Below are 57,671 nucleotides of genomic sequence, written 5' to 3' on the forward strand. Positions count from 1 at the left end.
CTGCCTATGATATTTTCCTTCAAATTCATGTAGATTATATAATGGCCCTATTTGTAGATAATCCCTCAGAGAAACTATTTTCCCAATATATGGCCTAAGTTCTATATTGCATTTTAGTTGTTCTTGGTATCCAAATACTATGTGGGTTTGGTTTTTTTCCATCTAATTTAATATTCAACTATAAATTCTATACCATGCACCTTATCCATCTTAATCAACAAACTATGTAATCCGCTATATGACTCGACAACTCAATCGGATAATATCAATAAAGCTAGTATCTTCAACTCCTATAGCGGAACCCAGTTAACCGGTTACAAAGAATTGCCCATAACGGTTTGGCTATGTGCAGTGTCCCGTAGGGCATTGCGTATAGGTGTTGTTGGGCTTAGTATTTTTTAAAATAAACTCATTTGTTCACCACTTATGTCTTGTTCATTTTGTGGCTTTCTCCATGTTGAAGCACTTCCTTTTTTACTAGGGGTCCTTTCAAGAAGGTTAGCGGCTTGAAGCTTTTGAAAAACACGCTTCATTTCATTTTCAGAATCGATTCCACATAGCTCTCTTGCGATTGAATTCGATATTTCTTCGTTAGAGTCAAGATACTTCATCACGATTTCCTCTGGTGAGGCAAGTGGTTCATGGTAAATAGTGACTTTTAATCCAGAAACAGTTTCTTCGATTTCAGGCTCCTTCAATCTCAGTTTCCTCATTGCATGAAATGCAGTGTTTAACCCTTCGCCAACATCTTTATTGGGCGGATCAGGAAACTTGTTAATGAGCCTGACCAACGCCCCATTTCTTGCCAGTTGTTCTTCGAGTATATTTTGAGTCGTAATGTGACCTGGAAGTTTTCCAGGACTTAGAATTTCAATTCGATTGTCAAAAATGATTATTTGTACATCTGAGGTTTTACTATAATCTCTATGTAGTACGGCATTCGTAACAATTTCGTGAACAGCTTCCTCGGGATACGAAATGTTTTCGAAACCTTTCTCTCCCAAAATTTTAATATCCTCTACTGTTTTGACCGTGAAATTGACAGCTTTTTTAATTTGATCGTAGATATTGCCTTCTATAGTCATCGGATCGAACGCTAGCGTTTGCCTAGACCCTTCTTTATCTCTTGTTTTATACCTAAAGATTTTAATGCCACTTTGTTTTGGTAATGCTGCCTGAGGTTCGTCTGCAAATAGGAGAATGCCTGCGACTGTCGGTTTATTAGATTGTATCAGAAGTTGTTTTCTTAACCAAGCATCAGGGGTTGAGCTTGGAATAACTTGTGATATGAAAGTTTTAATCACTTCGGATTCAGTTAGCATCTCTACAGGTAAGTTTAAAACTTGTTGTTCGTATGAAACTGTTCCCTTATCGAATTCTAATTTTTTTAAGTCTTCATGACTTTTAACCGGAATGTTTTGAGCTCCTCTTCTAACATATGGCGAACCGTCTGAAGCTGTCAATATCTCCTTTGATTTATGAACTTGAATGTGGAGTACAAACCCGTTCAATTTTATTGAACCCAAAAACGAAACATTGATATATTGCTCAAAAGGAAAGAACTCCTGAATAGTTTGAAGGTGGCCATTTGCATCCTCAGGGGTCTTGAAACCATCCCAAAAGCGTTCTTTGAGACTTTCTCCTTTTTCTAGTTCACCAACACCTACATAAACCTCTCCTCCGTCAGCGTTTGCAAACGCGGATAGCGTCTGTGTCAGTTTTGCAGGTTTAATTTCCTTTCTCTTTAAATCGGAAAAGTGTCCTTCATGAATCTGAAGAATCTGATTAACCTGGCTTTCTGATATTTCAAAAGTGTCTATTGTCATTTTTATATTAAGCCCAACGGCTAGCGTATGACCAGTTGCGAGCCTACGCCAACCCTACCCGTAAAGGTACAAAAATAATTAATCAGTGAGAAAGGCTGCTAAACGCCTGTTGCGCAATTGGTTTTACGCTTTGTTAGCAATTGTCTTTATTCTTTTTACTCCAAATAAAGGCTGTATTATCGGTATTTTCAAAATAATAAATTCATATATCAGCCAAGAGCCACCAAATGTTGCCACTATCATTATTGCCATTTTTAAAGAATAATGCAGGTCAATATTAATCAAGAAATAGCCACAAATTATAGTTATTGTCTGATGCAATATGTAGAAGGGATACACTGCTTTATTTCTATACTTTATAAGAGAACTTTGTCTATTTAAATATTTTGCTGCAAAACCAAATATTGCTAAAATCCAACTCCAAATATTTACTATTTTAACCATGCTAAATATTAAGCGGTTAATGTCAAATATTACGATAATTGAAAATGACAATACTCCGATAATAAGTGTCAAATGTCTAATTCTAATTACCGCATTCCAAAATGAAGATTTAATGCTTATCAGAAGATAGCCTGAAATAAAAAACACAAAATAAAATACAAGCGCATACCAATCTCCAAATAAAGCATGTGTCATTGATTTATTTTCAAAAAGTAATTCTATTGGTATAAAAGGCACGATGAGCAAATACAGACTAACGGAATATTTATTAATTAAGCTTTTAAATTTCTCAACTAGAAATCTTTTCTCCTTTCTTAAGTACAAAAATAATGGGGTGGCAACTATTGACATAAGCAAAAGATAAGGCAAAAACCATAAATGATGCCAACTAAAATTACCACTCGGATAAACACCTTCGAAGTAATGGGGATAAAAATCAAAGTAGTTATGGAAATCAAGACCCTGTGTTAATCTTTCCAAATAAACTTGTGGTGGTACCACTATCAGCATTCCTACTATCAGAGGTAAAAATAATCGGCTAATACGTTCATAAATATATGATTTGCCAGTTTTGTTTGAAAACGCAAATCTTGTTCCCATTCCAGATACAATAAATAAAATTGGAATTCTCCAATAACTTGTAAAACCCATAGGATAGTTAAGCCAATTCACAATTTCATTATTTTTTATATGCCATTCCCAAGGTGAAAAAAACATTCCAACATGAAAAATTATTAATATATCAAACACTATTACCCTAATCCAGTCAATATCGTATCGTCTTTCTGTCTTCATTTTAAATAATTGCTAACGTTTTGTGTATGGTGCGTATCCCGAAGGGTATGCATTATACGCTTTGTTGTAAAGCGTTATTCATTTTTAAAAGAATTATATGACCAAAGAAAATTCCTAATGGAATAATTACAATTAGGTAAATCCACATCCAAATGGGGCCTGTTTGACTCAATTCTGAAAAGAATCCTGCCCAAATTAGTGATATGACCTGAATTCCCATTAACAGGAAAATTGCCAACTGTGGTTTTTCTGAACTAATTCGTGATGTTAAGAATCCGCCAATAGTTCCAGCTAATAATGAGTATATGACTTTAAAAAATAGTACCCCAGTGGTATTGCGGACCTCAAAATAGCCTGTTTCATTGGTAGTTAATTCCGTGAACTTCTTCCCTGAAATGATTTTAACAGTGACAAATTCAATTGATTCAGCTACCAAGGTTATGGCAATTAGCCCTATAAAAACACCTATTATTAATCGTAAAACTGTCATTTCTTTAGTTTGAAATGTTGCTGAACAAACCTATTCCAACCCTTTTTTGTCTGCGATTCGACAACCCAAAAGAAGCCATTTTCCTCGTCTGGCCAATAAGCCTGTCTGGCTGTTCCAGCAGGCATTTCAGCCACAAAACCTATTGCTTCTGGATGGATATCACTCACATCGGTTAGAACACCATGAGAGTTCTTACCATCTGAGGTAAATGACCAAAAGCATATCTCTTTCTTTTCATTTAATCCAATCAGCGTATGATCCAGATAATCCTTGTTTTTAAGTTTCCAGAGTACTTCAAGTTTTATGAACTTGTTATCCAAAACATATTCAAAGCTTCTTTGACATTCGGGCTTTTGTTCTTCAGCACTGCCTTCATTTGCAATCCATTTTCCCAGTAACGGGGCAAAGGTTCCAAGTTTACCACGGCCTTTATTCCATTTCATTATATTACCATTAATTTAAATTTCAAAAATAGATTTAAAGAAAATTATCAATGTTGGTTTAAACCAATTAAAAGCGAAAAGAAATTGCTACTTGTATAGCAACCCATTTCTTACGCAATGTTTGTTATATAACTTACTGAAGTTGGTCACATCTATGTTGACATATGATGCAATGTACTTATGAGGTATCATTTTAAAGAGTTCGGGCTTACGGTGCATTATTTGTTTAAACCGATCTTCCATACTTAACTCCCTTTGATTGACATTTTGCAATATTGAGGCAATAAGCATTTTCTCGAGTAGAACCCTGTATGCCGTTTCAATAGCTTTGGACTGATTAAAAGCCTTTTGTAAACTATCGTAAGAAATACTTTCTATAATACAGTTGCTCAAACACTCAATACAATACTTTGATGCACTTTGATTCGTGAATGAAATGAAATCTGCACAAAAACGATTATTATAAAAAAAGTCTAATATTCTACGATCTCTACCTGTGTCATCATAAAGAAAGGTTACGCCTTTTTTAATCATAAAGAGACTATCCTGAACATCACCATCAAAAAGTAGGAAGTCCCCTTTTTTCTTTTTAAAGGTTTTTACTGAGCTTTCAAATTGCTTTTTTTCGTCAGAATGGATTTTGTTGTACAGGCTCAGGATTTCAATCATTCGAAGCTAAAGTTAGTAGTCGTGAATAATTTTTCTTTCAAGCACTTTCTTAAATGCTTTACAACGTTTTGCATATGGCTTGTGGCGGTTTCGAAGCACTTTCCTGTCCACCGAAACCAAAGTTGGCTACGGAGCGAAAACCTTTCTGGCAGCCGTTTACCCGCCATAAGCTATATGCGTTGTTGCCACTCGTTTTTATTTTTTTTCAATTTCGGTTATAAAGTCGTGTAGGTAAATAATTCGTAACGGTTTCTCAGCAGTTTGGTCGTAAACCACAATTTCGTATTCAACCTTTGGCTGCATTCCTTCGAGTTCCATTTCTTTCTTAGCCAAAGTGGTAATTCCTTCGATATCATAGTCTTTAGCCAAGTCCGCAATTATTAGCCTACACTCGTAAAACGTATTCTCTTTTGCTAAAAAGTCCGTTGTCAACTTGTAATTAACTTCTGCTTCAGGGTTGAATTTATACGAGAAAGTCTGTCCGTCAACAATAACAAATCCTTTTCTCGTAAGGTCAGGTGGCCAATTTCCGCCCCGTGCAGATTCTTCAATAATTACAAACTTGTCCACGCTGTCAATGTCAAGTTCATTCAATTTAAAAGCTGATTTATAGTTCTCAATATTTATCAGTGTTGACTGTTTTTGCTGTTCTGCCTGCATTTCCCAAAATCCTTTGCCTGTGCTTTGTCGATACATACTATCTACGCTTGGGGGAACTTGAGCTTTCATTTCTTCGGTCGGTTCTTTCTCCCATGATTTTTTAAATAACTCAAAATAGTCTTCAGAAAACGTCTGGGCTGTTAAACTGGAACTGAATAGAATTGTCCCTAAAATCAGAGTGAATTTTGTCGTCATAGTCTTTTTTTCAAATGAGTGGCAACGTCCAGGCTTGCGTGCGGTGGGCGCTTTCGGAGCGCTTTTCTCCCGGCTTTCCCAAACTTTAGTCAATGTACTAAATTTTATTTTATTCTCTTGATGCCCAATGCACGCAAGCCATTGTTACAGGCAGGGCTCCCTTTATTTCTGTTGTTCGGTCCCGGTATGCTGAAAACTAACTGGTGTGTTTAGCCGCAAATGTCATGGACCAGATCGGTTGGCCAATACGGGAACGGATGCTGTTTTCGGTTTTCATCTCTTGGATATCGATGTTCGGCGTTTTTCCAGCAGCCTTCCTCCAGGCGTTCCGGGTTCGCCCTGTTCTCCACCTTAAACGTCGTTACCTTCCGGAACCCGCTCGCCCGGCGCAAGGGATTTCTGTTCGGTACCGAAAAATCACCGGTCGAATCGCAGCACTTCCGGATGTTACCGGTTGTATCGGGTTGCTGTCCTGCAGGTATGTCTTCCATCTCCGTAAACGGATACCTATCCACGCCCTCGATGCTGGAAAAAGCCCCGATCCGGTCCTTCGTGCACCACCAGAAATTGAAAAGCTTTCATCAGGACCACCTTTTCTTACTGTACATGGCCTTGCCTGTAACTCGTATATATACCTGACCTATTCAGGGTTATGCATCCAATTTTAGGTGGATAACCCTGATGAATTTATCGTTCAGTCAGGGTTTAATAGTACGGATTATTTCGTTAAAGATCATCAAATGGCGACTTTATTTGTTGCAACGAGCGCGTACTGACATGGGTGTAAATCTCTGTCGTCTTGCTGCTCTTGTGCCCCAATAGCTCCTGAATGTACCGCAAATCCGTACCGTTCTCCAGCAAATGGGTCGCGTACGAATGACGAAGCCAGTGGAGTGTTACGGGCTTGTTGAGCTTAATCTTACGCAAGGCTTGTTTCAATACACTCTCCAAACTTCTGTCACTGTATTTTTCGCCTTTTTCCAGACCTTCAAATAGAAAAACCTCCGGTTGGTATGCACGGTAATACTGCCGCAGCAAGTCCACGACCTTTTCCGATAGGGGTACCACTCGGTCTTGGGATTGCCGGATGATCAGTAAGCCCCTTCGGGCATCGACATCCGGGATTTTCAATGCCAATAGCTCGCTCCTTCGCAATCCACAGGCATAGATCAACGACAGCATCGCCCTGTGTTTGATGTTTTGGTGCGCGTCCAAAATCCATTTTACCTCCTCCTTACTCAACACATTGGGAAGTAGCTTGGGCTTTTTAGGCCGTTTGATAATTTCCGGGTCCAGTTTTTTCTTCACCAAGGTGCCAAAGTAAAGTTTCAACGCATTGATCACCTGGGATTGGTAGGAAACAGAATACTTCCTTCTGATGATAAAGTCCCGGTTAAACAGTTCCAGATCATCATTGGTAACGGCCACTGGCTCTTTATTTTCCATAAACCGGAAAAACAAAGCCATGGCTTCTGTATAGGTTTTGACGGTCGAATCGGCATACCGGCGGTTTCGCATCCAGTCCCCAAACTTGTTTACTTCCAATCGAATGGCGGACGAAAGAACGGGCAGATCGGCGAAGGTCTCAGGGATCTTAACCTTCCGAAGGCCGGAATAGTCTAACCAGACCTTGCCGCGGAAAAACAGCAACAAAGCATCCAATTGATCCTCCCGATACGGAACCCACCAGGTCTTGTGCTTTTTGGACCACTGACATTCCGGGTAGGTTTTGACCAACTCCTTTAAAGAAAAATCATAGGGAAACTCCAGGCAGATCACCGGCAATCCCTCAAAAACAGCGTTTTTTAAAACAATGGTTTTCATCGGTATAAAAAATATGAGAAAAAGATAGTAATTTTTTATCAGAAAAAAACAGAATCCCTCTGAAATTACACGTAGGCGTTCCCCGCAAGCCAGAGTCGCCGCTGCACTTCTGGCAAAAAGGCAGCCCCCGAACCCCTGAATATCCTTGTGCTACGGACTGTCCTCGGGCATGGCTCGTTTCGCTTTGGAGCAAAGCTTTTCCAAGTCAGCGAACCTTTCACACGGAGGATGTCCTCGTCTTCCATCATCGGCGGTCATGGGCTGTGCCTGGCAATTGGTTGCCTTTTCATTGGCCCCCGTGGTAATTCCCCGGGGCTTCGTAAAATTCAGATTTTATTTAGAATCTTGTTGTAACTTGCTTTAGTAAATTTGATCGGTTAAGCTGGTTTTCCAACGATGTATAAAAAATGCTTTCAACCGGTGGCCTGATATGAATGCCATGGCCGGATTGACAGGGATGCACGGATTGCGTCGCTGTCTGTTGGCAGGATTGTCCTGTCTCGTATGCTTCCTCACTGCGTGCACGCAGGACGTTCAGGAAAATCCTCCCGCAGGGCCGCTCGCGGAATTTGATCCACAGGAAAGCACCTTTATCTGTTGGAACCCTCAATTTCAGGAGATTTCGCTCAAACTGATTCAGGAGATCGCCAAAGACGATCGGGTTACGCTGTTCTACAACCAACGAAATCACCGCCCCGAAAACCTGGAAGCGCTACTAGCGGCGCGGAAGGTCAACCGGGAAAATGTCAGTCTGGCCCCTTTCGAATTGGAAAAGGATAATATCTGGATCCGGGATTACGGACCGATACTTATGGAAGACAGGAAGGGTCAGGAAGAATTGGTTGTGTTTCAGTATCCCCACGAGGAAAATCCGGAATACAACCTGTTCAGCGAACAGTTTGCCACCAAAATGAGGATCCCTTTCCTGAGGAGTAGGCTGTACAGCGCCGGAGGCGGCCGGGAGATCAATGGGCGGGGAACCATTATTCTAATCGAAGGGCACGAAAAATACATCAATCCGGGCCTTAGCCTGGAAGAAATTGAAGCGGAGTACAAGCAAAAGCTGCATCAAACGAACGTCATTTGGCTTAAAAAGGGCCTGCCGCAAGACGATCTGTTTGATCACGGACCCGTCATTGACAATATCTACGGCAATGGGGTGCATTGGCACGTAGATGAGTTTTGCCGGTTTGCGGATGCCCAAACCATCCTGCTGGCCCAGGTGGATCCGGCAGATCTTTCCCTGGACCCCTTTTACCAGGTGGTGCACGAGCGGTTGGAAGAAAGCTATCGGATCCTGAAAAATGCCCGGGATCAGGATGGAAACCCGTTTACCATCATCCGGGTACCACAGGCGCCGATCATTTTTGATCAGGGGCACTACAACGGTCAGCCGATTTACTACACGCCCGTCACCAGCTATCTAAACTTTGTGCTGACCAATAATCTGGTCGTACTGCCTGCCTACCACACAGCGGGTGACCCCGATTTTATCCGGCAAAAAGACGAACAGGCAAAAAAGGCGTTTCAGCAAGTTTTTACAACCAGAAAAGTGGTCACCATCGAAGCTACCGAACTCAACTACAGTGGCGGGGGGCTGCACTGCATCACCATGCATCAACCCAAGGTCAAAAAGCGATCCAAACTCCGACGTATAACGGAAAATGGACTCAAACGATTGAAAGGTTAACCCGGCATCTTGAAGCCTACACACGTTGCTAAATTTTTTTTATCAACAAGTCCGAGGCAAGGACTGGATCAGGGTGCTGTTTGACTTAATGAAGGGTAGTATCGATTCCATGGAGTAGCTGGCGCTGTCCGGATCGGTAGCAGCAGATACGATTGCCTATTGCTTCACCAATTCGAGGGTATAGGTCCCTTCCGCGGAGATGTTTTTCTCGTTTGTATCGAGCAGGTGGAGCATTCCCTCTTTGTCCTGCAGGAAGCTTTTCAGTGCGGCACCGGAATCGTCCAGCAAGCGGATGGCCATGGCACCGGGGTCGTTTTCCAGTCCGTAGACCACCTCGTATATTCCCGAGCGGACGTACTCCCGGTCCCCGTCTTTGGTGCCCTGGTAGGTCTCGGTGAGTTCGTAGCTACGCTCCTTTTTATTGGGGCTGTTTTCCAACTTGAGCACGGTCTGGATTCCCTTACAGTCCGCGCAGGGAAGTAGCCCTTCGTACTGCATCCAGGTGGAAAAGGTATTGTCGAGCACCAGTTCCTCCTGCTCTGCTGCGCCTTCTTGTTCGGCTCCCTCGTACCGCTTTTCTTCGGTGGGCGCATCGCAAGAAAAAAGGACCGCCAGCACGAATAGGGTAATCAATCGTTGCTTTTTCATGGTTTCGTTGGGTTTGTAGCGGCCTGTAGTTTGGGTAGTTCCTGCAAGATGTTCCGGATCATTGCCGGCATTTCGTAATCCGGAGACCAGTTCCAGTCCTGTCGGGCTTCCCGATCGTCGATGGACCGGGGCCAGCCAGCCGCGATGGCTTGCCGGTAATCCGGTTCGTAAGTTATGCGAAATTCCGGAAAATAGGGAACGATTCCCCGATACAATTCCTCCGGTGTGAAGCTCATCGCCGCCAGGTTGTAGCTGGAACGAACGCCGATGCGTTCTTTGGGCGCCTGCATCAGCATGCAGGTGGCTTTGATGGCATCGGGCATGTACATCATGGGTAGTCGCGTGTCTTTCTCTAGAAAGGAGCAGAAAGGTTTACCGGCCAGGGCCTGGTGAAAAATAGCTACGGCATAGTCGGTCGTCCCTCCGCCAGGTAGCGCCTTGTACCCGATCAGGCCCGGAAAACGAAGGCTGCGCACGTCCACGCCATACTGTTGGTGGTAATAGGCGCACCAGTGTTCCCCAGCCAGTTTGGCGATGCCGTAGGCGGTGACGGGTTCTTTAGGCGCCAGTTGAGGCGTTTGGACCTTGGGGCTGTCCGGGCCAAAAACGGCAATGCTCGAGGGCCAGAACACTTTGTCCAACTTGCATTCCCGCGCCAGTTCCAGCACATGCAGCAAGCTATCCATATTGAGGTGCCAGGCTGCCTGGGGATTGGTCTCGGCCCGGGCAGAAAGGACCGCCGCCAGGTGATAGACCTGAGTAACGCTTTCTTTTTTGATGCAGCTGCGCAGCGCTTCCCGGTCCATGACATCCAGTAGCACAAAGCGACAATGGGGAAATTTCGCCTCCGCCTCCGGCTGTATATCGCTGGCGATCACCGCCTCCGGCCCGTATAACTCGGTTAATTTTTGGGTCAACTCCGTCCCAAGCTGCCCGGCAGCTCCGGTTACCAATACCTTCTCCATTTGGATTTATTTTGATTTGCGCGATTCAAACCCTCAATTTCAGAATTTTTATACAATCGGCTGTCATTTTTATTTAAAAATAGTAAATTCATCGGTTAGAAATTCACAAAACGAAAGACTTCATGTTTGGCAGCTTACAGGCGCAATTGCAGAACGAATTGCAACAACTCAAGGATTCCGGTCTTTACAAAACGGAACGAATCATCCAATCCCCGCAAGGTGCGGAAATACAGCTAGCCGATGGCAGCCGGGTGTTGAACTTCTGTGCCAACAACTACCTGGGCCTCTCCAGCCATCCAAAGGTAACCGAAGCGGCCAAAGCAGCCATTGATAGCCACGGGTTTGGTCTGTCCTCGGTGCGCTTTATCTGCGGTACCCAAGATATCCACCAGAAGCTGGAGCAAAAGATATCGGAATTTTTGGGCACGGAAGACACGATTTTGTATGCTGCGGCCTTTGATGCCAATGGCGGGGTGTTTGAGCCCCTGCTGGGGCCTGAAGATGCCATCCTCTCGGACGCATTGAATCACGCGTCCATCATTGATGGGGTGCGGCTGTGCAAGGCCATGCGCTTTCGCTACCGCCACAACGACATGGCAGACCTGGAAACCCAGCTCCAGGTAGCCACCGAAAAAGGTGCCCGGCACAAACTGATCGTGACGGATGGGGTGTTCTCCATGGATGGCACCATCGCCCAATTGGATAAAATCGTGGCCCTGGCCGAAAAATACCAGGCACTGGTGATGTCGGACGAATGCCATTCCACTGGATTTATGGGAAAAACGGGCAGGGGTGTTCACGAGTTGACCGGCGTGATGGGCAAGGTAGACATCATCACCGGCACCCTGGGCAAGGCGCTGGGAGGGGCTTCCGGCGGATTTACTTCCGGCAGAAAAGAAATCGTCGAACTCCTGCGTCAGAAATCCCGTCCCTACCTGTTTTCCAATACCCTGGCCCCGGCCATCGCCGGAGCCTCTATAGCGGTGTTTGATCTGTTGTCGGAAACCACCGAGCTGCGGGACCGGCTGGAAGCCAACACCCGTTTTTTTCGGGAAGGGATCCGGAAAGCGGGTTTTTCGGTAAAGGAAGGGACGCATCCCATTGTCCCCATCATGCTTTACGAGGCTCCTTTGGCCCAGCAGATGGCCGAGCGCTTGCTGGAGCGGGGTATTTACGTAATCGGCTTTTACTACCCCGTGGTACCCAAAGGGGAGGCGCGCATTCGCGTGCAATTGTCGGCGGCTCACGAAAAGCAGCACCTGGAAAAAGCCATCGCCGCCTTTACCGAGGTAGGAAGGGAATTGGGGGTGATTGGGTAACGGTTTTTTATGGACGATTCTTATTCAAAGATCTCGACGTTGGGGATCGCTTTTACCGGCCCCTGGACCAGGCTTTCGCCCGGGGCTATTGCTGTCGAAGCCCTTATAGCTTCGGAGTCGGACGGGATCTTGTTTCTTGGGATGTAATACGGAATGTCACTTCAGCGGATTGTGCCAAAGACCTGTCGCTTTTTTACCTATCGTTTTAGACACTCGAAGATTCACTCAGGAAGTGCGCCAGGAAAATTCCCTGCTTGTCAGCTCCTGTGCTACCGCATTTTAGATGGCTAATGTTGCAGCTTCTTTAAGCTTTCTTCAAGTGCGTTTAGCTTTGACTGCGCGTCTTCCATTTTTTTCTTTTCTTTTTCCACAACTTGTGCGGGAGCGTTTGAGACAAACTTTTCGTTGGCCAATTTTTTTGAGACCGAGGTCAAAAACCCTTTGGTGTATTCCAGTTCTTTGAGCAGGTTTTCTTTTTCCTGTTCCAGATCAATTTCCTCCTCTATCGGTATGAAAAACTCGTCTGCTTTTACCACAAAGGTCAAGGCATTTCCTGTCGTTTCGCCAAAGGTTAGGGAAGAAACGTTTGCCAACTTTTGGATAACTTCCTCAAATCGCCCGTATACGCCTTCGTTGCTGGTTTTTACAAACAGAGCTACAGGCAGTTTGGGAGACATGCCCCTGGCGGCACGGGTGTTTCTGATTTGCGATACCAGTTCGAAAATATGCTGCGCTTCCGCAACAATTCCTTCGTCAAAAGCATTTTGTTTGGGCCATGCCGACAACATCAGTGCTTCTCCGTCTTTTCGCTCTCCGATTTGCTGCCACAATTCCTCCGTAATAAACGGCATGAATGGGTGTAGGATTTTTAGCAGCTGTTCGAAATACGCCAGGGTTCGGTCTTTCGTGTGTGCATCGATCGGGGTCTGATAGGCGGGTTTGATCATTTCCAGGTACCAGGAACAAAAATCATCCCATACCAGCTTGTAGGCGGTCATCAAGGCATCCGAAATACGGAATTTTTCAAAGTGATCCGTGAGCTCCGCCAGGGATTGGTTAAACCTACTTTCAAACCAGGCGATGGCGGTTTCGTTTGCGAGGTTTCTGCCCGGAATTACTTCCCATCCTTCGATCAGGCGGTAAGCATTCCAGATTTTATTGCAGAAGTTTCTTCCCTGCTCGACCAGCTTTTCATCAAAGGGGAGATCGTTGCCAGCAGGGCTGCTAAAGAGCATGCCTGTCCGCACCCCATCCGCACCGTAGGTTTCAATCAACGCAAGCGGGTCCGGGGAGTTGCCAAGCGATTTGGACATTTTCCTTCCCAGCTTATCCCGAACAATTCCCGTCAGGTAGACATTTCGAAATGGTTTTTCTCCCGTATATTCATAGCCGGCAATGATCATTCGTGCGACCCAGAAAAACAGAATTTCCGGAGCGGTTACCAGGTCGTTGGTCGGGTAGTAATAGGCAAGGTCCCGATTTTTTTTGCCGCTTTTGAAAAACGCCGGATCAAAAACGGATATGGGCCATAGCCAGGAGGAAAACCAGGTGTCCAGGACGTCTTCGTCTTGTTTCAGATCCTGTTCCGTGTAGGTTTCATCAAATTCCGTTCTGGCCAAATCAAGTGCTTCTGCCGCAGAATTTGCGACCACGTAGGATCCGTTTGGCAGGTAATAGGCAGGTATTCGGTGTCCCCACCAAAGCTGCCTGGAAATGCACCAGTCCCGTACATTTTCCATCCAGCTTTTGTACATGTTTTTAAACTTTGGAGGAAATAGCCGAACGGCGTCATCCATGACCGCCCGCAAAGCAGGTTGGGTGATTTCTTCCATCTTCAAAAACCACTGCATGGAAAGCCTGGGCTCAATCACCGCATCGGTTCGCTCGGAATGCCCCACGTTGGAGGTATACGCTTCTTGTTTGCTCAGCTGTCCGGCTTCGCTCAATAGGGCGGCGATTTTTTTACGGGCTACGAAGCGGTCTTCCCCCACCAGAATCGTTGCTTTTTCATTGAGGGTCCCGTCATCGTTTAGAATGTCGATGACTTCCAGTTGATGCCTCAGGCCGATTTCATAATCGTTGATATCGTGAGCGGGAGTGATTTTCAGGCAACCTGTTCCAAATTCCCGGTCTACGTATTCGTCTTCGATAATGGGGATGGGGCGATTGATCAAGGGGATCAACGCTTTTTTCCCTTTGAGGTGCCGGTACCGTGGGTCCTCGGGATGGACGCATATGGCTACGTCGGCCATGATGGTTTCCGGTCGGGTTGTTGCTATCGTCAGTGATTCTTCTGAACCCTCGATGGCATAGGCAATGTGATAGAGTGCAGACGGGACTTCCTTGTAGACGACTTCGTCGTCAGATAGAGCCGTTTTCCCTTTGGGGTCCCAGTTGACCATCCGGATGCCCCGGTAGATTTTGCCTTTTCGGTGCAGGTCCACAAAAACGTTTGTAACGGCCTCACTCAAGGAGGCGTCCATCGTAAACCGCGTTCTTTCCCAATCACAGGAAGCCCCCAGTTTTTTTAGCTGCTCAAGGATAATGCCCCCGTATTTTTCCTTCCATTCCCAGGCATGTTCCAGAAACGCCTCCCTGCTGATGGATTTTTTCTCGATACCTTTTTCCTTTAGCATGGCCACTACCTTTGCCTCCGTGGCGATCGACGCATGGTCCGTGCCGGGTACCCAGCAGGCATTTTTCCCTTCCATCCGGGCTTTTCGTACCAGAATATCCTGAATGGTGTTATTTAACATATGCCCCATGTGGAGAACTCCGGTCACATTTGGCGGAGGAATCACGATGGAATAAGCTTCCTTATCGTCGTCCGGCTCGGAATGGAACATGCCGTGTTCCATCCAATAGCGGTACCAGTTGGATTCAGCGATTTGGGAATTATATTTGGTAGGGAGTGCCATGCTTTCGTAATTTAGGGGGCAAAAATAACACAAAAATGCCTGAAGGAATACTTTTTCACCGTTGGAATTCCAAAAAAATATCCGATTTCAGACGGGATCCTCTGGGCCACGCAAGGCGTAATTTTATACGTAGGGACCGTTCAATAGAAGTAACCGAGGGGAGGAAGGATTTTTTCTGAAGTATTCCTGACGAGGGCTGAAAAGGGGATGGGACTGCCTTCGCTTGACACCAGTAAATTGATCCATTTTTCCGGATACCGTCCCTCAAGGAGGTCCTGATAGACATCATTGTTCTCCTCCACAGTAAAATCCCCCGTAACGATACAGGGCAGGTGGTCACTGTTTATTTCCTGGATTTTTTTCAAAAGTAATTTACTACTTTCTACACGGGCCTTGGGACCTATCTGCTTGTAGTGCACATTAAAAACATAAAAATAATCGCCTTCCGGAGATTGGAATTTACCCCAGGCGCAAACCCGATTTGCTGCTTCACCCGGGCTTTGCGTGGCGCTTTCCGCAACTGGCGAGAACCAGAAGGTTCCCTTATCTAAAAGCTTAAATTTTTCAGGGTTGTAATAGACGGCGCAAGACGCTCCCTCACTTTCTGTTGTATCGTTGCCCGGACCGATAAACGGAAACTCCAGCCCTTTTTGAATATCTTCCACCTGGCTGTAGAGCCCTTCTTGAGTGCCAATTATATCCATCTCGTGAAAACGAATCAAGTTGATGGGATGCGGGTCCTGCTCGTCCCGTTGATGGTTGGATGTATCGACTGGATTATCGTACCGGATATTGTAGGTGGCAATGGAATAGGACTCTTGGGCGAGCAAGCCATGGATTTGGAAAACAACACCGGTTAGAAAAAAAAGGAGAAATTTGCGAATTTGGGGATTCATGAGATTAGATGCATTTCTATGGAACCGTAAATTCGTCATTTTCAACCTAAAATCAAATAAATCAGTCTATTTCCATGAGAAAGGGCATCAGCGCCATCCGGCCTTCCATTCGTTTCAGTCGTTCGATCGTTTGATACAGCTCGTAGGAGGCTCCCAGCTTGATTCGTTGATAGCTGCCTTGCACCTCATTGCCGAAATCTTCCATCAATTGCTCCAGAAATGATTTTTGTTTGGGGTAGTAGACCACCCGGTACTCCTCCTCCAGACCAGCCTTTGCGGCAGCGATCCGAATGGCTTCGTCCAAGCCTCCCAATACATCCACTAACCCGACCTCTTTCGCCGCTACTCCGGACCATACCCTGCCTCCGGCAATGGCCATTACGTCTTCTCTGCTCATCGTCCTTCCCTCTGCTACCCGAGTGATAAAGGTTTCGTAACCTTCTTCTACCTTGGTTTGCATGATGGCTTTTTCCATGTCCGACATGGATTTGGTGGGATTTAGAAAATCCGAGTAAGTACCGGTCGTGACCACATCCGTGGTAATTCCCAATTTGTTATTCAAGAGCCCCTGCGCATTGAACGTGATGCCAAAAATGCCGATGGACCCGGTGATGGTATTTGGCTGGGCTATGATGGTATCTGCCGGGGCGGCAATGTAGTAGCCACCGGAGGCGGCGTAATTTGACATGGAAGCAATTAGTGGTTTTTCTTTTTGTGCTTCGGATAGTTCACGCCAGATTACTTCGGAGGCCACCACCGATCCCCCCGGGGAATTAATCCGTAGGACAATCGCTTTTATATCCTTATTTTTTCGGGCTTTTCGGATTTCCTTTAAGAAAGCTTCCGAACCGATCTGATCCGGGGCCTCTCCACCCACAATTTCACCGTCCGCTACGATCACCGCTACCTGATTTCGGGAAAGCCGGTTTTTTTCAGTGGCGGTCTGGTTAATTCCGCTAATGTTGATACTGTTAATACTGGCTTCTTCTTCCAATCCCAGTTTTTCTCGCAGGCGTGCTTTGACCTGGTCATCGTACCAGAGGGCGTCGATTAGCCCGAGGTCAACGGCGTCCTGATTCGTTCGGACGGACATATTATTGTTGATTTCCTGTACGGTTTCCGGTGCCAGGGATCGACTTTCGGCCACCTCCTGGGTCAGGATGCCGTTCAGGTCCTCCAGATAGGCCTTGGTTTGAAGCCGATTTTCTTCGCTCATTTTATCCAGAACAAAAGGCTCTATGGCACTTTTAAACTCTCCCACGCGAAAGATGACCGGCTCCACTTCGATTTTTTCCAACAATCCCCGGAAGAAAACGGGAGTGGCTGCAAAACCATTGAATTCCAGGTCACCGATTGGATTCAGGTAGATTTCATCCGCAACCGAGCAGAGGAAATACCCCGTTTCGGTAAAATACTCACCGTACGCAACGATAAACTTCCCGCTTTCCCTGAAGTCCTTCAACGCATTGCGGATTTCCAGAACGTGCGATTGCCCTGCTCCCAGCAACCCGCTTTCCAGGTAAATGCCCTTTATATCTTCGTTTTCCTGCGCTGTTTCGATTGCCTTTATGACCTGATTGATTCCCACGGAAGACACCGTTCCCACAAATGGAAGCGGCGGTAGGGAAAGATCCTCGTCTGGAGAACGTTCCACTAGCACCACACCGTTTAAGCGAATGTGAAGCAGCGAATTTTCTTTAATTTCTACCTCTGCGGAACCGGCACTGATGGCGATGATGCCGGCAAAGATAAAGAATGCCAGTACCCAAAAGACCAGTAACCCTACGATAACGGCCAAAACGTTGCTTAAAAATTTCATGGACGCGGTCTGTTTTAGTAAGTTTCAAAAATAACCTATTTTTGGCAAAACTGTTGATTTTGACGTAGATTTAATTGATGATACACAGCGTGGTTTTAGGATTGGGAGGGAATCAGGGGGAAAGGCTTGCTTTACTAAAGGAGGCGGTAAACCGCTTGCTTGGTAACATGGTGCTGGTTCGTGCTTCGGGGATTTACGAAACAGAAGCCTGGGGAGGAAATTCCCAACGCGCTTACCTGAATCAGGTGCTTGCCGTTCAAACCGACATGGAACCGGAGCCTACGCTACGTTTTCTTCAGCAAGTGGAGGAGGAGCTGGGTAGAAAGAGGACGGACAAATGGGGTGACCGAACCATGGATATTGACATCCTGTATTTTGATGATCGGGTGATCAACACGGACACCTTGCAGGTACCCCATCCCCAGCTTCCGTTCCGAAAGTTTGTGTTGGTGCCGTTGGCGGAGATACTTCCGAATTACCAGCACCCGGAGTTAGGTGTCAGCAATCGAGATTTGCTGATCGACTGCAAGGATCCCTTAGCCGTCCGTTTGTACGCGGATGGCTAAGGGGTGGGCTGCCTTATCCGTCTAGTGGTGCTACCTCGGCCTCTTTATGGATTTTTTTAACCAATCCTTGCAGCACCTTTCCCGGACCACATTCGATGAATTTTTCTGCTCCGTCGGCAACCATTTGCTGAACGGATTGCGTCCATTTCACCGGCGCGGTAAGCTGTGCATTCAGGTTTTTTTTGATGGTGTCGATGTCCGTTATCGCCGTGGTACTTACATTTTGGTATACCGGACAACTGGGCGCAGCGAAGGGGGTCGCATTGATGGCCGACTCTAGTTTCAGGCGGGCAGGTTCCATCAGTGGCGAGTGAAAGGCACCTCCCACCGGCAAGGGAAGGGCTCTTTTGGCACCTGCTTCCTTCATCTTTTCGCAGGCAATTTGGATTCCTTCCAGACTCCCGGAAATCACCAATTGACCCGGGCAGTTATAATTAGCAGGGACCACTACATGATCTGTTATTTCGGCACAGATTGCTTCGACTTGCTCGTCGGATAGACCCAGAATGGCGGCCATTCCTGATGGATTGATCTCACAGGCCTCCTGCATGCCAAGAGCCCTGCGGTGAACCAATTGTAGCCCGTCCTCGAAGCGAAGTACGCGGTTTGCTACCAGTGCTGAGAATTCGCCCAGGGAATGCCCGGCCACCATGTCCGGAGAAAAGGTGTCGGAGGTCAGGGCGGAGATTACCGAGTGGAGAAATACGGCTGGCTGGGTTACATTCGTTTGCATCAGGGATTCCGCACTCCCTTCAAACATGATATCGGTTATTTTAAACCCCAAAATTTCGTTGGCCAGGTCAAACATTTTCTTAGCTTCGGCTTTTTGGGTGTACAGGTCTTTTCCCATACCGGGATATTGGGCTCCCTGGCCCGGAAATACATAGGCTATCATGAATAAAAGGACGTTGGTTGGTGAAGATACAAAGGTAAGCAAAAAAAGAGGCAGCCTCAATCCTTTATCTAAAGCTGCCTCAAAATATCCTGAGCCGTCCGGGATTAGTTGTCAAAAAAGTTGACCACTCCGGTCTCTACATCGTACACGGCCCCAGCCACTATGATTTTTCCTTCGTTTTCCATCTCACGGATGATTTGACTCCGTTCGCGAATCTCTTCCATCGCCTCAAAGACATTAAAGGTGGCCACTTTTTCTACAAATTCTTGGGTATCGGCGGATACGGTTGCTTCTTTCTCCGCGCGCTCAATGGCCGGCTTGATCTTGTGAAGGAGTGCGGTTATGTTTCCATCGTTGACTTTTTTACAGGCGCTGGTGACCGCACCACATTTGGTGTGCCCCAGTACCAATACCAGCTTCGATCCTGCATACTTCACCGCATATTCCATGCTACCTAAAATATCCTCGTTGACCACGTTTCCGGCAACACGGGCGCTAAAAATATCTCCCAAACCCTGGTCAAAAACCAATTCGGCGGATGTTCTTGAATCAATACAACTCAATACTACGGCAAAGGGCCATTGCCCATCCCGGGTATCGTTGACCATCTGGAGTAGGTTTTTATTGGTATGCTGATTGCTAACAAATCGATTGTTGCCTTCCTTTAACATGCGCAATGCATCGTTTGGGGTAAGGCTATCTTGTGTCGTTTTAGTCTGGGCTTTCATAGTAATCTATCCTGTTACGGTATCAAAGGTAATAAAACTTAATCTTTTGTTCAGGCGGTGGTTTGCCGAACGGCGTCCGGTCCGTCATTTCATGAGTTGAATGGTGCCTTTGCTTTTTCGCACGCGCAAGCTTTCATCCAATACATTGAAATAAACCGTCGCCTCGTAATAATAAGTTCCGGAAGGTAAGTCATTGCCTTCGGGATCCCTGCCATCCCAATGGATGTATATGTTGTTTTCGGTAGCTAAATTGCTGTTATAGGTATGAACGAGGGATCCCCAACGATTGTAAATGTTGATTTCTACCGCTTCCACAAACCGGGGACACTTCTCATACGGATTGTCGAAGGCCTGGAAGGTATCGTTTATATTATCGCCGTTTGGCGTGAATACATTGGGCAACTCGTAATTCGGACAATTATCCACACAAACGATGTTGCTGGGCTCACTTTCATTGCCCGATCTGTCTACCGCGGTGACGTAGTAGCAGCCTTTCAATTCCATCAGGCCTTCCATACGGGTTTCCTGTTGAATGACGGCTACCGATTTTACAAAATTGAACGTTCCTTCTTCTCCGGTCTCAGAGAAATAGATGCGATAGCCATTCAGCTCCGAGTCACATTCGCCAGAAAAATCGGGTTCCCAGCTCAGGTCGTGGTAGAAGTCACTGAAGTTACACGGCTTGTCCGCGAGAAATGCTTCGCACGCTGGCCCCTCATAGCTAAGTACCGGCGGGCAGGGAAGACTATCGTCATCGGGCCGGGCACATACGATTTGGGAATTGTTGGCAAGGGGATACTCCAGAATGTCCAGGTTATAGCTTCCGTTGGTCACCACGTAGTAACAATACTCTTTTTCGGTATCCAGCGGAACGCCGTTATGACTTCCGTCGTCCAGGTATACCGCACCGGTCGTCGTCACATCTACTTCAGCAATCAATGTAAAGGTTTCGGTATCCGCCGCCTCCGGATCGGTCCTGTTGCGGTAAATCAAATGGGGAAACGTACCGTCCTCGTTGTTCCAGGGTACCTGGTATTGCCATTGGAGCTCAATGGCTTCATTGATGATGGTCGGGTCCACCCGCACCGATGACGCAACCCCACTGGTGTCAATTTTTTCTCCATCGGACAAGAGCACCACCTTGTAATTGTATACCAGGTTTTCGGTGTTTAACTGGCTATCGGTAAATACCGTGTCGGCGGTGGTGGTCAGAGAGACCGGGTTGGTTTGTCCCGTAAATCCTTGATTTCGAATCAATTCATAGGTGTAAGGGCCCGGATAAAGGTCGGTATCAATATCGTATGGAGGAGTCCAGCGAATCAGCATTTCCCCTGATTCAGTATCCGTTTCCTCTACGCTTACATTCGTTATAAGCGGCACATCCACATCTACCGTGATGCATATTTCTTCTGAAACGTAGCTTTCTCCGCTTCGGGGCGAAGGGAAGGCCGCCACCAGGCGGTAACAATAGGTATTTCCGGGACTCAGCCCCATACCGCCATTGGTGTCTTTGAAATCGAAGGTTTGCATGTCGGTTTCCCCCACGAGCGTATATCCTGCCCGAATACCTGTTTCACAGGAATCGGGTTCGTAGGGGTCACTATTGATTCTGCGCCAGACCTGCATGGTTTCGGCAGCATTGGAGCACTCGTAGGGGTCCCATTCCAATAGTGCAGACCGTCCCTGCTGCTGTTCGATCGCATAAGGGGTGGGGGGAGGAGCCACTATCGTGATATTCCAGGTCTTGATGTCCACCAATGCCGGACCCGAATCCGGCTGGTCCTGGATTCGGACCCTTAACTGATAAGTCCTGGCCCGTACGTGGTTGCAAACGGTCTGCCACTGAAAGCTTACGATTCCCGGAGACGGCTGAAAGGTAGACTCAGGGCTGTAAGAAGCGGGAGAGGAGGTGATTTCTACCGGGTCCCCAAAAACCTCAATCATAATGGGATCACCGTCCGGGTCCATTCCCTGAAAGAGTTCTGTTATCTCTGTACCGGCTTCTACACAGATATCCTCCGGCATGATCAATTCGGGACGGCGGTTATCGGTATTTTCAATGATGATCTGCATGTCCCGAAGCACGTAGCCGATGCGCTCCCAGTTGCCTGCCACCAAGCGCCATTCCTCGATTCGGAAGGCCACGTTGTACTGCCCGGCTATCCCCGGAGCATCCCAAATAAGGTCACCCGTCACCGGGTCTAATTCCAAAAACGGAGGCGTGGCCCCATTTTGTTGGCTAAAGCTAAATTCTCCCGACGCAGGGCTCCGGTAATTGTTGACTTCTCGTTGGAACGCTTGTTTGGGAACATCCAATACGTAGGCCAGGCTGTCGCCATCCGGATCGTACGCACCGGGATTGTGGATATACGTTTGGTTTACCGCCCCGTTGTCTACCGGAGCGATGGTCAGTATGGGGGAATTGTTGACTCCTAAAAAGGGATCAATGGTGATCATGGTCTCAATATAGAAAGGGGTATCTACGGACTGATCCATATTCAGGGTGTTGGCGTTTCGGTTAAATTCCATAAACCGAATCGTATAGCTGCCGGGTCCCTGATAGGTGTGTGTGATGACAAAAACATTCTTTTCGATATTATTTCCGAGGTTTTCGGTCAAATTGAAATCACTTTCGGTATTCAATACCTCGGATCTTCCGTCCCCAAAATCAATCTCCCCCGGGCCAAATACCACCGTAGAGCGGGTGTCGGTATAGCCCACTACCGTGATCTGGTAGGTCAATGTCTGGGTGGAGATTCGTTCGGCGATGATCTCCCCGGCCCGGATATGGGTGGCCCAGGAGGTAGACACCGTCGCGATCATCAGGAACAGCAGCCCCAGAATAAACGGAAAATAAGTCGTATTCTCGGTTGATTTTTGCAAATTGATCCGAAGTTGATTTCCAATCATTAGGTTTTTCTTTATTACAATACCTCTTTCGATGCTATTGCCGGGACGTAACTTACCATCAAAACGATAATGGTTTTTCAATGGTTACCCTAAATTATGTCTTTCTTAGGAATATTTCATTTTCTAACCAAATTAATTCCCATTTGAGCTCACCGAACAGCCCTCCGAGGAGCCATGCGTTTCGCTCTTCGGATGTTTTTACGGCATATATGGACCATTTACAACAGAAGGAGCGTTTCTGGACAATCGGTGCCGGTATTCCCTCTTGCTTCCATATGTCCCTGTGGACTTTCCATTCGATGCTACATTCGGGAAGTTCATTTCTTTTATCAAACAAAGAAACCCGCGTTCTGGTTATCTGCACAAGTAAACGAGGGAAGTTATTTAGAACCTTTTAAAATAAGAGCATTGGTTGGGGTTTGATTGTTTGCTACGGATTCCAAATGTAAATTTGGATCGAATAATTTAGATCAAACCGTAATAACGAAAAATTGTATGAGTTGGGTATCCAAAACCTTGAATAGTACACTGGGTAAAAAATTATTGATGGCCCTGACGGGTTTATTTCTTATTTTGTTTTTGGTGGTCCACCTGGCCGGAAACTTGCAATTGTTGCTCCCAGACGAGGGAAAATCGTTTAACATCTACGCCGAGACCATGGCATCCAACCCGCTTATCCGGGTGGTGAGTATTTTCAATTTTGGATTTATTGCGTTGCATGCCATCTATTCGGCCATACTTACCAGGCACAACAAAAAATCCCGACCGGTAGGGTATGCAATGACCAAGGGATCCGCGAATAGTACCTGGAGCTCTCGGAATATGGGTATCTTGGGATCGTTGATTTTGGTTTTTATTTTGATTCATCTACGGGGCTTCTGGTATGAGTTCAAGTTTGGTGAGATACCGTATGTGACCTACGAGGGGGTGACGTATAAAAATGGGTACGCGGTGGTTTCTGCGGCATTTGAAAACATCCTTTATGTAATCGTATACGTAGTGAGCATGGCTGTTCTTGCGTTTCATTTGTCTCACGGTTTTTCCAGTGCCTTTCAAACACTGGGAATCAACCATAAAAAATACACGCCCTTTATCCAGAAAGTGGGTGTAGGTTTTGCCATCCTTGTCCCGGCGTTATTTGCGTTGATACCGATAATTATGTTCTTGCAGAGTAGCTGAGTGGGCTAAAAATAGAAATTAAAAAGGGAATTTAAATTTGAATATTGATGAAACTTGATTCAAAAATACCCAGTGGTCCGCTGGCAGAGAAGTGGACCAGACATAAGTTTAATGTAAAATTGGTCAACCCCGCCAATAAGAGGAAATACGAAATAATTGTCGTTGGTACCGGTTTGGCGGGTGCTTCCGCTGCGGCGTCATTGGCTGAGCTTGGATACAACGTGAAGGCATTTTGTTTTCAGGATAGCCCCAGGCGAGCGCATTCCATTGCCGCGCAGGGAGGAATCAACGCCGCCAAGAACTACCAGAACGACGGCGATTCCGTTTTCCGTTTGTTTTACGATACCATCAAGGGCGGTGATTACCGCTCTCGGGAAGGAAACGTTTACCGCCTGGCAGAAGTCTCGGTAAATATCATTGATCAGTGCGTGGCGCAGGGTGTTCCCTTTGCCAGGGAATACGGAGGATTACTGGCAAACCGTTCCTTCGGTGGAGCACAGGTTTCCCGAACTTTTTATGCCCGGGGACAAACCGGACAGCAATTGCTTTTAGGCGCCTACTCTGCTCTCAGCAGACAGGTAGCCAATGGGAAAGTGAAGCTGTATCCACGTACGGAAATGATGGATGTGGTGGTCGTGGACGGCAAAGCCCGCGGAATCATCACGCGAAACCTGGTAACAGGGGCTGTGGAGTCGCACAGTGCGCACGCTGTGCTCTTGTGTACCGGCGGCTACGGCAATGTCTTTTTCCTTTCGACCAACGCCATGGGCTCGAACGTGACGGCGGCATGGCGTGCACACAAGAAAGGTGCGTTCTTTAGTAATCCCTGTTACACGCAGATCCACCCCACCTGTATCCCCGTTTCGGGAGACCATCAATCCAAGCTGACGCTGATGTCTGAGTCCTTACGTAATGACGGACGGGTTTGGGTTCCCAAAACCAAAGCGATCGCTGAAAAGCTTCGACAGCGGGAGATTGCGCCAAAAGACATCAAAGAGGAGGATCGGGATTACTACCTGGAGACCAAGTATCCTTCGTTTGGCAACCTGGTACCCAGGGACGTGGCCTCGCGAAATGCAAAGTACGTGTGTGACGAAGGCAGAGGTGTGAATGAGACGGGAGAAGCGGTGTTTCTGGATTTCAGGGATGCGATCCTGAGAGATGGCGAGGATGCCGTCCGTGGTAAATATGGTAATCTTTTCGATATGTACGAGAAAATTACCGGCGAAAACCCCTACAAAACACCAATGATGATTTACCCAGCGGTTCACTATACCATGGGAGGTCTTTGGGTGGATTATAATTTGATGACTACCGTACCGGGCTTGTATGCCTTAGGCGAAGCCAATTTCTCTGATCACGGTGCAAACCGCTTGGGCGCTTCTGCCCTGATGCAGGGGCTTGCCGACGGGTATTTCGTGGCACCGTATACGGTGGGAGATTACCTGGCTGGTTTGCCATACGATAAAATACCCGAGGATCATCCGGAATTCCGCAAAGCAGAAGAGACGGTTAAGAGCAGGATCCAGCAGTTATTGGGAATCAAGGGCAGCAAAACGGTCGATCATTTTCACAAGAAATTGGGAAAAATCATGTGGAACCACTGTGGCATGGCGCGTAATGCCGCCGGACTAACCAAAGCCAAGGAAATGATTCGGACCCTGAAAGAGGAATTTTGGTCCGACGTGAAAGTATTGGGTACTGGAGAGGAACTAAACCTGAGTCTGGAAAAAGCCCACCGTGTGGCCGATTTCCTAGAATTGGGTGAATTGATGATTGACGATGCCTTGCACCGAAACGAGTCCTGCGGGGGTCACTTTAGGGACGAATACCAGACGCCCGAGGGAGAAGCCTTGCGAGATGACGAAAATTTCGCTTACGTGGCTGCCTGGGAATACCTTGGAGAGGGAAAAGAAGAGGCTCTTCACAAAGAAGAGCTTGTTTTTGAAAATGTCAAGTTGACCCAAAGAAGCTACAAATAATTGATTGAACTTAAAAAATTCATTACGATATGAATCTTACGTTGAAAGTTTGGAGACAAAAAAACCCATCTGATAAAGGTGGCTTTAAAACATATACAATCAGTGGTATTTCATCGGACATGTCTTTTCTGGAGATGTTGGATGTGCTTAACGAAGACCTGTCCGATAAGGGCGAGGATCCGATTCACTTCGACCACGACTGCAGAGAGGGAATTTGTGGCATGTGTTCGCTGTACATTAACGGGCAGCCGCACGGCCCCCAGCAAACCACTACCTGTCAGTTGCACATGCGTTCGTTTAGCGATGGAGATACCATCACGATAGAGCCCTGGAGGGCGAGCGCATTTCCCATTCTAAAGGATCTCGTGGTCGACCGTAGTTCATTTGATCGGATCATTCAGGCCGGGGGCTACATTTCGGTCAATACCGGTGGGGTACCCGATGCCAATGAAATTCCGATCCCTAAAGTAATATCCGATGAGTCGTTTGATGCGGCTACTTGTATCGGTTGTGGCGCCTGTGTAGCTGCCTGCAAGAATGCCTCTGCTATGTTGTTTGTGTCGGCAAAGATTTCTCAACTGGCCTTACTGCCTCAGGGAAAAGTAGAAAAGCGGGAGCGAGCGGAAAAAATGGTGGCGCAGATGGATGCAGAGGGATTCGGTGCCTGTACCAATACGGGGGCCTGCGCGGCGGAGTGTCCGAAGGAGATCAAGCTCAGCAATATTGCGCGAATGAATCGAGAATATTTTTCTGCATCGCTGAGTACGGAAAATGTTTGATTAGAATACACGCACAAAAAGACCGGGAAACCGGTCTTTTTTTTTAACAGGCTCCCTTATCCCAGTGTGTTCTCCGGGTACTATCCCCCTTCAGCATTAGGAATTCTCAATTTTTATTGTATTTATGGGAAGCGATTTATCGACTTAACCAATAAAACATGCCTTTAATAGATTTAGCAATTTTTATCGTTTACATGATTTTAATGCTTGGAGTAGGGGTGTACTTCATGCGAAGAAATACCGGACAAGACGATTATTATGTAGGTGGGAGGAATATCGGCAGTTGGCACATAGGGCTTTCCGTGGTGGCCACAGATGTGGGAGGAGGATTTTCGGTGGGTCTTGGAGGACTGGGTTTTCTAATGGGCTTATCGGGGAGTTGGATGTTATTTACGGGTCTATTGGGTGCCTGGATGGCAGCGGTATTGCTGATCCCGCGGGTACGCGCCAATCCGGAGTTTGAGAAATTCTATACCCTTCCGCAGATATTTCAACATCTTTTTGACCGGAAGGTGGGCATTCTTGCAGCCGTCATCTGTTTCGTCGGGTACATGGGATTCACTTCCTCCCAGTTGCTGGCCGGGGCAAAGCTTGCTGCCGGTACCTTTAAGCCCTTGGATTTGAACCTCGCCCTGTTGATCATGGGTATCATCGCCGTGGTTTATACGGTACTGGGAGGACTCAAAGCCGTGATTTACACCGATACTGTTCAATGGATTGTCCTGATGATGGGCTTTATTTTTATTGGTTTGCCGGTTTCGTATTACCATGTAGGAGGCTGGGAAGCGATAAGGGAAACCTTACCTGCAGAGTACTTTTCGCTGACCAATTTGCGTTGGCAGGATTTGGCCAACTGGGGGATCACCATTTTGCCGATATGGTTTGTGGGGATGACGCTCTATCAGCGGATTTTTGCAAGTACCGACGTGAAATCTGCCAAAAAAGCCTGGTTTATTGCCGGGTTGTTTGAATGGCCGATTATGGCTTTTATGGGGGTTTCCCTGGGGCTGTTGGCAAAGGTTGCCTTCGAACAGGGACTCATCGCCGTCAGTCAGGAAGAACTGGATCCGGAGATGGGGCTGCCCATCCTATTAAGTACCGTGTTGCCCCCGGGAATTATGGGGCTGATGATGTCGGCTTATTTCTCGGCGGTGCTATCCACGGCAGACTCTTGTCTAATGGCCGCTTCGGGCAATCTCACCACGGATATCTTTGGTAGGTACCTGAAGAATAAAACGGACCGTTTTGTGATGCGCATGAGCCAATTGTTTACCCTGCTGATAGGTGCCGTAGCCCTGCTTGTTGCCATTCAGATGACCAATGTGCTCGAATTGATGCTGTATTCGTATGCATTTATGGTTTCCGGACTCTTGGTCCCCATCATTGCCGGCCTTTTTTGGGGCATGCGCTCTCCATCGGCAGCCATGGCTTCCATGATCATCGGTGGGGGAACCACCGCCATCTTGTCTATGTTGAATTTAGGGCTGCCATTTGGTCTGGATCCCAACTTCTTTGGGGTTCTGTCATCTCTAGCAGTGTTTTTGCTTATTTATAAGGCAAAGAAGTAATTCATCGAAACCAAACTAATCACTATTCGCTACATGTCTACTATAGAAACACTTTCGCCCATTGATCAGGCAACGCATCCACAAAAACTTGAAATAGCCGACTTTTTATTTCAACACCTGGAGCAGTACGGAGATCCGAAGGAGCATATTCTTCGTTGTCTCGACTACGCGCTGGATCAGGCGGGCGACAAGGGAGGTTTTGTCGTAATGGCCAGGGAAGCGGGGAAGATTGTAGGTACGGTCGTGGTCAACAAGACCGGTATGTCCGGTTATATCCCAGAGAATATTTTGGTATACATCGCAGTCGATGCATCCCAACGGGGAAAGGGATTGGGAAAAAAACTCATGTCTACCGCTATCGGTATGGCAGAGGGTGACATCGCTCTCCACGTAGAACCCGATAATCCGGCCAAAATTTTGTACGAAAAGCTCGGGTTTACGAGCAAGTACCTGGAAATGAGATTAAAAAAATAACATGGCATTCTTAAACCTTTATCGCGATAAACTACGAGGAAATTTTGAATTTCTGAAAAAAGAATTTGAAGCAAACGAGGTATCCTGGGGCGTGGTCTCAAAAATCCTTTGCGGTAACCGCATGTACATCAAAGAATTGATAGACATGGGAGCCGACGAAATACACGATTCCCGCATTAGCAACCTGGCTAAGGTAAAGGAAATCAATCCCAACGTGCAAACGGTGTACATCAAGCCCCCCTCCAAAAGAAACCTGGCCGACATGGTCAGGTATGCCGATGTAAGCCTGAATAGCGAACTGAATACCATCCGATGGATTAGCGAGGAGGCGGTCAATCAGGACAAAAAGCACAAAATCATCATCATGGTGGAGACCGGAGACCTCCGGGAAGGAGTCATGGGAGACCACCTCATTGATTTTTATGCCAAGGTGTTTGAATTGCCCAATCTTGAAATCATTGGCTTGGGGACCAATTTGAACTGCCTCAATGGCGTCATGCCCTCTGCCGACAAATTGATTCAGCTTTCGCTGTACAAGCAAATTATTGAATTGAAATTCAATAAAAAAATACCCTGGGTTTCTGCGGGTACTTCGGTGACCATTCCACTAATGCTGCACAAGCAATTACCCAAGGGAGTGAATCATTTCCGCATAGGTGAGACCCTTTATTTTGGTGTGGATCTTTTCGAAGAGAAGACGATTGACGGAATGAACCCGGACGTGTTTGAGTTGTTTGCAGAGATCATTGAGATGCAGGAAAAACCACTGTTGCCTTCGGGGATGTTGGCAACAAACCCTCAGGGTGAAATAGCGGATATCGATGAATCCCTGTATGGGAAATCATCCTTCCGGGCGATTCTGGATCTGGGATTGCTGGACGTGGATCCAAAATACCTGATCGCCGATGACGGGGAGTTTGAAATCTTAGGAGCCAGTTCGGATATGCTCATCATTAACCTGGGGGAAAACCCCGAGGGCTATAAAGTGGGTGATCTGGTCAAATTCCGACTCAAATACATGGGTGCCCTGGCCATCCTTAATTCCAGCTATATCGAAAAACGCGTGGTTTGACGCGAAGGCTTTTTGGTGGTTTTCCGACAGAACGGGGAAGCATCTATCGGAACAAGCGTGGGAGCATCGGTTTGGAGCGTATTACTTTTTGGCACAAAATTGGTTTCATAGTTAGTTGTAAAACCAATAAAAAACGCACCATGAGAAAAGTAGTAATGGCAATCACCGCATGTGTTTTTTTCCTGCAGACGCCAGTGATGGCCCAGGACGGGGAGAGAGAACCTGGCTTTGGCCTACGGGGTGGAGTCAGTTTTTTTAATTGGGGAGGACAGGATATCAGCAGTACCGGGTACACCAACCGTACCGGGTTTCATGCCGGGATTTACGGGAACAGCTTTGTCGGAGAGCGTTTTTCTGTGGAGCCAGGTATTTATTATGCCGTGAAAGGTACGCAAAACGACGACCTCGTTAACTCCCGGGCTGTGTTAAATTACCTGGATGCGCCTTTGCTTTTTCGTCTCTATGCAACGGATGCAGTAAACCTGTTTTTCGGGCCGCAGGCGTCGCTGCTATTGGACTCCTCCTTCGAAGCAGACGCCTTGGGCAATACCTACGACTGGGAGACCGATACCATAAGTGATTTTGATGCGGCAGTGGTAGTCGGACTGGGATACAATCCCTCATCCGGGTTGAATTTTCAGGTAGGATACGATTTTGGGCTGGTTCCTGTTTTTAAGGATTCGGATGCAGACGTGTTTAACAGGGGCTTTAAGGTAGCTGTCGGAATCAGCTTTTAAGTAACAATACAGCGAAGGGCTCAGAGCTGTTGGATGCGTTGGATGTCTCCCCATGTGTATTGGGGAGTACCGCCCGGATAGGTAGCTACCAATGCGCCCAGGGCGCAGGCGAAATCCAATACCTTTTCGGGAGATTCGTTGGCAAGGTATCGGGATACAAAGCCTGCCAAAAACGCGTCTCCTGCCCCTACTGTATCGTTCACGGTCACCGGGTATCCTGGATGGCTGATGATTTCCCCGTCCTGATAGAGGGCCGCTCCCTTGCTACCTAGCGTAATGCAAATGAGTTCAAAACCGAAAAGCTCGCTTACTTTCTCCAGCGCTGCTTCCATGCTACTTGGAAGATCGTAGAAATCGGCCAATAAGGTGAGTTCGTCCTCGTTGATTTTCAGGATGTCTGCTTTGGTTAAAAACTGTTCGATCAAATCGGCGGAATAGTAGGGGCTCCGCAGGTTAATGTCAACGATTTTGAGTACCGGTGTTTCCAGTAATTTATCAAGCGTTGCTTTGCTTACCTCGTGTCTGGCAGCCAGAGTTCCAAAAATAAAGGCGTCTGCGTTTTTGACCGTTTTTTCCATCGTTTCGGACCATTGAATGTGATCCCAGGCAGCTGGTTTGACGATATCGTAGCGTATGTTTTCTTTATCCTGATCGTTGACCCGCACGGTTCCTGTCGGGATTTCCGGATCGACCTGGATGAAGGTATCCGAAAGCCCAAACCCTTTTACGAATGCCAGTAATTTCTTACCCAGTTTGTCATCGCCGATTCTCGAAATCATTTCCACCTCCATGCCCAGGTGCTGCAGATGCAAGGCTACGTTCATCGGTGCCCCACCTGCAATACTCTCTTTTGGAAAGATATCCCATAGCATTTCTCCGTAGCAAACAATTTTTTTAGGCATTTTCTTTACTGAATTCTTGTTGAATTTCTTCCAGAGAGCGGCCCTTGGTTTCCGGCATTTTGAAATGTACCCAGGCGAGTTGCAGTACCATCATCAAAGCGAAAAATCCAAATATCACCACTGCTCCGAATTGATTGGCAAAGAAGGGGAAGACGTTGGCAATAATCGCTGCCAGTATCCAGTGAGTAAAGCAGCCGATCGATTGGCCATAAGCGCGAATTTCATTTGGAAAAATCTCCGAGATAAATACCCAGATCACCGCACCCTGACCGATCGCATGAGAGGCGATAAACATGAAAACAAATATGGGCAGAAAGCTGCTGCTTATCTGCCCGCCGGAAAAGGAATACGCAATTAATACCAGCGATACGATGTACCCAAACGACCCGATGTACATCAGTTTCTTTCGACCAATTCGGTCAATTAGAAACAATCCCAGCATGGTGGCGACCATGTTTACCGCACCGATACCCACCGTGGACAACAAGGCACTTTCCGCACTGATACCTGCCATTTCAAACACCCGGGGCGCAAAATAAATGATCGCATTGATGCCGGAGAGCTGATTGAATAGTGCAATAAACACGGCCAATAAGGTGATTCGAATGTATTTGGCGTGAAACAGGGCCGAAAAACTTACGGTAACTTTGCTTAATTTTTTTTCTTCCAGGGCCAGTCGTATCGCTTCCGATACCCCCTCCGGATCGGTGCGCTTCAAAATACGTTCTGCATTTTCGAAATCGTCTCGTTTTGCAATCAACCAGCGGGGGCTAAGCGGAACCTTGAGTACCAGTAGGGTGTAAATCAACGCTGGAATGGCTTCTACCCCCAGCATCCAGCGCCAGCTCTCGACGTCAATGCTACGTCCGATCAGGTAATTGGAAAAATAGGCGACCAGAATACCGAAAACCAAATTAAACTGAAACAGGGCCACCAGCTGTCCGCGGTTTTTTGCGGGAGAGATTTCACTGATATACATGGGGGCTACCACCGAAGAAGCGCCAACGCCAATGCCTCCAATAAAGCGAAACACCATAAATGAATAGACCTCTGGTGCCAATGCGGATCCCACAGCCGACACAAAGTACAAGATGCCGATTCCTATCAGGGATGACTTTCGTCCATACCGGTCTGCCGGTATCCCACCAAACAGGGCCCCAATGACAGTACCGTAAAGCGCAATGGCTACCGCCATACCGTGACTCCAATCGCTTAGGTTCCACACTTCCTGAATTTGCCTTTCGGCACCCGAGATAACCGCGGTGTCAAAACCGAATAAAAATCCTCCCAAAGCCGCAACAACGGAAAGAAACAAGACATAACTGTTGATTTTCATAAAGTAATCGCTAAGAACAAGAACTTTTAAATCTAAACAGATATGTGCTTTTTAAAAAGTTTATCTGAAAATTATCTAAAAATTACGTACGAATCACGCGTGGCGATGATCAGGTCCCTGGGAATCCTTATTTGCCTATAAAAATCCGGTAGTAAAACTGAAATTGCATGAGCATGTCTGACTTGAATCGTTTTTGCTGCTGGTCATTGCCATCCAATTCGGAAAAAGGGCTGATCATCAGCGTAGCTTCCAGGCCGATGTCTGCATCCGATTTAAGATCCTTGTAGATACCTATCCGTACGGGAATATAAACGCCAGAGTCGGAAGCAGGGTAGGTTTCCGTTCTCCGGCGGGGATCGCCAAGGATCAATCGTTCGTCGGTGCGTTGGGAATAAAAATAGCCCAACCCTAATCCTGCGTATACCTTGATCAAGGAGGGAAGGTACCCACTCTCGTTGGGATTGATGTGGTAAATAGGCATTACGTCTGCAAAAAAGACGTTTCCTCTGAACGCATGCGGTAAATTCGCTTCAGCGATCTCGTCAATTTGTTCCATTGAATAGAAATCCCCACTGTTGACCAGTTGCCATCCGGCGGTGGCTTTCACATCGAAATGCGTTTCTAACCTTTTGCTGTAATCAACGGAAATAACGGGAAGCACTTTAAATTTAAACTGGCTGTGAACGCCGGTATTGTCGCCATACATTTTGGCTGGTCCGACACCAATTCCCAGTCGGTCTGTGCGGTCATCCTGGCCAAATGTAGGAAATGAAAAAAAGACGAAGAGGCTTAGAAAAATTAATGAAACTCTTTTCATTCGTTTAATCGGTTTAACGTGCAAGTTAATAAAATCACATCAATGTATAAAAGAATATGCATTTGAAACCAAAAAAATGATTTTTTGGTTTGCCTTTTCTTGAAAATTTCGGTAAACCTTGGTCAACAAACATCGCAGCTGACTGTGGGACCGATAAAAAGTGTCTTTGGTCCGATACACGGCTGGTGTATTGAGATAGCCAGGAAAAGTAGCTAACTTTGAAATGAATCTGCAGCTTATGATGAACGACCGTGTTTTTTCCGATGGGGAAATTGAGCACTACAGCCGGCAATTTGCCTTGCCTCAGTTTGGGCCGGAGGCACAGGAAAAACTTAAAAATGCCCGCGTGTTGGTGGTAGGCTCTGGTGGCTTGGGTAGCCCGCTGCTGTTGTACCTGGCTGCTGCAGGGGTAGGCCGAATCGGAATCGTTGACTTCGATCGCGTGGATGCTTCCAATTTGCACCGACAGGTGATTTTTGACAGCGATCAGATCGGAAAACCCAAAGTTTTGGCAGCGAAAAATCGGCTGGAACGGATCAATCCCTACATTCGGATTCTTACGTACGAGGAGCGCCTTACGTCTGCAAATGCGCTGCACCTTATTGCGCAATACGACGTGGTGGCAGACGGCACGGACAATTTCCCCACCCGGTACCTGGTAAACGACGCCTGCGTGTTGGCAGGAAAGCCCAATGTGTACGGTTCGGTGTACCAATTTGAAGGTCAGGTCGCGGTGTTTAATTTCCGCGATAAATCGGGCGGTATTGGTCCCAATTACCGGGATATCTATCCAAGCCCACCGCCGGCAGGATTGGTGCCCAATTGTGCGGAGAGCGGCATTCTCGGCGTGCTTCCCGGTATCATTGGCAGCATGCAAGCCTTGGAAGTAATCAAGGTAATCACCGGAATCGGCGAGGTGCTGAGCGGGAAGATGGCGCTCTTTGATGCCCTGGGGTTTAGCAGTCGGGTATTTGTGGTCAAAAGAAGGCCCGATAACCCCCTGAATGGAGATCGCCCCACCCAAAAAAGCCTGATCGATTACCAGGCTTTTTGCGGGCTGGATCAACTAGCAGAAAGCAAGGGGATCTCTGTGGAAAAGTTTCACGAACTGGAATTAAGTACCGAGCCGTACCAGCTTATCGATGTACGCGAGCCGTATGAATACCAACGTGTCAACATCGGTGGACTTTCCCTTCCACTTTCCCGTTTGGAAGAAGTGGTCGGACAAATAGACCGGGACAAAAAGGTGGTCGTGCATTGTGAAATGGGCTCCCGAAGCGCGCGCGCCATTCAACTGCTGGAGAAGAAACATGGATTTACAAACCTGATTAACCTGAGGGGAGGCATCCAGGCCTACCTGGCCAACTATCCCGCCAGCCGGTAGAAAAAAGAGTGTTGCGGAAAGAGGCAACTATCCCAGCCCTATTGATCGTCCCCCTCGGTACGCGTTTGCTCCAAGGGCTTGAAATTATCCGGAATGGCAGGATTAAGTTCCTCATCGTCTTTTTCGTAGGGAAAAATCTCCACAATGGGGCTTTCGCTTACTTCCGGCACGTTGAAACTAACGAGCATGTTGTTTAGGCTTTCATAGATGCGCTCGTAGGCCTCCTTTACATGGTGTGCCGTGACCAGCATGTACTGGGTTACTTTTTTCTCTTTGCCGCTGTCGGCATCCGCTACGATATAGGTGATTTTGCATTTGTGCCACACGTCTACATCCTCGTAAAAAAACACATCCACGATATTGCTTTTGCCAATGCTGGTGACCTGAAAATCGCCCCGAATCACGCTGCCCAGCATGTCGTAAATCCGGGCCTCAGCTTCCGTAAAGGAAACGGCATCTACCAGGTACTGTTCGGATACATTTTTGAGCAGCCCCTGCTCGTTCTCTTTGGCATACTTCACTTTACACAAAAACCAGGTTCTCATAATTCGATTGCTTCTCCGTTTCTTTCAAAGGACGAAGGTAAACCGAAATACCTAAAACAAAAAAAGCTTTTTTATTTCTGTTTCGGCTGAGGGAGGCAGACCGGGGAGTTGGATTTCTGTCAGGGCCGAATTTGCTGAACCTAGGTGCGGTAGTTCTTGAAAATTCGCCTTATTTTTAGGCCGTTCCAATCTGCCGCAATGTCCTGCTATGAATAAATCCAAGTCCGTCCGGGAAGTATCGACTACCAGCAATGTGGGTCTTTTTTTGGGTCCGGTTTTGTTTGCCTTGATCATGGGAAGCGAGTCTTTTGGTGCAGGCGAGCTGGGGGATGCCGGCCGGGTGCTGGCGCTGGCGGTATGGATGCTCTGCTGGTGGGTGACCGAGGCGGTACCTATTCCCGTCACGGCCTTATTGCCGATGATTCTGCTCCCTCTCTTAGGGATTTTCAGCATGAGCGAAGCAACCGCACCCTATTCCAACCCGGTGATTTACCTGTTTATGGGTGGGTTTATCATTGCCCTGGCCATGGAGCGAAACAAGCTTCACCTGCGCATTGCCCTCAACCTGATTAGAATTACCGGTACCCGGCCGGATGGCATTATCCTGGGCTTTTTTCTGGCTACCATGTTTCTAAGCATGTGGATCAGCAATACTGCTACTGCCGTCATGATGTTGCCCATTGCGCTTTCGATTTTGCAGTTGATGCAGGCTACCAATCCGGGCTTGGAGCGTAAAAAGGGCTTTCGCAATTTCGCCTTCGCCTTGATGCTGGGGATTGCCTATGCCGCCAATATCGGTGGGGTCATCACCATTATCGGCACGCCTCCAAACGTGGTTTTGGTGGGATACATGCAGGAACTGTACGGGGTTTCCCTGGATTTCAGTCGATGGCTATTGGTGGGCTTGCCGATAGGTTTGGTCATGGGTGCGCTGATGTACCTGTTTCTGGTGAAAGTGGCCTACCCAAACCGGCTGGGGCCTATCGCCGGATCGGCGGAAATGATCCAAGACCAGTTGGATACCCTCGGACCGATTCGCAGTGCGGAGATTCGTACCACCGGGGTGCTGGTGTTTACGGCGCTCCTATGGATATTCCGAAATCCCTTGAATAACGTACTTCCCAACCCCTTCCTAAATGATACCATCATTGCCATGGTGGGTGGGCTGTTGGTTTTTTTAATCCCCGCAACGCGTCTGCAAGGAAGGAAGTTGCTGGATTGGAAGAGCATGGAGCGGCTTCCCTGGGGAATTTTACTGCTTTTCGGCGGAGGGATGTCCCTGGCAAAAGGCATGGAAGTAGTAGGAATCATTCAGGAGATTGGGAGCTATATCTCCGAAAATCAGTGGTTTTCGGTCGCTTTGCTGGTTTTGGCATTAACGGCCGTTTCCTTATTTCTGACCGAGGTCATGAGTAACGTAGCCCTGGTAACCATTTTCCTACCCGTGGTGATGGGTATTGCCGATGGACTGGGAGCGTCGGTGTTGGTTTTTGCCATCCCGGTGACCATGGCCAGCAGTTTTGCTTTTATGCTACCCATTTCCACCCCACCCAATGCCATTCTTTTTTCCAGTGGATACATTGGCATAAAAGACATGATGAAAGCGGGAGTCGTACTGAATTTCCTGGCAATTCTGCTGCTATGGGCTGCGGCCTACAGCTTGATCTCCTGGGTATACATGCCCTAAAAAAGTCATTTCCATGGAATACTACCATCCTGACAGGTAGGGGCCGGGCACAACCGCCATGCAATGGGCAGGCTTTTTTTTTGCAACAAGGCCGGTGATTAGCAAGCTCCTCGCTGCTAGGCATTTGCTCTCGGATTATTCGCCATCCAGACTTCCGTTTCGAAACTCCAGGTCTTCCAGCACCAGTCCGGCGGCAGGAGCCTTTGGTCCCAACAGACTTGCTACTCTTCCGAGTAGTGCAGATTCCAGTATTTCCAGGCTCATTTCTCGGGTACCAAGTAGGAAAAGGGAAGCAGCCATTCGCCGCACCTGATGCATTAAAAACCCCTTGCTCCGCACCCGAAAAACAAAGGTATTTTCTGGTGTCAGTGGAACCAGGGAATGGTTCGCCGAAAGGATGGCCGCATACGCAATTTCCCGTTGAAAGTCATCGGTATTTTTCCCCGGACTACAAAACCTGCGGAAATCGTGCCTGCCTTCAAAAAGAGCAGCTCCCTGCGCCATCAGCGATAGATCCAGGGTTTTTCCCGCATATGCCACCGTGCCGGTCTGAAATGGGTGGGGCTTCTCACCGAAAAAGAAATAATACCCGTATTGTTTGCAGGAGACGTCCTGAATGATGTTAAAGGAAGCAGGGACTTCCCGACAGCTGAGCAGGCGAATATCCGGCGGGAGGTTTTCGTTCGCCTCCTGCAGCAGGGTGGAGGGATCGGATGGCTGCCGCAGAAACAGCTCAAAGGCCCCGTTGAGGCAAGACACCCCGCTATCTGTGCGGCTGGCTCCCAGCAAGGTAAAATCCTCGTGCCCGAGCAGGTAGCGAAAGGTACGTTGGAGTGTACCCTGAATGGTTTTCACTCCTTTCTGAACCTGCCAGCCATGGTAGCGAAGGCCCAGGTATTGGATGCGGAAGAGGTAGGTATAGGGCCGGCTTTGCATGGTACAAAGCTAGGGCATGGAGACAACGCGTGCAAGTAATGACGAGGCGTTGGTTGCTGGCTTGGGGGCGTTGTATTGGTTTCAATTTTCGTTATCCTCCTTGTGTTTACAGATTTGCGCATTAACTTTAGTAACTTGCCTCAGTTTTAGATTTTGGTCGGCGTAGTACATTTTCTTGCCTTTTACGGAGGTAGATCCCGAAGGAAAGTTGACCTTAGCTAGAACGTAGCACCGGAAAAACCGCATTTCATTTGCTATTTGCGAAAAAAAGCAAAAAAATCATCGACAATGCATAGAAAAATAAACACCGTCCTCTACGTACTGTTCGTATCCGTACTGGCGCTATCCGTGGGCTGTTCTCCGGCCCCTTCGGAAAAGAGCGCCGAGCCGGACGGCCGGTTTGATGAACCGTTTCGACCCCAGTACCACTTTAGCCCACCGTCCCAATGGATGAATGACCCCAACGGGATGGTTTATCACGCGGGAGAATACCACCTGTTTTACCAGCACTATCCCGACAGCAACGTCTGGGGCCCCATGCATTGGGGACATGCGGTATCCAAAGACCTGGTGCATTGGGAGCACTTGCCCATTGCCATTGCCCCGGATAGCCTGGGTTGGATATTTTCCGGGTCAGCTGTCCTTGACGAAACGAATAGCAGCGGCCTTGGCACCGCAGATAACCCGCCCCTTGTCGCCATTTATACCTACCACGATCCCGTAGGGGCCGAAGCAGGGAGGGAAGACTACCAAACTCAGGGGATAGCCTATAGCACCGATGGAGGACGGAACTGGACCAAATATGCGGGCAATCCGGTTTTGGAAAACCCGGGAATACGGGATTTTAGAGACCCGAAGGTTGCCTGGATAGGGGAGCGGTGGATCATGTCGTTGGCGGTAAAGGACCGCATCCGTTTCTATTCTTCCGACAACTTGCTGGAATGGACCTACGAAAGCGATTTTCAACCCGAATGGGCTGCCTATGGAGGCGTCTGGGAATGTCCGGACCTCTTCCCCTTGACTACCCCGGAGGGGGAGGAAAAATGGATTCTCTTCGTCAGCATCAATCCAGGCGGGCCGAATGGCGGCTCTGCCACCCAGTATTTCGTCGGCGATTTTGACGGATCCACCTTCACCAGCGAAAGCGATCAGGTGAAATGGCTGGACTACGGGGCAGATAACTACGCCGGCGTAACCTGGTCAAACGTGCCCAAATCGGACGGAAGGAGGTTATTCATCGGGTGGATGAGCAATTGGACCTATGCCAATGTGGTACCGACCGAAAACTGGCGTTCGGCGAATACCCTTCCCCGGGAGCTAGCGCTGGTCCGGCAGGGGGAAACCTATCGGGTGCGCTCTAGTCCAGTGGCCGAATTAGAAAAACTCCGAAAATCCAGTAGCACAAAGGAAGGGGATTCCTGGGCTATTGACGCCGAGCTTGCGGAGTTGCTGCTTTTTCCCGAAGCGGGAGACTTCAGCCTGGAGCTGAGCAACGATGCCGGGGAACGGATCATTCTGGCAAAAAAGGGCGATCAACTCACCTTCGATCGCAGCCAATCTGGAGTTACTGGTTTCAGCGAGGCCTTTACTGCCCTGCATACGGCTCCGCTTCATGGAATGGAAGTAACCGAGTTGCGGGTATTTCTGGACCGTTCTTCGGTGGAGATTTTTGTGAATCAGGGCGCATTGGTACTGTCGGAAATTGTTTTCCCGGAACAGCCCTATTCCCGGATACGGTTGACCGGATTTAAAAGCAGTCACCAGGTACACGAACTGGCTAGCATCTGGTAAGTTGCTGGTATTCGGTACCCGGGTCCCACAAAATGCTGGATAAGGATATTTTTGTGGGATTTCGTTTTTTGTGCTGGAATGGAGTGATTGGAGGAATTGGCTTTGAAGGCAGAGGCTTGCCTCGCCTGCGGAATTCTCTTCGGTAAAGCGAAAGGGAGGGTTTGGCAGCTTTTGAATATCCTTTCCCTGCGGAAAGGTTGGAAAAAAAGGAGTATACGGATCGGTCCTTCGGTCAAATACCTCGCTAGAGCGCCGCATCGGTTTGTTTTTGGGACCCGGTCCTAATCCCTGTAGCGTGCGATTAAGGGCGTATTCCCTCCCTTCAAAAAAGTCCACCCAGCCCTCTGCAAACGATTGGCCCGTATCCCGGCTCCACTCCCTCGAATGAAAATAGGCCCTTAGCGTTTCGTTTATTGGAGTGATGGACACCTTTTCCAGTTCATAGGGCGTTTTCATATCCAGTCCCAGCCACTCTCGATAGGAGCGGTATTCCGGATGTTTTTGTTATCGATTGCATCACAAAAATCCTGGTACCCCCAGGCACCGCCTACATCTTCTGGAGGACACTTTCCATAGGCGTCCATGCAAATGGGAATCCCCTTGAATTCAATTAGATCCTGCTTTGTCGGCTTTAAGAAGCTGATCTTATGCCACCAGTCGTCCCCGAAATCGTACCAGTACCACAGGTTTTTCCTGCCAATCCGTTCCATGTATTCTCACTTCAGTAGAAGCCTGTGAGTTTCGTATTCATAGGGTAGTGGTTCCTCGTACGATTCAAATGCGCCAAAGCTGGCAATCAGTTTCGGCCGCTGCCGGGTATCCATAATTTGGAACAAGTGACTGAACGTCCAGCCCATTGCAAGTTGAAGAACAGCGTGCAGTTGCATCATATTGATATAGTCGGGGACCAATAGTTTTCTGTACACCCCATGAGGCATGTTCTCAAGCTGAATGCCCAGTTTAATGGGGTTTAGTTGAATGTGTGAGGAAGACATAGATTTATAGAGTTACTGAACCGAAGCGCTCCGCAAGTGAGCCGGCAATTCGAAATGTTGAAAAAAATTTGAAAAGGTGTATCATACGAGCGGGTTGTTTTTGGAAATTTTTCGGACAAGGCCAATACCTCAAGTGCAAATCGCTTAAGCAGCTCCCTAATATCGATTTTGTAGTTGACCCAATTGCTGTTTTCCATCCTAATTGGATTTAAGATTGAAGAAAGAATGATTGAATCGATTGAAGAAAATAGATTGATAAAGATTGAAAAATGGCCAATCTCCCATCAATCTCCCTTTCAATCTCCCTTCAACCTGACGCCTGAGCCCGTCGAAGACCAATCTCCCTTCAACCTGACGCCTGAGCCCGTCGAAGGCCAATTTCCCTTTCAATCTCTATCAATCTAAGGCCGGATAATCGTCCCGTCAAACTTTCGTACAGTCCAGTTGGAACGGGTATGCATGGGGTATTTTTTGGCCAGGTCCTCGTTGATGTCCACACCCAGGCCCGGAGCTTCGTTTACCCACATGTAGCCGTCTTTCATGATCGGCGAACCAGGGAAGATTTCCCGGGACAGCTCGGAAATACGCGCCGCTTCTTGAATGCCAAAATTCCATACCGCCAGGTCAATGTGCGCATTGGCGGCGTGCCCTACGGGTGATACATCCCCTGGGCCATGCCAAGCGGTTTTTATTCCGTAAAATTCTCCCAGCCGCGCTACTTTCATGGCCGGACTGATGCCTCCGATTTGGGAGATGTGGATGCGGATGTAATCAAACATCCGATTGGTAATGGGCTCCTTAAATTCGTTGATATTGTTAAAGAGTTCGCCCATGGCCAACGGAACCGTGGTGGCTTCCCGAAGGGCCTGAAACCATTCCATCTGCTCTGGAGAAAAGGGGTCCTCGATAAAAAACGGATGGTAGGGCTCCGTACTTTTCACCACCCGTATGGCATCCATGGGTTCCAGTCGCTCGTGAATATCGTGCAGCAATTCCACCTCTTCTCCACATTGCCGGCGCACGGTCTCAAAAAGCTTTGGCACACCCCGAATGTATTTTCCCTGGTCCATGTATTGATCCGTTTCCCTCCCGTAGCCTTGTTTTTTGAAGTCCGGTTCTCCGGTAAGGGCGGTTCCGCCGTAGCCTCCCTGCTGTATGCGCACGTACCGGTAGCCTTCTTCCATGTATCCGGATACCTGATCCGCTGCGGCCTCCGGGGTGTTGCCGCTGGCATGGGTGTAGCATGGAACCGCAAAGCGGCATTTTCCACCCAATAGCTGGTACACGGGCATATTGGCCCGCTTGCCCTTGATGTCCCAAAGTGCCTGGTCCAGTCCGCTGATGGCGTTGTTCAGGACGGGCCCGTTGCGCCAGTAGGAACTCACAAAGGCGGATTGCCACATGTCTTCGATGGTGTCCACGTCTTTTCCCACACAGAAGTCCTGTAAGTATTTTTCGATGGCCGTGATTACAGCAAAGGCTCGTTGGGTGAAGGTGGCGCAGCCCAATCCATACAGGCCTGGTTCGGAGGTCTCTACTTTGACCACGATGAGATTTGATCCGCTGGGAGCCGTTCCGATCGCCCTCACGTTCGTGATTTTTAATGGGGGAAGCCCGTTTAGCGAGGTGGGTGTTGCGTTTTCGTTTCGTGCATGTGCAAGGGGATGCACGCCTAATAGTCCGGCAGCAGCCCCCAGTCCCAGTCCTTTAAGTAGGTTTCTTCGTGTTGTGTTTTTTGGTCTCATGATCTGATTGGGTTTGTTTCGTTCGTTATAGCCTTTTGTCCTTCGTACTTACCAATCCACCACTGATCCATCCCGGGGATCGTAGGTTTCGGGGTTGGTCCAGTCGTGTCCAATTTTATCCGCCAGCGCCGCTTCGTCCAGTTCGATGCCCAGTCCGGGACCTTCCGGCAGCAATACGGTGCCGTCGGCTTCCAGCCGGAAGGGTTTTTTCAGGTAACCTTCTCCCAGAGACACCTGTTCCTGCACCAAAAAGTTGGGGATGCTGGCGGCCAGCTGAAGGCCACAGGCCAGGGAAATGGGGCCCATGGGGTTATGAGGAGCGATGGCGGCGTAGTAGGCCTCAGCCATTCCGGCGATCAACCGACCTTCGGTCAGGCCACCTGCATGACACAGGTCCGGTTGTAAAATGCTCGCGGCACCCTTTTCCAGCAATTCCCGAAATCCCCATTTGGTAAAGATCCGTTCGCCGGTGGCGATGGGCAGGTGTGTGCTTCGGGCAATGTCTACCAGAACGTCCACATTTTGGGCCTGGCAGGGCTCTTCGATAAACATGGGTTGATAGGGCTCCAGGGCCTTGATCAATACTTTGGCGGTCTGTGGAGAAATGGCCCCGTGAAAATCAATGCCTATGTCCATTTCCGGGCCGCCGGCTTCCCTCAGCGCGGCAAAGTTCTCCACCGCGTAGTCGATAAAGGCCGGGTTTTCTACCATCCGGGCAGGCTGTTTTTTGGCTACCCCGGTTTTGATGACCGTGTAGCCTTCGGCCTTGCGTTTCTTCATGTCTTCGGCATTGCTGGCCCTACCGTATATCCGCACCCGGTCCCGGGTGGGGCCACCGAATAGTTCGTAGACAGGAATTCCCAGCAATTTCCCCTTGATATCCCAAAGGGCCTGGTCAATGCCGCTAAGGGCCGAAGTAAGAATGGGTCCGCCGCGGTAAAACGCATGCCGGTAGATGGCCTGCCAGTGATGCACCACCCGACGCGGGTCTTTTCCGATCAGGTAGGGCTCAATTTCCTTGATGGCGGTCTGAATGCTCAGTGCCCGTCCCTCCAGCAAAGGTTCTCCCAGCCCGGTGACACCGGCGTCGGTGTGAATTTTTAGAAATATCCATCGGGGTTTGACCAGAAAGGTTTCCAATTTGGTTATCCGCACCTCGTTTTTTCGCAAGGCTTGAGGAGCGGGCTGTTGGGCGTAGGAGGAAAGGGGAAGCATCAGACTGGTTCCTGCCAGTCCCAGTACCGACTGTATGGCTGCCCTGCGGGATAAAGCCCGGCTGCCGTTCGTGCTGTTTTTTTTGGGTTGGGATTTCATGCGAGGGGTTCTTTTTGGGTAGATGGGTTTTGGAAGGTACCGGGATTACCAGTTATGGATGGCTCCATCCGGACTTTTCAGGAAGGGATGAGTAAATTCCGTGTTTTTGGTTACCTCAAACAGGAAGTCTGCCTTCTCCGGATCAAAAGTGACCCCCAATCCTGGTCTGTCATTGAGGTGTACCTTTCCATCTCTGAAATCGATAAAATCTTCGTTGAAGTAGGCGGGTTTTTCCGGTTCTCCACCGGCAAGTTCAATCATGCAGCGGGTAGGGCTGGAGGAGCCCAGCACGTGCACCAGCGCTGCGGTAGAAAGCGGGCCGGTAAAGTGGGGGATGATACCCACGTAATGGGTTTCGCCAATGGCGATGATTTTTTTCAGTTCCGAAATCCCACCGGTATTGGGAAGGGTCACCCGGCTATAGTCAATCAGGTGGTTTTCCATCAATACATTGCTGTCCCATCGGTCGCCAAACTGTTCGCCCACAGCAATGGGCACCTTGGTTTGATTTCGTATGGTTCGGTATACTTCCGGGTTTTCCGATCGGATGATATCTTCCACAAAATAGGGCTCCAATTCTTCCAGGGCATCGCAGATTTTGATGGCTTCCGGGGTATCAAACCGGGTGTGCAGGTCCACTGCCCAGTTGCCGTTGCCGCCTACTGCCTTGTCCAACTGTTCACAGAGGGCAATGGTTTTTTTGCTGTGTTCGTAAAAATCAAAGGGCATGTCTCCGTTTCCTCCCGTAGGACCGATGCGGTAGCACCTGAGGCCCGCTTCCAGGCAGTCCAGCGCCCTGCCTTCCATGGTATTGGCAGTGGATTTCCGAAAGCCGGTGGCGTAGCATTCCACGTAATTCCGGGTCTTGCCGCCCAGCAGTTCGTAGACAGGAACATCCAGGGCCTTGCCTTTCAGGTCCCATAGGGCCATTTCAATGGCACCCAGCCCGTGCAGTTTTTCTTTTCCGGGTGGATAAAACATGCCCCGGTACAGGTACTGCCAGAGGTGTTCGATGCGGAAGGGATCTTCTCCGATCAGCATCTCGGCGCATTGCCGCACCATGTCCGGGGTACCTCCTTCTCCAATCCCGATCAATCCCGAGTCGGTTTCTACTTCAACGATACCTCTAGCCTGATTAAATAGCGGTTTGTTATAGCCGGGAGCGGCGTAGTAGCGGATTTTTTTGATTTTATATTCGGAGCGTGCCTGGGATACCAAGGGAAGGCCAGACAAGGCGGCCATGGTTCCCAGGGAACCCAGTTTTAAAAACTGTCTTCGTTGCATGGGTTATATGGGTAATCGGCGATAAAATTTTCTATAATCTTCTAATAAATCCTGAAAAAAGCAAATGCCATGTGGTGAAAAGAAGGGATACCTTCGAATCAAATTTCCAGACTGTACTAGCCGGTAAGGCCAATAGGCGCCTGGATATACCTTCAGTTAAAGAGGAATCTAAACCCCAGAGAAGGTTGAAGCAGGGCAATGCCTGCCCGTTTGGGGAGCAGCACCAACTCGCCTTGATCGGTGCAAGAGGCACTTTTTTTGGTGAGAAAGTCCATTGGCTCCGAGCCCACCCGACTGACTTTTAGCTGCGGAAAAAATGTATCCGGACATGTAGCGTTTGAAGCCTTTTTTACGTACGGTCAGTAAATAAAAAACCAAACCTGTATGAAAAAGCAACATTACTTGATCGGTGTTTTGTGCGCAACTTTCGCGCTGAGCGCTTGTGATTGGACCGGTGGTGGCGAAGAGGAACCCGCAGTACCCAACCTCCGGGCGCTGCAGGCAGCAGAGCAGGAAATGGTCCTGTCCAGTTCTCGCTTTGCGATGGACCTGTTCCATCAGCTTCAGCAATCCGAAGACGTGAATCAGTTTTACAGCCCCTACAGCATCCATCAGGCCCTTTCCATGGCCATGAACGGCAACGAAGGAGAGGTGTTGGAGGAGTTCGCCCGGGTCTTGCGCTACGAAGGCATGACCTTGGAACAGGCCAACGAGGCGGCCCGATCCCTAACCAAATTTTTACTGGAACTGGACCCGAAAGTCCGGCTGTCCATTGCCAATGCCATTTGGTACAAGCAGGGTTTTGACGTTCATCCGGAGTTTGAAGAAACGGTTCGCAATAACTTTGGCGCAGAAGTGGCCGGTTTGGATATGGGTAATCCTCAATCGGTCAACGTGATCAACGATTGGATCGAAACCAATACCGAAGGGCTTATTAAGGACATGCTGGACAAGATTTCTCCCCTTGCGGCCATGTACCTGGTCAATGCCATTTATTTTAAGGCCGATTGGAAATACCGCTTCCATGCTTCCAATACCGAAAAAGCTCCGTTTTATATCAACCCCCAGCAAGAAGTGCAGGTAGACATGATGCAGATGGAAGAGCCGGCCACCTTTCGGTATTTTAGCAACGGGGATTTGGACTACCTCGAGATCCCCTACAGCACGGGACAGTACAGCATGGGTGTGATTACGTCGGATGAATTTGATTTGGACGAAAAGCTCCGGGAGTTTTCCTACGAGGATCTGGAAAATTGGCGGGAGCAGGCGTATGAAGCCAATTTTATTCTACAGCTACCCAAGTTCAAGATGCGCTATAAAATGGAAGAAATGAAGGAAGACCTGATAGCCATGGGCCTGAAGAAACCATTTGATAGCAGTCCGATGAACTTTACCCGATTGTTTTCGCATCCCACCGAACCCAAGTTTATCAGCCGGGTGATTCACGACGCGTTGATCGAGGTGGACGAGCGGGGAAGTGAAGCGGCGGCGGCCACGGTGGTAGAAATAGAGTTTACCTCTGTTGGTCCGCCGCGCCAACCAAACGTCTTTCGTCTGGACAAGCCCTTTGTTTTCTTAATCCAGGACAAGCACAGCGGTGCCATTCTTTTTATGGGAAAACTGGGCGATCCTTCCCTGCTGAATTAAATCAGGGATTAACTTAAATGCTGAGATCATAGAGTTGGCCTGATAGTATTTTTAAAGCTGGGCCAAATCATTCAGGGTTGGTGGTAAAGGGTTATCTACCAAACTTAACATAGGTCAATGCAGGGATCAATGGGCATCCTTTATTTTGTATCCAACTAAATGGATGACAAAATGATGCATTTTAAATTTACTACCGGAAAGTTACCTTATTGGCCAGCTATCAGTACTATCCTTTGGGTTTTGGTCCTCTTTTCTTTGGGTACGGGAATTTACGATTGGTTCTTCCACCAACGGCACCTGGATTGGTACGAGCAGCTTGACTTTATCATGCTCAACGGGTTGACGGATGCAGTAGGATTTTTTTTGGTTTGGTTAGTTTTAAGGTGGATGGCTGAAAAACTGATGCATAAATCCATCGAATTAACCGTTAAGCCTTCGGAGTCTGAGGAGCATTAGGCCTTTCAAATAAATTATGTCTTCGTGATACCTGCAGCCCATTTATACCTTCCAGCTAAAAAATGACCATGAATGTTACTTTTTCCGGTAAGCATTGTAGCACATGGGGTTCGTTTTGCGTCTGGGGAATAACCGAAACCGGATGTTATCATGAAAAATTACTGCTTTCTTTTCGCTTCGCTTTGCGGGTTTTTTTGGTCCTGTAATGGGATAACTGGAGAAGATGAACCACTGAAACCCAGGACTCGGACCCTTCAACTGGCAGAGAATTCTCTGGTTAACAGCAGTGCTGCTTTTGCAATGGACCTCTTTCAGCAGCTACAAAGCAGGGAGGGGCCCAACCAATTTTTCAGTCCGTACAGCATTCACCTGGCACTTGCCATGGCTATGAACGGAAATGAGGGGGAGACGTTAGAGCAATTCAGGCAAGTACTCCATTTTGAGGGTATGGACATGGAGGAGGCAAATAAGGCGGCCGGAACGCTTACCCGATTTTTGATGGAATTGGACCCAAAGGTCCGTTTATCCATAGCCAATGCCATTTGGTACAAGCAAGGTTATGACCTTGACGAAGGGTTTGCCAGCAGGCTGCGTGAAGCTTATGATGCCGAATTGGCTGCCCTGGACATGGCCAATCCCCAGGCGGTCGATATCATCAACAAATGGATTGAAAATAATACGGAAGGACTGATCCGGGATATGTTGGATCAGGTTCCGGCCAGTGCGGTCATGTACCTGGTCAACGCCATCTACTTCAAGGCAGACTGGAAGTACCGGTTCGATGAGAGGCTAACGAAAAAAGCTCCATTCACCACCTTCGATGGGACTGAGGTGCAGGTCGATATGATGCAATTGGCGGAGGCCACTACCCTAAAATTTCGGAGGGAAAATGGGATGGATTACCTGGAAATCCCCTACAGCACCGGGCAGTATAGCCTGGGGATTTTGACATCGGATGAAGGATTGCAAGAAAAGCTGGAAGGGCTGGACCTGGAATCGTTGGAGCAGTTCCGCGAAGAGGCCGAGGAAATGAATTTTCTGCTGCACATGCCAAAATTTAGCATGCGCTACAAAGTGGATAACCTGAAGGAAGACCTGATAAGCATGGGGCTTACCCTTCCATTTCAAAACCATCCAGGTAATTTTACCCGTCTGTTTGCCAATACTACCGGTCCCTTGACGATAAGTCGGGTAATCCACGAGGCCCTGATCGAAGTGGACGAAAAAGGAAGCGAAGCTGCAGCCGCTACCATCGTGGAGATTGTAGAGACCAGTGCTCCTGGGGTACCCTCTTTTTCAGAATATAAGCTGGATAAACCTTTTGTGTTTTTTATTCAGGAAAACCACAGCGGTGTCGTCCTTTTTATGGGCAAATTGGGTGACCCTTCCCTATTGGATTGAATCCCGACCCGTTTATAGCCCGGAGAAAAAGTCAGTTCTTTCCCGCTCAGCCGCTTCTAGTTTTTTCTTCAGGTCCGCGACAAGTTGCGGGTGGTCCTCCCGGATGTTTTGATAGGGCATGGGTTGCTCCCGGTTATCGAACAGATTGATTTCCAGGGTGTCGCCACTGGCTTTATCGATCCATACCATCAATCGGTGGTCGCGGGTTCGTGCCGTTTTCCCACGTACCCCCCAGGCATCCCGTTCTCCTACTACGAACTCCTTGAGCGGGGCTTCCGGGTTATCCAAAGCAGCTTTGAAACTTGTCCCTTCCAGGTGGTCGGGGGCTGTAATCCCGCAGAGTTCGGCAAGTGTGGGGAAAATATCCACGGTCTCCACCAGGCCCTGCGCAGGCACGCCGGGTTGCTTCATTCGTGGCTGCCGGACGACGAGTGGACTGTTGAGGGCGATATCGAAATTGGTGTGTTTGCCCCAGATGCCGTAATCACCCAGGTGCCAGCCATGGTCTCCCCACAAAACCACAAGGGTGTTTTCATCGAGCCCCAGTCGGGTCAATTCATCGAGGACTTTACCGATCTGTGCATCGACGTAGCTGACCGCAGCCAGGTAGCCGTGTTTGAGGGTATTTCCCCGCTCCGGTGTGATTTCCCAGCCAAGGGTATCGCCGGGCCAGGTGTAGGTTCCCCGCGGTTCGTAGCTGTCTCGTCCGTAGTGCAGGCTTAGGCCGGAGGCGATATTTTCTGGCATGTTCGGATACTGGGAGGTGGGGATGCTTTCCGGATCGTACAAGTCCCAATAGTGTTTGGGAGCATTAAAGGGGAGGTGGGGTTTATAGAATCCCACAGCCAGAAAAAACGTGGAATCCTTGAGTTGCCGCAATTGCTGGATGGCTGCTGCGGCGTTGTGCCCATCTGCGTAGCCCTCATCGACCACCGCCGCCGCTTCAAAGGGGGGCAGGCTGCGGTTGGTTGGCCGGCCGTAATAGCTTGTCCGGGCCTTTCCTCCGGCATAGGAGAAAAAGGCACTCCAGGGTTCCCTCCATTCACCAACAGGAGCATAGGATTCATCCCAACTGTAAGGCACTTCGTGCAGGGTTTGTAGGGAATCCATCACCCCACCGGGCTGGTGGGAAATCTTACCGATACCGACAGTGCGGTACCCGTTTTCTTTAAAGAGTTGAGGCAGGGAAAAAATACCGGTTGGTTTCGTTCCGGATTCCCGGATGGTTTTGAAAATGTCCCAATCGGTGGTCCGTGTGCCCGAAAGCAGGGTGGACCGGGACGGCCCGCATGCGGCCGCATGGACAAAGTGATTGAAAAATACCCGTCCTTCTCCTGCCAGTTTATCGATATTCGGTGTATGCACGTAATCAACGCCGTAACAACCCAGTTCCGGACGTAAGTCGTCTACCGCAATAAACAGCACATTGAGCTTTTCATTTTTTGCCTCCCGATTTTCACAAGCAAAAAAAGCGAGTGCAACTAGTGGCAGGCCGGTTAGGAGTAATCGTATTTTCATAAGTTCCTGTCAGTCGATTTTCGTGCTAAAATAAAGAAATTCGGTTACAATTTACCCGAAAGCACAGCACATGGGCCTGATCCGCTGCTCATTCCGTTCGAAAATCAGGCTCGAAAAAATCGTATGAATTGGGGCAATTCTGTTTCTTTAAAACTAAAAAAAACCTACCAGGCCCAATACGGCCCGGTAGGCGATCGGATCAATTAGGGATTAATCCATGGGGATCGATAACAAATTTTTTGGCGGCACCTCCATCAAAGTCCTTGTATCCCTGCACGGATTCCTGCAAGGATATCACCTGTACGTTTACTGCCTTGGCGATCTGCACCTTATCGTAAAGAATGGCCTGCATCAGTTGCCGGTGGTATTTCATCACGGGGCATTGTCCGGTATGAAAGGAGTGCGATTTTGCCCAGCCGAGACCGAGGCGAATACTCAAACTTCCTTTTTTGGCAGCGGCATCGATGCCTCCCGGGTCTCCGGTCACATAAAGGCCGGGAATGCCAATGCTTCCGCCGGCACGGGTAATGTCCATCACGGAATTCAGTACGGTGGCTGGTGCTTCTTTATCGGCATCTGCTCCATGGCCTTTTGCTTCAAATCCCACGCAATCCACGGCGCAGTCCACTTCGGGTACACCTACGATTTCGGCGATGGCATCAGGCAATGGGGTTTTGTTCCTCAGGTCGATGGTTTCGCAACCAAAGCTTTTGGCCTGAGCCAGGCGTTCGGGAATCATATCGCCTACAATCACCACGGCGGCGCCAAGCAAATGACAGGAAGCCGCGCAGGCCAGTCCGACCGGTCCTGCACCTGCCACGTAGACAATGGATCCGGGCCCTACGCCAGCGGTCACCGCGCCGTGATAACCGGTTGGGAAAATATCGGAGAGCAGGGTCAGATCGCGTATCTTTTCCATGGCCTGGTCCTTATCCGGAAACTTCAGCAGGTTGAAATCGGCGTAGGGGACCATTACGTATTCCGATTGGCCGCCAACCCAGCCACCCATGTCTACGTACCCGTAGGCAGCGCCCGGTCGGGCGGGATTTACGTTTAGGCAAATACCTGTTTTTCCTTCCTTGCAATTGCGGCAGCGGCCGCAGGCGATGTTGAAGGGCACCGATACCAGGTCGCCTACTTTAATGAATTCTACGTCCCTTCCAGCTTCGATCACGAGTCCGGTAATTTCATGGCCCAGAATCAGGCCTTCCGGGGCGGTGGTCCTGCCCCGTACCATGTGCTGGTCGCTTCCGCAAATGTTGGTAGAGACGATTTTTAGGATGACCCCGTGATGGCATTTGCGGTCTCCGAGGGCCAATTTTGGATAATCGATTTCCCGGACCTCTACTTTCCCGGGTTCTACATAGGCTACTCCGTGATTCTTACACATGTGTTTTTGGTTTATTTTGGGTAATGGATTTTTAAGGTGCTTTTTTTCAGACTGGCTGAAATTTTAAACAATCGAATTAATGTAACCAATTATTTTGTCAAAGGCAATTAACTGAAAATTTTGTGATTCAATTGAACGAAAAAACGGATCGCTGTCTCAAGAAAAAATCGGCGGTCGGGTTTTATGGAATGCGCGATTCACTTTTTCTATACACGGAATTTCCGGAAGCGCGATGCGGCGGTGGTTCAGGAAAGGCTGCAGGGAAACCCGGATTGCCCGCATATCTTCCGAAAAGCGGGTTGGGTAAATTAACTGCGGGCAGTCCGGATGGGCAGGGAGGCCCGGAAGTGGTCCTCCCTCGCCTAAGCTTTAATGGAAAGCCCTTTTGGTTAGCTCGTAGCCGCTACTTTCTCCCCATCCACGCTCCAAATGCCCGAGCCTTTGGCAGCGATAAATAGAAAAATAAAGCAGAACAGCAGCGCTTTTTCACCGCCGTTGAGTAAGGGATTCCATCCCTGTGGGGCATGGACCATAAAGAAGGCTACTGCCATCTGCCCACTGGAGATAAAGGCGGCGATACTACCGATCAGGCCGATCATGATGAGAATCCCTCCCACCAATTCCACCACGCCGGCAACGCCCATCATGGAGAACAATTCTTTGGGTTCTTCGCCTCCGGGCCAGCCGATTAATTTCTGAGAACCGTGCATGGCGAAGCTGAATCCCGCCACGATTCGTAACAGGGCATACAATTGGGGGGCAAATTTTCCGAGGTACTTTTCCATAGGTTATATTGTTATTTGGTGTATGAATGAATCAATTTAATAAATAAACAGTAAAATACAATCAATACTGGCGGATTTCCTCCAATCCGCTATCGAAACGTATCAGGCTACTGTGGTTCGCGTACTTCCCCTGGGAAGCCGTTGGTGAATTTTTGGGAAATGAGCCATTTAAGCCCGAAGCAGACTGGTTGCTCTGGCTGAGCCGGGAAAATGGATCAGCCGTCGAAGAGTGATGTACCCGCTCAATGGCAGAATTGCCGGAGAGAAGCGTTTGCATATCAGCCGCATTCGGCACCATCGGCCTCGTCTCGGTAGCAAAAGCATTTTGCGGGATAGTTGGGAATTGCCGGTATTTATTACCTTTTTTGGGAGTTTGAAAACGATTGCCCAATTGGGCCGTCGCTGATAAACCAACCAACATGCCAGGAAAAACCAAACCATCGAAAAAGCAGTCGAAATTGGGAACATTTGGAGGCGTATTTACCCCTTCCCTGTTGACCATTCTGGGCGTGATCATGTACCTTCGATTTGGCTGGGTCGTCGGTAACGTGGGCCTGATTGGTACCTTATTGATCGTCACCCTGTCTACCTCGATCACCTTTCTTACCTCCCTGTCCATTGCTGCCGTGGCTACCAACGCCCCGGTGAAGGGTGGAGGGGCCTATTTTCTGATCAGCAGGTCCCTGGGTGCCGAAATCGGTGGGGCAGTGGGCATTCCCCTGTACCTGGCCCAGGCTTTTTCCGTTTCCTTGTATATCATCGGCTTTTCGGAAAGTTTGACCGCCATCTTTCCCGCCCTGGATGCCCGGTGGATTGGATTGGTAACCACAGGGGCACTGGGCGCGCTCGCATTGTTTTCCACGCAGGCGACCATCAAGGCACAGTATGTTATCCTGGGCTTAATTGCATTGTCGCTGGTATCGCTGTTATTGGGCAGTCCGTTGGAGGATTCCCATATCGAATTGTGGGGCGTGCCCGCTTCCCAGTCCGTGGGTTTCTGGCAGGTCTTTGCCATATTTTTCCCGGCAGTTACCGGCATAATGACCGGGGTGAACATGTCCGGGGACTTGAAAGATCCTGCCCGTTCCATTCCCCGGGGGACTTTTCTGGCGGTGGGTGTGGGCTATGTCATCTACATGGTACTCCCGATCGTCCTGGCTGCGCGGGTAGACGCAAGTACGCTGGTGGCCGAGCCCCTGATCATGGAGCGGATCGCACTATGGGGTGGAGCGATTCTCTTGGGCGTCTGGGGAGCCACGCTGTCCAGTGCTACGGGTAGCTTGCTGGGTGCACCAAGGGTCTTGCAGGCCCTGGCCAATGACAAGATATTGCCGGGATGGTCGCGGTTTTTTACCCGGGTTTCGGGGAAAGAGAAAATCCCCCGGGCGGCCACGGTCTTTACCATCGGGCTTACCCTGGTTACGGTATACTTTGGTAATCTCAACCTGATCGCCCCGATACTGACCATGTTTTTTCTTACGACCTATGCGGTACTGAATGTCACGGCAGGCATCGAAACCTTTCTCAAAAGTCCTTCCTTCCGCCCCAAGTTCAAGGTGCATTGGTTCTTCTCCGTATTGGGGGCCCTGGGATGCGCGGCGGTCATGTTTCTTATCAATGCCTTGGCTACCGTTGCCGCTTTTTTGGTGATTGGGATGATCTTTATCTGGCTGAAGCGAAGAAAAATCAAAGGTACCTGGGGAGGACTGGGTCGGGGAATGCTCTCCTCCATCATCCGGTATGCGCTGCTGCGTCTCGAAAAAGAAGGCGATGCGAAAAGCTGGCGCCCCAATATCTTGGTGCTATCGGGTTCCCCGGCGAAGCGTTGGCGGCTGATCGAGCTCGCCAATGACATTACCAACGGCAATGCACTATTTACGGTCAGTACCATTGTTTCTGAGTCCAACGTGCCTCAGGAGAAAGTCAAAGACTACGAGGGGCAGATAGCCGATTTTCTAAGCAATAAAAACGTGCAGGCCCTGGTTCGGGTACTGCGTGCCCCCGATCCCTTCACCGGGTCCACCCAATTGGTAAACGCCTACGGACTGGGCCAGTTGGTACCAAATACCGTTTTGTTGGGCGATACCCGGGACGCAGCCCATCTGAACGCCTATTCCGAAATGATCCGGCATTTCTATAAATCCAGAAAAAACGTCATCATAGTAAAGGACGACAACAACAAAGGGTTTAAAAAAAAGCGGGTAATCGATGTTTGGTGGGGGGGAATGAAGCGGAATGGTAGTCTGATGATTATTTTGGCCTACCTGCTCAAAAACAGCCGGGAATGGCAGCAGGCGACGGTCAACGTAAAAATGGTCGTGCCCAATACCGAAGCCTCCGCTGGGGCACGGAAAAACCTGGATGCCATCTTTTCCGGCATGAGAACCGGTTTTAGCTACCAGTTACTGGTGGCTGAAGGGAGGGATTTCTGGGAGATCCTGCGCGAGGAATCTGCCGAAAGCGATTTGGTGCTGATCGGCCTGGCTGTCCCCGAACTGGAAGGAGATTTTGAGGTGTACTACACCGCTTTAAAAGAAAAAACCAAGGCCTTACCGACCATCGTATTTGTATTGGCCGCGCAGGAGGTGGAGTTTGACAAGGTCCTTCACTAGCGAGCGATTGGGTCGGCAGACCGGCACCATCCCCAGGTTTGGTCTGCTAACTTTTTTCCTGTTTGTATGCCTAACCCACCTAATTTTAGCCCTAAAGGTGCGCCATCTCCCGGCGATGGGTGCAGCCCATCGTGGTAATGTCATTATTTTTTTGGCAGCCCTGTAGGGGCGGGATATGTTCTTGTACTCCGGCATGGGGATTGACGAAAATCTTTCGCCCCTACAGGGCTTGGGACCCGTTTATCTATTTTTTCACAGGGCTGCACCCTGTGCTGGGATGTTTCGCGCTTTCAGCGCTCGGGGTTTTCTACAGAGATGGTATTCCTTGCTAGATAGCGTTCAGGGATTCGGTTAGTAATCAGATCTGGTGACTAACTTCAATTGCCTAATTTTAGCCCTGAAAGGGCGCCATCTTCCACCGATGGGTGTAGCCCATCGGATCCTATCGGCTAGGGAAGAGATGCCTGGCAAAAAAGCAATAGGCCCGCCCTCCAAAATGGAGATTTTCCCGGTTTTTCGACGGAATTTTAAATTTTTGGCTAAAACAACCCCAATCAGGGACTTTGGTACAATAAATGTACCCATATACCGGTATTCCGGCTGCTATTTTCACCCAGGAATGCTACTTTCTCCTTTTGTAAACACAAACCCGTTAACCAATGAACACTGGATTTGATCGCATACACGAATTACTCGGAACCGATGTGGGCTATTTTTTGGATCATTCCTGCAAAACGTTTGACAAAAAATCCCTGCAACTCCCGTCTCCCAATTTTATTGACGAAGTATTCGCAAACAGCAACCGAAACCCACAGGTGCTGCGCAATTTGGCCGCGCTATACGGCCATGGTCGCCTGGGCGAAACCGGCTACCTCTCCATCCTGCCTGTTGACCAGGGTATCGAGCATTCGGCAGGTAGTGCTTTTGCACCCAATCCGGTGTATTTTGATCCGGAAAACATCATCCGCCTTGCCCTGGAAGCCGGCTGCAACGGCGTAGCCACCACCATGGGAACCCTGGGGTTGTTTGCCAGAAAATACGCGTACAAAATTCCCTTTGTTGCAAAAATAAATCATAACGAGCTGCTGACTTACCCCAACAAACACGAGCAAATCCTGTTTGGCTCTGTGGAAGACGCCTGGAATCTCGGAGCCGCCGCCGTCGGTGCCACCGTCTATTTTGGATCGGAAGGATCCAACAGGCAAATCATGGAGGTAGCTGAGGCCTTTGAAAGAGCCCACCAACTAGGCATGGCCACCATCCTGTGGTGCTACACGCGGAACAGCGGTTTTGAAAAAGACGGTAAGAATTACGAAACCGCCGCAGACTTGACCGGACAGGCCAATCATCTGGGTGTCACCATGCAGGCGGATATCATCAAGCAAAAGCTCCCCACCCACAACGGGGGATTTACCAGCATCGGCTTCGGAAAATCTCATCCCGATATGTACGACAAATTGAGCAGCAGCCATCCGATCGATTTGTGCCGCTACCAGGTGGCCAATTGTTACATGGGAAAGATCGGCCTTATCAATTCCGGCGGTGCCTCTTCGGGGGAAGGCGATCTGGAAGAGGCGGTCAAAACGGCCGTAATAAACAAACGTGCCGGTGGTACGGGCCTGATCATGGGAAGAAAGGCCTTCCAGCGCCCCATGGAGGAAGGGGTGAAGCTATTGCAGCTCATCCAGGATGTGTACCTAAGCAAGGAAATCACCGTCGCCTGATTCGCTAATTGTCCTTCCCGGGATGTAGCCATCAAACCTGGTCTTTCTCCCGGTGACTTTGCATTTAATCCATTTCGTACCCTCACCTCCAATTGTACCAGCCAGATGTCAGAAGAATTAAAGCCCACCATCCAAGCCATTATCCTGGATATGGACGGCGTGATCACCGATAGTGCGCGGCTTCATGCCCGGGCCTGGAAACAAATGTTTGATGCCTTTTTGGAAAAACTTCCCGGGGAGCAACAGCCTCCCCTGGATCTCCCCCGGGATTACAAACGCTACATAGACGGTATATCCAGGCTCGACGGGGTACGTGCTTTTCTTCAATCCCGCAACCTGCATTTGCCCGAAGGCGATCCCGATGACGGGCCGGAAGCGGAGTCCATTGTCGGTCTGGGCAAACGAAAAAACGCCTTTTTTTTGGAATTGATGGAAAAGGAGGGAGTGGATGTATTTCCGGATACCCTGGAAATGCTGAAAAAGTGGAAAAAGGAAGGGATCAAACTAGGGGTCATCTCCGCAAGCAGAAACTGCCGGAAGATTTTGGAATCGGCCGGCCTGTTGCATTGGTTCGACGTCCGGGTAGATGGAGAGACGGCCCGGAGGGAGCAACTTCCCGGCAAACCTGCACCGGACGTATTTCTCAGAGCCATGCAGGAACTAAAGGCTAGCCCGGAGCATACTCTGGTCGTGGAGGATGCAATTGCTGGTATCAAGGCAGCGAAGCGGGGCCATTTTACCCGGGTCATCGGGGTTGCCCGAAACGGAGAAACCGAGGAACTCCTGGACGCAGGAGCAGATCAAGTCGTCAAACAACTTACAGAAATAGATACGTATATGGAAACAACAAGCAGGGCGCAGCTACCCGACTCACTTCCGCATGCACTTGAAAGCATGCAGCAAATTTTCAG

Annotated in this window: 48 protein-coding genes and 1 pseudogene (1 of these 49 running past the window's edge); 20 read left to right on the plus strand and 29 right to left on the minus strand. The window is 48.7% G+C overall.

The features are described 5' to 3' along the window. The 8 genes from BMW71_RS24155 to BMW71_RS19075 form a co-directional block, all read right to left on the minus strand. On the minus strand, positions 1-162 hold a 162-nt coding region (locus BMW71_RS24155), incomplete at its 3' end, for a DUF1835 domain-containing protein (RefSeq protein ID WP_143057694.1). A 236-nt stretch (positions 163-398) separates the two neighbouring features. Further along, positions 399-1,826, minus strand: a complete 1,428-nt coding sequence (locus BMW71_RS19040; RefSeq protein ID WP_092177669.1) for an ATP-binding protein — start codon at positions 1,824-1,826, stop codon at positions 399-401. Between the two features lie 123 nt (positions 1,827-1,949). After that, a complete protein-coding gene (locus BMW71_RS19045; RefSeq protein WP_092177671.1) occupies positions 1,950-3,065 on the minus strand; it encodes an acyltransferase family protein in 1,116 nt (371 codons plus the stop codon). Between the two features lie 52 nt (positions 3,066-3,117). Next, a complete protein-coding gene (locus tag BMW71_RS19050) occupies positions 3,118-3,555 on the minus strand; it encodes a hypothetical protein (RefSeq protein ID WP_092177673.1) in 438 nt (145 codons plus the stop codon). Next, complete coding sequence (locus BMW71_RS19055; RefSeq protein ID WP_092177675.1) at positions 3,552-3,998, minus strand: hypothetical protein; 447 nt, start codon at positions 3,996-3,998, stop codon at positions 3,552-3,554. The genes BMW71_RS19050 and BMW71_RS19055 overlap by 4 nt, the downstream gene beginning before the upstream one ends. 87 nt (positions 3,999-4,085) lie before the next feature. Next, complete coding sequence (locus BMW71_RS19060; protein ID WP_092177677.1) at positions 4,086-4,667, minus strand: Crp/Fnr family transcriptional regulator; 582 nt, start codon at positions 4,665-4,667, stop codon at positions 4,086-4,088. 195 nt (positions 4,668-4,862) lie between these two features. Further along, positions 4,863-5,615, minus strand: coding sequence for a hypothetical protein (locus BMW71_RS19065; protein WP_092177679.1), 753 nt, complete (start codon positions 5,613-5,615; stop codon positions 4,863-4,865). Between the two features lie 633 nt (positions 5,616-6,248). After that, on the minus strand, positions 6,249-7,346 hold the full coding sequence (locus BMW71_RS19075) for a tyrosine-type recombinase/integrase (RefSeq protein ID WP_092177683.1): 1,098 nt from the start codon (positions 7,344-7,346) through the stop codon (positions 6,249-6,251). A 430-nt stretch (positions 7,347-7,776) separates the two neighbouring features. Here BMW71_RS19075 and BMW71_RS19080 point away from each other — a divergent pair, with 430 nt between their 5' ends. Continuing rightward, positions 7,777-9,036, plus strand: coding sequence for an agmatine deiminase family protein (locus BMW71_RS19080; protein WP_092177685.1), 1,260 nt, complete (start codon positions 7,777-7,779; stop codon positions 9,034-9,036). Between the two features lie 156 nt (positions 9,037-9,192). On the opposite strand, the gene BMW71_RS19085 is transcribed toward BMW71_RS19080, so the two are convergent. Continuing rightward, a complete protein-coding gene (locus BMW71_RS19085; RefSeq protein ID WP_092177687.1) occupies positions 9,193-9,684 on the minus strand; it encodes a copper resistance protein NlpE N-terminal domain-containing protein in 492 nt (163 codons plus the stop codon). Beyond that, entirely contained in the window at positions 9,681-10,649 is a 969-nt protein-coding gene (locus BMW71_RS19090; protein WP_092177689.1) for an NAD-dependent epimerase/dehydratase family protein, read from the minus strand. The genes BMW71_RS19085 and BMW71_RS19090 overlap by 4 nt, the downstream gene beginning before the upstream one ends. A gap of 122 nt (positions 10,650-10,771) precedes the next feature. Here BMW71_RS19090 and kbl point away from each other — a divergent pair, with 122 nt between their 5' ends. Then, positions 10,772-11,968, plus strand: coding sequence for a glycine C-acetyltransferase (kbl, locus tag BMW71_RS19095; protein WP_092177691.1), 1,197 nt, complete (start codon positions 10,772-10,774; stop codon positions 11,966-11,968). Between the two features lie 287 nt (positions 11,969-12,255). Here kbl and BMW71_RS19100 read toward each other — a convergent pair whose 3' ends face one another. The 3 genes from BMW71_RS19100 to sppA form a co-directional block, all read right to left on the minus strand. Beyond that, complete coding sequence (locus BMW71_RS19100; RefSeq protein WP_092177693.1) at positions 12,256-14,886, minus strand: valine--tRNA ligase; 2,631 nt, start codon at positions 14,884-14,886, stop codon at positions 12,256-12,258. 140 nt (positions 14,887-15,026) lie between these two features. Continuing rightward, a complete protein-coding gene (locus BMW71_RS19105; protein WP_092177695.1) occupies positions 15,027-15,782 on the minus strand; it encodes an exonuclease/endonuclease/phosphatase family protein in 756 nt (251 codons plus the stop codon). 61 nt (positions 15,783-15,843) lie between these two features. Next, on the minus strand, positions 15,844-17,601 hold the full coding sequence (gene sppA, locus BMW71_RS19110) for a signal peptide peptidase SppA (RefSeq protein WP_092177697.1): 1,758 nt from the start codon (positions 17,599-17,601) through the stop codon (positions 15,844-15,846). Positions 17,602-17,678: 77 nt separating this feature from the next. On the opposite strand from sppA, the gene folK reads away from it, so the two are divergent. Then, on the plus strand, positions 17,679-18,167 hold the full coding sequence (gene folK, locus BMW71_RS19115) for a 2-amino-4-hydroxy-6-hydroxymethyldihydropteridine diphosphokinase (RefSeq protein ID WP_244891230.1): 489 nt from the start codon (positions 17,679-17,681) through the stop codon (positions 18,165-18,167). Positions 18,168-18,180: 13 nt separating this feature from the next. Here the strand turns inward: folK and fabD are convergent, their stop codons facing one another. The 3 genes from fabD to BMW71_RS19130 form a co-directional block, all read right to left on the minus strand. Next, the gene (gene fabD, locus BMW71_RS19120) at positions 18,181-19,062 is read right to left on the minus strand and encodes an ACP S-malonyltransferase (protein WP_092177699.1); all 882 of its coding nucleotides are present in this window, start codon (positions 19,060-19,062) and stop codon (positions 18,181-18,183) included. 104 nt (positions 19,063-19,166) lie between these two features. Then, a complete protein-coding gene (locus BMW71_RS19125) occupies positions 19,167-19,790 on the minus strand; it encodes a carbonic anhydrase family protein (protein WP_092177701.1) in 624 nt (207 codons plus the stop codon). 84 nt (positions 19,791-19,874) lie between these two features. After that, positions 19,875-22,613, minus strand: coding sequence for a T9SS type B sorting domain-containing protein (locus BMW71_RS19130; protein ID WP_092177934.1), 2,739 nt, complete (start codon positions 22,611-22,613; stop codon positions 19,875-19,877). 582 nt (positions 22,614-23,195) lie between these two features. Here BMW71_RS19130 and BMW71_RS19140 point away from each other — a divergent pair. From BMW71_RS19140 to BMW71_RS19170, 7 genes are all read left to right on the plus strand, one after another. Next, positions 23,196-23,879, plus strand: a complete 684-nt coding sequence (locus BMW71_RS19140) for a succinate dehydrogenase cytochrome b subunit (RefSeq protein ID WP_092177705.1) — start codon at positions 23,196-23,198, stop codon at positions 23,877-23,879. A 47-nt stretch (positions 23,880-23,926) separates the two neighbouring features. Next, a complete protein-coding gene (locus tag BMW71_RS19145) occupies positions 23,927-25,861 on the plus strand; it encodes a fumarate reductase/succinate dehydrogenase flavoprotein subunit (protein ID WP_092177707.1) in 1,935 nt (644 codons plus the stop codon). Between the two features lie 29 nt (positions 25,862-25,890). Beyond that, positions 25,891-26,640, plus strand: coding sequence for a succinate dehydrogenase/fumarate reductase iron-sulfur subunit (locus tag BMW71_RS19150; RefSeq protein WP_092177709.1), 750 nt, complete (start codon positions 25,891-25,893; stop codon positions 26,638-26,640). A gap of 158 nt (positions 26,641-26,798) precedes the next feature. Next, positions 26,799-28,208 (plus strand): sodium:solute symporter family protein, encoded by a 1,410-nt coding sequence (locus tag BMW71_RS19155; protein ID WP_092177711.1) that lies wholly within the window; start codon positions 26,799-26,801, stop codon positions 28,206-28,208. Between the two features lie 33 nt (positions 28,209-28,241). Beyond that, positions 28,242-28,682, plus strand: coding sequence for a GNAT family N-acetyltransferase (locus BMW71_RS19160; RefSeq protein WP_092177713.1), 441 nt, complete (start codon positions 28,242-28,244; stop codon positions 28,680-28,682). Position 28,683: 1 nt separating this feature from the next. After that, entirely contained in the window at positions 28,684-29,754 is a 1,071-nt protein-coding gene (locus BMW71_RS19165) for an alanine racemase (protein ID WP_092177715.1), read from the plus strand. A 140-nt stretch (positions 29,755-29,894) separates the two neighbouring features. Then, positions 29,895-30,491 carry a porin family protein gene (locus BMW71_RS19170; protein WP_244891231.1) on the plus strand — a complete coding sequence of 199 codons (597 nt, stop codon included), beginning with the start codon at positions 29,895-29,897 and terminating at the stop codon, positions 30,489-30,491. A gap of 20 nt (positions 30,492-30,511) precedes the next feature. On the opposite strand, the gene BMW71_RS19175 is transcribed toward BMW71_RS19170, so the two are convergent. The 3 genes from BMW71_RS19175 to BMW71_RS19185 all read right to left on the minus strand — a co-directional run bounded on the left by BMW71_RS19175 (position 30,512) and on the right by BMW71_RS19185 (position 33,546). Further along, positions 30,512-31,393, minus strand: a complete 882-nt coding sequence (locus tag BMW71_RS19175) for a carbohydrate kinase family protein (RefSeq protein ID WP_092177717.1) — start codon at positions 31,391-31,393, stop codon at positions 30,512-30,514. Then, complete coding sequence (locus BMW71_RS19180) at positions 31,386-32,729, minus strand: sugar porter family MFS transporter (protein ID WP_092177719.1); 1,344 nt, start codon at positions 32,727-32,729, stop codon at positions 31,386-31,388. Before BMW71_RS19180 ends, BMW71_RS19175 begins: the two co-directional genes overlap by 8 nt. Before the next feature lie 127 nt (positions 32,730-32,856). After that, positions 32,857-33,546, minus strand: a complete 690-nt coding sequence (locus tag BMW71_RS19185; RefSeq protein WP_092177721.1) for a hypothetical protein — start codon at positions 33,544-33,546, stop codon at positions 32,857-32,859. A 238-nt stretch (positions 33,547-33,784) separates the two neighbouring features. On the opposite strand from BMW71_RS19185, the gene moeB reads away from it, so the two are divergent. After that, positions 33,785-34,930, plus strand: coding sequence for a molybdopterin-synthase adenylyltransferase MoeB (moeB, locus tag BMW71_RS19190; protein ID WP_244891232.1), 1,146 nt, complete (start codon positions 33,785-33,787; stop codon positions 34,928-34,930). 38 nt (positions 34,931-34,968) lie between these two features. Here the strand turns inward: moeB and BMW71_RS19195 are convergent, their stop codons facing one another. Then, a complete protein-coding gene (locus BMW71_RS19195; protein ID WP_092177723.1) occupies positions 34,969-35,475 on the minus strand; it encodes a DUF4494 domain-containing protein in 507 nt (168 codons plus the stop codon). 208 nt (positions 35,476-35,683) lie between these two features. On the opposite strand from BMW71_RS19195, the gene BMW71_RS19200 reads away from it, so the two are divergent. Beyond that, positions 35,684-37,162 carry an SLC13 family permease gene (locus BMW71_RS19200; RefSeq protein ID WP_092177725.1) on the plus strand — a complete coding sequence of 493 codons (1,479 nt, stop codon included), beginning with the start codon at positions 35,684-35,686 and terminating at the stop codon, positions 37,160-37,162. 135 nt (positions 37,163-37,297) lie between these two features. On the opposite strand, the gene BMW71_RS19205 is transcribed toward BMW71_RS19200, so the two are convergent. Then, positions 37,298-38,098, minus strand: coding sequence for a tRNA pseudouridine synthase A (locus tag BMW71_RS19205; RefSeq protein WP_092177727.1), 801 nt, complete (start codon positions 38,096-38,098; stop codon positions 37,298-37,300). A 288-nt stretch (positions 38,099-38,386) separates the two neighbouring features. Here BMW71_RS19205 and BMW71_RS19210 point away from each other — a divergent pair, with 288 nt between their 5' ends. Further along, complete coding sequence (locus tag BMW71_RS19210; RefSeq protein ID WP_092177729.1) at positions 38,387-39,889, plus strand: glycoside hydrolase family 32 protein; 1,503 nt, start codon at positions 38,387-38,389, stop codon at positions 39,887-39,889. A gap of 452 nt (positions 39,890-40,341) precedes the next feature. On the opposite strand, the pseudogene BMW71_RS23935 reads toward BMW71_RS19210, so the two are convergent. Beyond that, positions 40,342-40,884, minus strand: a pseudogene (locus BMW71_RS23935) (plasmid pRiA4b ORF-3 family protein). Positions 40,885-41,109: 225 nt separating this feature from the next. Between BMW71_RS23935 and BMW71_RS19230 the strand changes: the two are divergent. Next, entirely contained in the window at positions 41,110-41,289 is a 180-nt protein-coding gene (locus BMW71_RS19230) for a hypothetical protein (protein ID WP_143057696.1), read from the plus strand. Here the strand turns inward: BMW71_RS19230 and BMW71_RS19235 are convergent. The 3 genes from BMW71_RS19235 to BMW71_RS19245 are packed head-to-tail and all read right to left on the minus strand — an operon-like array spanning position 41,286 to position 45,227. Further along, positions 41,286-42,629 carry an enolase C-terminal domain-like protein gene (locus tag BMW71_RS19235; RefSeq protein ID WP_092177739.1) on the minus strand — a complete coding sequence of 448 codons (1,344 nt, stop codon included), beginning with the start codon at positions 42,627-42,629 and terminating at the stop codon, positions 41,286-41,288. The genes BMW71_RS19230 and BMW71_RS19235 overlap by 4 nt on opposite strands. 48 nt (positions 42,630-42,677) lie before the next feature. After that, positions 42,678-43,943, minus strand: a complete 1,266-nt coding sequence (dgoD, locus tag BMW71_RS19240) for a galactonate dehydratase (protein ID WP_092177741.1) — start codon at positions 43,941-43,943, stop codon at positions 42,678-42,680. 45 nt (positions 43,944-43,988) lie between these two features. Next, entirely contained in the window at positions 43,989-45,227 is a 1,239-nt protein-coding gene (locus BMW71_RS19245; protein WP_092177743.1) for a mandelate racemase/muconate lactonizing enzyme family protein, read from the minus strand. 384 nt (positions 45,228-45,611) lie between these two features. On the opposite strand from BMW71_RS19245, the gene BMW71_RS19250 reads away from it, so the two are divergent. The 3 genes from BMW71_RS19250 (at position 45,612) to BMW71_RS19260 (ending at position 48,731) form a co-directional block, all read left to right on the plus strand. Then, entirely contained in the window at positions 45,612-46,874 is a 1,263-nt protein-coding gene (locus tag BMW71_RS19250; RefSeq protein WP_092177745.1) for a serpin family protein, read from the plus strand. Positions 46,875-47,045: 171 nt separating this feature from the next. After that, positions 47,046-47,330 carry a hypothetical protein gene (locus BMW71_RS19255; protein ID WP_143057697.1) on the plus strand — a complete coding sequence of 95 codons (285 nt, stop codon included), beginning with the start codon at positions 47,046-47,048 and terminating at the stop codon, positions 47,328-47,330. Positions 47,331-47,480: 150 nt separating this feature from the next. Further along, on the plus strand, positions 47,481-48,731 hold the full coding sequence (locus BMW71_RS19260) for a serpin family protein (RefSeq protein WP_092177749.1): 1,251 nt from the start codon (positions 47,481-47,483) through the stop codon (positions 48,729-48,731). A gap of 12 nt (positions 48,732-48,743) precedes the next feature. Here the strand turns inward: BMW71_RS19260 and BMW71_RS19265 are convergent, their stop codons facing one another. From BMW71_RS19265 to BMW71_RS23590, 4 genes are all read right to left on the minus strand, one after another. Next, the gene (locus tag BMW71_RS19265) at positions 48,744-50,249 is read right to left on the minus strand and encodes a sulfatase (RefSeq protein ID WP_092177751.1); all 1,506 of its coding nucleotides are present in this window, start codon (positions 50,247-50,249) and stop codon (positions 48,744-48,746) included. A gap of 199 nt (positions 50,250-50,448) precedes the next feature. Next, positions 50,449-51,639, minus strand: coding sequence for a formaldehyde dehydrogenase, glutathione-independent (fdhA, locus tag BMW71_RS19270; protein WP_092177753.1), 1,191 nt, complete (start codon positions 51,637-51,639; stop codon positions 50,449-50,451). Positions 51,640-52,028: 389 nt separating this feature from the next. After that, positions 52,029-52,424: a DoxX family protein gene (locus tag BMW71_RS19275; RefSeq protein ID WP_092177755.1), complete on the minus strand. Its 396-nt coding sequence runs from the start codon at positions 52,422-52,424 to the stop codon at positions 52,029-52,031. Positions 52,425-52,485: 61 nt separating this feature from the next. Further along, positions 52,486-52,701: a hypothetical protein gene (locus BMW71_RS23590; RefSeq protein WP_143057698.1), complete on the minus strand. Its 216-nt coding sequence runs from the start codon at positions 52,699-52,701 to the stop codon at positions 52,486-52,488. 142 nt (positions 52,702-52,843) lie between these two features. On the opposite strand from BMW71_RS23590, the gene BMW71_RS19285 reads away from it, so the two are divergent. From BMW71_RS19285 to otsB, 3 genes are all read left to right on the plus strand, one after another. Further along, positions 52,844-55,036, plus strand: coding sequence for a Na-K-Cl cotransporter (locus BMW71_RS19285; RefSeq protein WP_092177759.1), 2,193 nt, complete (start codon positions 52,844-52,846; stop codon positions 55,034-55,036). Between the two features lie 659 nt (positions 55,037-55,695). After that, a complete protein-coding gene (locus BMW71_RS19300) occupies positions 55,696-56,760 on the plus strand; it encodes a class I fructose-bisphosphate aldolase (RefSeq protein ID WP_092177765.1) in 1,065 nt (354 codons plus the stop codon). 105 nt (positions 56,761-56,865) lie between these two features. Beyond that, a protein-coding gene (otsB, locus tag BMW71_RS19305; RefSeq protein WP_092177767.1) for a trehalose-phosphatase crosses the window boundary here: on the plus strand, positions 56,866-57,671 show its 5' portion. The gene runs 748 nt beyond the window's last position; the window shows 806 of its 1,554 coding nt (coding positions 1-806); the start codon lies at positions 56,866-56,868; its stop codon lies beyond the right edge, outside the window.

The sequence above is a fragment of the Cyclobacterium xiamenense genome, assembly GCF_900109255.1.
Classification (GTDB): Bacteria; Bacteroidota; Bacteroidia; order Cytophagales; family Cyclobacteriaceae; genus Cyclobacterium; species Cyclobacterium xiamenense.

Bases quoted from the DNA above. Each gene is read 5' to 3' on its own strand.
- BMW71_RS19250 (WP_092177745.1), top strand. From the start codon at position 45,612: ATGAAAAAGCAACATTACTTGATCGGTGTTTTGTGCGCAACTTTCGCG.
- BMW71_RS19255 (WP_143057697.1), top strand. From the start codon at position 47,046: ATGATGCATTTTAAATTTACTACCGGAAAGTTACCTTATTGGCCAGCT.
- BMW71_RS19275 (WP_092177755.1), bottom strand. From the start codon at position 52,424: ATGGAAAAGTACCTCGGAAAATTTGCCCCCCAATTGTATGCCCTGTTA.
- dgoD (WP_092177741.1), bottom strand. From the start codon at position 43,943: ATGAAATCCCAACCCAAAAAAAACAGCACGAACGGCAGCCGGGCTTTA.
- BMW71_RS19175 (WP_092177717.1), bottom strand. From the start codon at position 31,393: ATGCCTAAAAAAATTGTTTGCTACGGAGAAATGCTATGGGATATCTTT.
- BMW71_RS19195 (WP_092177723.1), bottom strand. From the start codon at position 35,475: ATGAGAACCTGGTTTTTGTGTAAAGTGAAGTATGCCAAAGAGAACGAG.
- BMW71_RS19050 (WP_092177673.1), bottom strand. From the start codon at position 3,555: ATGACAGTTTTACGATTAATAATAGGTGTTTTTATAGGGCTAATTGCC.
- BMW71_RS19055 (WP_092177675.1), bottom strand. From the start codon at position 3,998: ATGAAATGGAATAAAGGCCGTGGTAAACTTGGAACCTTTGCCCCGTTA.
- BMW71_RS19085 (WP_092177687.1), bottom strand. From the start codon at position 9,684: ATGAAAAAGCAACGATTGATTACCCTATTCGTGCTGGCGGTCCTTTTT.
- BMW71_RS19230 (WP_143057696.1), top strand. From the start codon at position 41,110: ATGATTGAATCGATTGAAGAAAATAGATTGATAAAGATTGAAAAATGG.
- BMW71_RS19180 (WP_092177719.1), bottom strand. From the start codon at position 32,729: ATGAAAATCAACAGTTATGTCTTGTTTCTTTCCGTTGTTGCGGCTTTG.
- BMW71_RS19260 (WP_092177749.1), top strand. From the start codon at position 47,481: ATGAAAAATTACTGCTTTCTTTTCGCTTCGCTTTGCGGGTTTTTTTGG.
- BMW71_RS19185 (WP_092177721.1), bottom strand. From the start codon at position 33,546: ATGAAAAGAGTTTCATTAATTTTTCTAAGCCTCTTCGTCTTTTTTTCA.
- BMW71_RS19145 (WP_092177707.1), top strand. From the start codon at position 23,927: ATGAAACTTGATTCAAAAATACCCAGTGGTCCGCTGGCAGAGAAGTGG.
- BMW71_RS19150 (WP_092177709.1), top strand. From the start codon at position 25,891: ATGAATCTTACGTTGAAAGTTTGGAGACAAAAAAACCCATCTGATAAA.
- BMW71_RS19125 (WP_092177701.1), bottom strand. From the start codon at position 19,790: ATGAAAGCCCAGACTAAAACGACACAAGATAGCCTTACCCCAAACGAT.
- BMW71_RS19170 (WP_244891231.1), top strand. From the start codon at position 29,895: ATGAGAAAAGTAGTAATGGCAATCACCGCATGTGTTTTTTTCCTGCAG.
- kbl (WP_092177691.1), top strand. From the start codon at position 10,772: ATGTTTGGCAGCTTACAGGCGCAATTGCAGAACGAATTGCAACAACTC.
- folK (WP_244891230.1), top strand. From the start codon at position 17,679: ATGATACACAGCGTGGTTTTAGGATTGGGAGGGAATCAGGGGGAAAGG.
- BMW71_RS19100 (WP_092177693.1), bottom strand. From the start codon at position 14,886: ATGGCACTCCCTACCAAATATAATTCCCAAATCGCTGAATCCAACTGG.
- BMW71_RS23590 (WP_143057698.1), bottom strand. From the start codon at position 52,701: ATGCAAACGCTTCTCTCCGGCAATTCTGCCATTGAGCGGGTACATCAC.
- BMW71_RS19045 (WP_092177671.1), bottom strand. From the start codon at position 3,065: ATGAAGACAGAAAGACGATACGATATTGACTGGATTAGGGTAATAGTG.
- fdhA (WP_092177753.1), bottom strand. From the start codon at position 51,639: ATGTGTAAGAATCACGGAGTAGCCTATGTAGAACCCGGGAAAGTAGAG.
- BMW71_RS19285 (WP_092177759.1), top strand. From the start codon at position 52,844: ATGCCAGGAAAAACCAAACCATCGAAAAAGCAGTCGAAATTGGGAACA.
- moeB (WP_244891232.1), top strand. From the start codon at position 33,785: ATGATGAACGACCGTGTTTTTTCCGATGGGGAAATTGAGCACTACAGC.
- BMW71_RS19245 (WP_092177743.1), bottom strand. From the start codon at position 45,227: ATGCAACGAAGACAGTTTTTAAAACTGGGTTCCCTGGGAACCATGGCC.
- BMW71_RS19165 (WP_092177715.1), top strand. From the start codon at position 28,684: ATGGCATTCTTAAACCTTTATCGCGATAAACTACGAGGAAATTTTGAA.
- BMW71_RS19300 (WP_092177765.1), top strand. From the start codon at position 55,696: ATGAACACTGGATTTGATCGCATACACGAATTACTCGGAACCGATGTG.
- BMW71_RS19075 (WP_092177683.1), bottom strand. From the start codon at position 7,346: ATGAAAACCATTGTTTTAAAAAACGCTGTTTTTGAGGGATTGCCGGTG.
- BMW71_RS19235 (WP_092177739.1), bottom strand. From the start codon at position 42,629: ATGAGACCAAAAAACACAACACGAAGAAACCTACTTAAAGGACTGGGA.
- BMW71_RS19090 (WP_092177689.1), bottom strand. From the start codon at position 10,649: ATGGAGAAGGTATTGGTAACCGGAGCTGCCGGGCAGCTTGGGACGGAG.
- BMW71_RS19155 (WP_092177711.1), top strand. From the start codon at position 26,799: ATGCCTTTAATAGATTTAGCAATTTTTATCGTTTACATGATTTTAATG.
- BMW71_RS19160 (WP_092177713.1), top strand. From the start codon at position 28,242: ATGTCTACTATAGAAACACTTTCGCCCATTGATCAGGCAACGCATCCA.
- sppA (WP_092177697.1), bottom strand. From the start codon at position 17,601: ATGAAATTTTTAAGCAACGTTTTGGCCGTTATCGTAGGGTTACTGGTC.
- BMW71_RS19210 (WP_092177729.1), top strand. From the start codon at position 38,387: ATGCATAGAAAAATAAACACCGTCCTCTACGTACTGTTCGTATCCGTA.
- BMW71_RS19105 (WP_092177695.1), bottom strand. From the start codon at position 15,782: ATGAATCCCCAAATTCGCAAATTTCTCCTTTTTTTTCTAACCGGTGTT.
- BMW71_RS19040 (WP_092177669.1), bottom strand. From the start codon at position 1,826: ATGACAATAGACACTTTTGAAATATCAGAAAGCCAGGTTAATCAGATT.
- BMW71_RS19140 (WP_092177705.1), top strand. From the start codon at position 23,196: ATGAGTTGGGTATCCAAAACCTTGAATAGTACACTGGGTAAAAAATTA.
- BMW71_RS19080 (WP_092177685.1), top strand. From the start codon at position 7,777: ATGAATGCCATGGCCGGATTGACAGGGATGCACGGATTGCGTCGCTGT.
- fabD (WP_092177699.1), bottom strand. From the start codon at position 19,062: ATGATAGCCTATGTATTTCCGGGCCAGGGAGCCCAATATCCCGGTATG.
- BMW71_RS19205 (WP_092177727.1), bottom strand. From the start codon at position 38,098: ATGCAAAGCCGGCCCTATACCTACCTCTTCCGCATCCAATACCTGGGC.
- BMW71_RS19060 (WP_092177677.1), bottom strand. From the start codon at position 4,667: ATGATTGAAATCCTGAGCCTGTACAACAAAATCCATTCTGACGAAAAA.
- BMW71_RS19130 (WP_092177934.1), bottom strand. From the start codon at position 22,613: ATGATCGCGACGGTGTCTACCTCCTGGGCCACCCATATCCGGGCCGGG.
- BMW71_RS19200 (WP_092177725.1), top strand. From the start codon at position 35,684: ATGAATAAATCCAAGTCCGTCCGGGAAGTATCGACTACCAGCAATGTG.
- BMW71_RS19265 (WP_092177751.1), bottom strand. From the start codon at position 50,249: ATGAAAATACGATTACTCCTAACCGGCCTGCCACTAGTTGCACTCGCT.